The sequence below is a fragment of the Verrucomicrobiia bacterium genome, from assembly GCA_035574275.1.
Classification (GTDB): domain Bacteria; phylum Zixibacteria; class MSB-5A5; order DSPP01; family DSPP01; genus DSPP01.
The window spans coordinates 1-56,449 of record DATLYY010000077.1 but is presented as its reverse complement, the minus strand read 5'-3'; the positions used below and the strand labels follow the sequence as shown (position 1 = coordinate 56,449).

Here is a 56,449-nt window from a genome sequence, read left to right as displayed (position 1 = left end):
GGGTTCGAATCCCAGTCTCTCCGCTTTATTTTTTCCGTTTTTACATTTGGGCTGTTTGTCCTTGTGAACGGTTTGCTTCCAGGCAAAAGGGCAGATAGGCGCAGTGGCTTCGGGCGCAAAAACGCCGGCTGCAGCGTCCGTTGAGCCCATGGGTGACCCAGCCCATCGCCAACGGCTCTAAATAGCGGGAGGCCTCGATAGGGCCCAAATCGACGACCGGCCAGCCGAAATCGGCCAACAGTCCGGCCACTTCCTTTTTAGCCGCCGCGTCGTTGCCGCAGATAAACAGCTCCGGCTGCCCCTCTTCAAAATTTGGATGGAAAATATGTGCGTTGCCGGTCGGGTTGAAGGCTCCGACCACCCGGGCGTCCGGCAGCCGGCGCTGTAGCCGCTCGCCGCCCGAATCGGGTTGTTCCGATCGCTTCCAACGTTTGCTGGTGACAGAATCGAGCGGATTAGAGAGGTCAAGGATCACCTTGCCGGAAAAACTTTTGGGGCCGGATTGTTTAGTGGCCTCCTCTGTTTCGTCCCAGTCCGTGGCCAAAACGACGAGCTCGCCAAAAGCGGCCGCCTCGGCAAAACTTCCGATGGAGGCGCGCGGCTGTTCGGCCAGCCAGTTGGGGACTTCTGTTTTTTCTGGATGGCGGGTGCCGATTTTTACTTCGTGTCCATGCTCGACAAAACCATGTCCAAGGGATTGCCCCACGCAGGTGGAACCGAGGATTCCGATTTTCATTTTGGCCTCCTTGTTTTGTTTACATCCAAAGACCCATTGTTCGATGACAGATCGCGGTGGATGGCCGCCGCGGCCCGCTTGCCCGCGCCGGCAGCCAAAATCACCGTGGCAGCCCCCGTCACGGCATCCCCCCCCGCATAGACGTGGGGACGCGTGGTAAGACCGGTCGATTCTTCGGCCACCAAACACCCCCGCTTGGTCGTTCCCAGCCCGGGGGTTGTTTTCACGAGCAAGGGATTCGGCGTGGTGCCGATCGCCAGAACTACATTGTCCACGGGCAGAACGAACTCACTCCCCGCGATTGGAACCGGCCGGGCGCGGCCGGACGAATCCGGCTCGCCCAGTTTCATCTTCTGACATTTTAGTCCGGTGACCCAGCCGCTTTCGTCTCCCAGCACTTCAACCGGATTGCAAAGCCAGTGAAACTCCACCCCTTCTTCAAGCGCGTGGTGATATTCTTCCACACGGGCGCTCATCTCCTTTTCGCTGCGTCGGTAGACAATCATCCCCTTTTTTGCCCCCATGCGCAGCGCGCTGCGCACGGCGTCCATCGCTGTGTTCCCGGCGCCGATCACCGCCACCCGCTCCCCAACCCGCAGAGGAGTGTCGGCCTCCGGAAATTGAAAGGCACGCATCAGATTAATGCGGGTCAGATACTCGTTGGCGGAGAAAACGCCATTCAAATTTTCGCCGGGGATTTTGAGGAACTGGGGCAGCCCCGCGCCGGTGCCGATGAAAACGGCGGAAAAACCGAGGCGGCCGAAAAGGTCGTCCAAGGTCAGGGTCTTCCCAATGACAACATTACAATTGATTTCCACACCCATCTGCTTCAAAATGCCTATTTCCCAGTCCAGAATCTCCTTCGGCAGCCGGAACTCCGGGATACCATAGCGCAACACCCCGCCCGGGGCGTGCAGCGCTTCGTAAATGGTCACGGGATAGCCCAGCCGCGCCAGCTCCCCGGCGCAAACCAGCCCCGAAGGGCCGGAGCCAACAATGGCGACCTTCTCCTTGCGCGTGATGTTGGCCGTAACGGCAGGCGGCTGGGCCCGTTCCCAATCCGCTACGAAACGTTCCAAGTAGCCGATGCCGACCGGCTCGAAGCGCTTCGCCAAGTGGCATTCCGCTTCGCACTGCGATTCCTGCGGGCAGACCCGCCCACAGATGGCGGGGAGGGGGTTAGCCGTGCGCAAAATCTTGGCCGCCTCCTGCATATTGCCCGTCGCGACGGCGTGCATAAATTCGGGAATCGGGACCCGCACCGGGCAGCCCTCCACGCAGACCGGATTCTGGCAGCGCAGGCAGCGCTCCGCTTCGAAAGCGGCATGGTAAGGGGTGTATCCTTTGTTGACCTCCAGGAAATCCCGGGCGCGCGCTTGGGCTTCGCGTTGGGGCATCGAGGTTTTGTCAGCGCGTTTGACCGGCATGATTAACTTTCCTTCCCAGCGGCGCAGGCGATGCGCTCCAAGGCGAGTTTTTCTTCCCGCACATACATTTTATTGCGGCGCATCGCCTCCTCGAAGTCCACTTCGTGCCCGTCCAAGCAAGGGCCATCCACGCAAGCGAATTTCGGCTCCCCTGCTACGGTGACGCGGCAGCCGCCGCACATGCCGGTGCCATCCACCATCAATGGGTCCATGGAGACCAACGTTTTCACCATTGGCCCGCGCGTAACTTCGGCAACGGCCCGCATCATCGCCATCGGGCCGATGGCCACGACGAAGTCGGGTCGCCCCGGAGTCTCACCTTTAATGAGTTGCTCCAGACGTTGCGAGACAAACCCCTTGAAACCGGCCGAGCCGTCGTCCGTGCAGACCTCGACATTTGTGCATACCTGTTTGAGTTCGTCAACGAAAATCAGCAATTCTTTTGTCCGGGCGCCGACTAAGGCCGTGGTCGGATGCCCGCGGCGGATGCATTCCCGCAGCAAACAGAGGAGCGCGGCGGTTCCAAAGCCGCCCCCTACGCCGCAAATATGTCCACTTTCCGGGATTTCAACCGGGGAACCCAGGGGCCCTGCCAAGTCGAGAATTTCTTGGCCGGCTTCCAAGGCGCAGAGGCGCTTGGTGGTCGCGCCAGCCTCCTGCACCACGATGGCGAGCGCTCCTGCCTCGCGGTCATAGTCGGCAATCGTAATAGGGATGCGCTCCCCGCCTTCGCGGATGCGGACCATCACGAACTGGCCTGGCTGGGCCGCGGCGGCGATGAGGGGGGCATCAAGCAGAAAATACTTCGTGACCGGTGTTAGCTTGCGGGTTTCGAGAATCTTCGCCACTTTCCGCTCTTCTACAATAGGGGATGCTCGTGCATCGCCTTAAGCCGCCGCCAGCGCCGGTCCACTTCCTCTTGGAGTTCTTTGACCAGCGCCGCGTTCTTGGGCGTGAGCAAATGCTTGGTTTTCCCCATCAGCCCAAGCCAGTCGCCCACCGGGCGGCGGCGCCCCATGGCGTCCGGGTCGTAGGTAATCGTCGTACGCCCGCGCTCCACTTCGTAAAGCGGGAAAAAGCAGCAGTCGATGGCCGCCTGCAAGACCGCCTCGGCGCCATCGTCCACGGTGCGCCAGTTGAGCGGGCAGAAGGACAGAATCTTGCCGTACACCAACCCTTCCCGCTTGGCGTACCACTGCGCTTTGGCTACCTTGCGCATCAAATCCTCGGGGTATCCTTCGCTCGCCGTGAAAACGAAAGACAGGTGGCAGGCGGCGAAAATCTGGGCCGTGTCCTTGTGGTGGTAGAGTTTTCCCGGCTGCTTGGAACCGACCTCGCTGGTGGAAGTGCGGTGGCCGAGCGGCGTGGAGTAGGAAAGCTGCGCGCCGGTGTTCATATATCCCTGGTTGTCGTATTCCAAAATCATCATGCGATGATTGCGGTGGGCCGCGCCGAGCGCCGGGCCGATGCCAATGTCCATCCCGCCGTCCCCCGTTACCATCACAAACGTGGGCTCATTTGCAGCGGGCAATTCTCCCCGCCGCACCCGCTCGTGGTACATCTCCACAAGGCCGGAAAGAGTGGCCGCGCCGTTCTGAAAAAGGTTGTGCACGTAGTTGATGCGATGGGCCGTGGACGGATAACCCGTGGTCACCACCATTGCGCAGCCGGTCTGGAAAAGCACCACGAGGTCTCCCTCCAGTACGCGATAAACTTGATGGAGTGTCGGGAAGATTCCGCAGCCCGGGCACGCGCCGTGTCCGGGGGCAATTCGGCTCGGAATTTCGGTCATCTTCCACATCGGTTCGAGTTCCACCTTTAAGAGGCCTGTTGTCTCGTCTTTGGTGACCTTAGCCATCCCGCGCGATACGTCGGTGACCGGTATCGGCGGCAGGCCGGGCTTCGGGCCGCTCCCTCTTGTGCCCGGCGTGACACCATGGTAGGCAAACGGCTTTTCAACTCTACCCGCAACCGCGGCCGTGCGCGCTTCCTCGAAAAAAGTAACGGCATCGGCGCCGTAGAAATCCTTGCCGCCCAGCCCGTAGATGCGCGAAAGCACCAGCGTTTTATTCTTGGGGTCGTTCTGGAGTGCTGCGCGGACTTCGAGCGACAGGTTGCCCCCCCCGGCGCCGTAAGAATCAGCCCGGTCACCGATTGTCGCCGCCCTGACATTTTTCATCGCGCGGCGGAAATCCTCCGCTGGGAAGGGGCGCAACACGTTGGGGGAGAGGACACCGACTTTTTGCCTCTTTGCGCGCAAGCCGTCGGCGGCCTCCTTGGCCGTTTCGGCAGCGGAGTTAAGCAGCACAACCGCGGTTTCGGCATCTTCCATACGATAGCTGTCCAAGACGGGGTACGGTCGGCCGGTCCGTTTCTCCAATTCGGCGAATACCTCGAGAACTACTTCCCGCGCAGCCTCCATCGCCAGCGAAAGCTGCATTTTGTTGTTAATCAAATCCGGGTCGTTCATATAGGGGCCGAATGTGGCCGGGTGCTCCACATTGAGAGGCGTGGGATAGACCGGCGGTTCTCCGAGGAACTGCTTCACGGCGGATGGGTCGTCAAAAACCTGGATGCGCCGCTTCTGGTGGCTGGTGAAAAAACCGTCGTAGGCCACGAGAACCGGCAGCCGTACCCGGGGATGCTCGCCGATTTTCACGGCGGCGAAATTTAAATCGTAGACCGCCTGCGGATCGCGCGCCAAAAGCACAATCCAACCGGTGTTCAGCGCGAAATAGAGATCGGAATGGTCGCCGCGGATGTCGAGCGGCCCGGAGACCGTGCGGCAGGCAAGGTTCAAAACCATGGGCACGCGCGTTCCGGATTGCACGGGCAGCTGCTCCAAGGAGTAGAGCAAACCCTGCGAGCTGGTGGCGTTCAAAACGCGCCCCCCGCCCAAGGCCGCGCCGTAGCAAATGCCGGCGGCGCCGTGCTCGCCATCTCCGGCAATCATGGTTATTTCATGCTCGCCGTTCGCCCCCATCTTGGCGAGGTTCTCGGCGATTTCGGTGGAAGGAGTAATCGGGTAGTAACCCATTATGTGGAAGCCGATGTCGCGCGCGGCGATTGCGGCCGCTTCGTTGCCGCTTCTAAAATCCGCTTTCTGCTGTATGGGGGACGCCGCTTTGGCTTCCTTTGAGCGGGAACGAGGGGAACTGATGGAAGTTTTCATAATAACCATCTCACTCAATAATCTCCGGAAAGAGCGGGACCCGGAGCTTCTCTGCCAGGTCTGGCGTCTCCGCCTGCTTGCTCAAGGCACCGGTTGGGCAGGACTCCACGCAGCGCAGACACCCCTTGCAATAATGGTAATCAATCCCCATTAGCTTGCGTTCGAATCCTCCGTCGGGCTCTCCGTCCCCCCACACCATGCAAAGATCGGGGCAGACCAAATCGCACAGCCCGCAGTGGATGCAAGCCTCCTTGTTGAGGACTGGCATCCACCCCGTGCGGGAGGCCGACAGGTCATTCCAAATGGTGTTGCCCGCCGTGGGGATGAACCCCCCGATGGGGGCGGTTTCATAGCCCCACACGGGGGTTGAACGCGCGGGCGGAAGGTCTCCTTCGGCGCGGCCAATATTTTCGACAATCTCAAACTCCATCGCGCCGCGCTGAAAAGCCTGCTCGTTCGACGCGACCGCCTCCGGATGCTTTCCAGCGAACTCTTCAGAGAGTGCTTCCTTCACCGCGAGGGCATTCAAAAAGGGGAAGGCGGCGCAAAGCGTTCCCAAAAGGACGGCGTTGGGGCGGGATTTTTCCTCGACGGCAATGGCCAGTGCATCCACCCGCACGACGCGCGCCGTGCGGGGCAGCGCGGACAGCGACATCGGGAGGGGTGCCGGTGGCGCGTTGATGATCAGCGTACCCTTGGCTTTAAGCCCGGAAAATGTGGCCGGGTTGGCCAAAAGGGCGGCGTGAAAGACAACGACGACGTCCGGCGATTCCACTGGGGCGCTTGTTCGAATGGGCAACTCGGCCGGGCAAAGACGGACAAAGGAGCGGACCGGCGAGCCCTTCTTTTCCGAGCCGTAGGAGGAGAAGGCTGCGCCGTTTAACCCGAGGCGCAAAACGGCGGCTGTAGCCAGAACCTGGGCGGCGGCGTGGGCCCCAAGCCCCCCGATTGATTCGAATCGGACTTCAAAATGCCCCGATTTCGGGTCAGCGTCCATCCGTCATACCCCTTTGCGGGGACCTGCATGGTTGGGCGCCCGGGCGGGAGCGGGGGAGGCGGGACGCGTTTGCGGCCGGATGATTTCTGAAGGAGTCGTGTTCATCGTCAAGCCCTTTGGACACGGCCCGGTTGGCCGGGCCGTCGCCATGCTTTCTTTCAATGGACTCACTTTATCCATTGAATCCGTTACTAATCTATCATAGATATCGGCTGTTTGTCAAGCCTTTTTGAGGTGTTTTTTAATAACCGACCAAGCCGGTCGGCAATGAGGCGAAAGAAAAAAACCCGCCCTTTCCTTGTCCGGGGGCAATCATATTGTAGGTGGAGAAGGCGATGGAGACCGTTACTTATCGGTTTCCTTGGCGGGCGTACTGAACTTTTCGATCCGTTTCCGCAGCCAAGTCGAGTCCGGGTGGGTGGGGTGGTCTTTGAGCAGTTGTTGGTAGCCCTTCAAGGCACTCGTCGTATCTCCCGCTTGCTCGTACTGGTACGGGATCTCCACCAAGGCGTCGTTATATAGTTCCGAAGCGGGATACTTCTCCACGAGCGTTTGAAAGTATTGTTTGGCTATCATAAATTTCTTACCGCGGGACAGGGCATCCCCGGCATTGTAGATGGCCTCCGGAACTTTGCCGCTTTTGTTTTCGCGGTCCATGGCGACCACCCGTTTGTAGAGTTCGACGGATTTTTCAAATTGACTGCGGCTGGCGTATTTTTCGGCAACGTGCATCATCAGGCCGATATTTTCCGGTTCTTTGGCCAACTGCTTTTCCAGAGACGGCAAAGTCCCCACGCCCGCCATATAATTGGTGATGGTTTGATGGAAACTATCCGGCGGGAAGTAACCCCACAGCCGGTCGATTTCTTCACCGGTGGAGGCCAGCAGGATAATGGTGGGATAGCCGGCGATTCCGTACTGACGCGCCAGCGCTGTATCCTCCCGTCCGTTTACTTTCGCAAAGACCAACTGGTCTTGGAGGCGGATGACTTTGGAAGCGACGTAGGTCGACTCCTCCATCCGCGCGCACCACTTTCAGCCCGGCCGCCAGAAATCGATTAGAACCGGTTTGTTCGCTTTCTTTGCTTCGGCCGTGGCCTTGGCGTAGTCCTGCCAGGCAATTTCTTTGGATTTTTCATCGGCGATAAGCGGTGCCGAAAAATAGAGAATCCCCGCCACGAGGAGGGTGTTCAGTTTCGTCAGCCGCCCAATCTTTTTCATTCGAAGGTTAATATTCCCTTCCTTCAGGCTGCTGTCAAGCCCTAAACGGAGCCAATTTTTTCCTGCAGCCAATAGCGGCTCCCATCGGGAGTGCGGTCGAGCAATTTTTTCATATAAAGCTCTCGCCGGAGCAGGGCCGGGTCTCCGAAGGTGTGATTTTGATTTAGTATTTCGTTTACTTCTTTCTCCGAATATTCCCGGCCTGGCTCAAACTTGACGACTAGAAATTCCAGGGCCAAAAGCTGTTTCTCCCGGTGCTTTCTCGAAGGCCAGGATCTGAGCTTTGAATCTTTGTCGAGGAAACCTTTCAGTTCAATTGGAATGTCCATTTTTAGAAAAACCCCAGGAAGGAAGCCCCTGGGCTGAACCTGATCTACAACCCATACTTCTCCTTTAAAAAAAACCGAAGGTTCAGGTTAACAGAATCGGCAATTTCCTGCCAAAAAATTATGCAGCACCTAGATCTTAGATTTTGGTCTCTAACACATCTAACCGTAAAGTAAAATTCTCTAACCAAGTCCGGTCTCCTTGCATCGCACAAGAGGTAAAAAGAAAAGCCGTTCTCAAACGCAGCTAATACGTTTCTAATCAATTGGTAGTTTTTATAGTTTGACTCGTCTTGAAAAAGATCCGCAGAATTAAAAACCTTATGAAAGTTATCATAGCGCTCAACCACATGTTTCTCTTTATCGGTAAAGTTATTTTCGGTCAGCTTAGATTCGAAAATGACTTTACCTATTTTCATGTCAATCTCGGTTTTGTCGCGGCTTCCATTTTTCATAACCCCGGGTTCATAACCAAACTCGGGCTGTTGAAAACCGGTAATTCCTAAAAGTTTTCCAAGTAATCTCTCCTCAATAACATCGGGAAAGCAGAAAATATTCATAAGAAGAGCATCAGAACTGGTGCAAGAATCTAATTCACGGATATTTGAATCACTTTCAAAATGCGGATGCGGTTTCTGCAATCTTTTTTTCCAATTCTCGTCATTCAAGATTGTTTTATAAGATGCCTCGATGAAGTTGCCATTAAGACCATTGTCCAAGTCTTCTTTGAAAATAACAACGCCACTAGGTGTCACCAGATGAGATATGTCATACTTCTCAGCGTATTGTCCTGCAAGTATTGAGATTTGACTTCTCAGAGTTTCTGCCCAGTCCATTTTATCTCCATAGACGCTGATTAAAAGCGTTCTCTAAACGCTGCAGCTCCTCGCGCGAATTCACCCCCTGCGCTTCGATTAGGTTTTTCAAAAGCAGTGCGGCGACTTTCTTTTTCTGCCGGTTCAAGACGGTTATCACGTCCGTTAAATAGTATTCCTTCTGGGTATTTTGGTTTTTGATTCGGGATAAAAGTTTAAAAAATGGCGGGACGCGGAAGACCAGGGTGCCGGTGTTCACTTCGCGGATTTTCCGTTCCTCGGGCGTGGCGTCTTTGTGCTCCACGATGCGCAAAACATCCCCTCTTTTAGAACGAACGATGCGGCCGTAGCCGGTGGGGTCCGGCCAGCGGGCGGTCAGAACGGAGGCCAAGGCCTTTTGTCGTTTGTGAAAGTCGATAAAGTGGCGAATCGTTTGCGGCTTAATGGCCGGCACGTCCCCGGCCAGAACCAACAGGGTGCCGCGAAAATTTTTGAGCTTGGGGTAAGCCATCCGCACGGCGTGCCCCGTGCCGAGCTGCGATTTTTGCCAGACGAATTCCACCGTGTAACCCTTCAGGGCTTTTTTGACTTTCTCCCCCTTGAAGCCGACAACAACGATGATTTTCTTAATTCCGGCTTTTTGCGCCGCTTCCACCACCCAGCAAACAAGCGGACGGCCCAAAAGTCGATGGAGCACTTTAGGGAGGGGGGAGCGCATCCGCTTTCCCTTTCCGGCGGCCAGAATGACGGCGGCCGTGTTATTTAAGCCGGTTTTTTTCGTTGATTTGGACAATCTTGGGATGAAACTTTTTGGCTTCCTCGGGGCTCATTTGGGCATAGGAGAGTATGATAACCAAATCCCCCACCTGTCCCAGCCGGGCGGCGGGGCCGTTCAAACAAATGACGCCGGAGTTTTTCTTCCCTTTAATGACATAGGTTTCAAACCGCTCTCCGTTGTGCAAATTGACCACCTGCACTTTTTCTCCGGTCTGAAGATTAGCTGCTTCCATCAATTTTTCGTCAATGGTGATGCTGCCGGCGTATTGCAAATTGGCCTCGGTAACCCGGGCGCGGTGAATTTTCGACTTCAAAACCTCAATCAGCATTGCATCCTTTCAGTAGAGCTTTGCTCCCACCAAGACATTGTCAATCAAGCGAACTTTCCCCGACCGGGCGGCTAACGATAGCACTGCCGGACGGCCCGACTCCCGCACGGGCAATAGCGTTTTCGGGTCGGAGGCCTCCACATATTCCACTTCAAAATTCGAATGACTTCGTATGTAATCTTGCACGATTCGCAAAACTTCCTCCGGGGGAAATTTGGCTTTCCATTTTTCCGCCCCCCGCTCGAGGGCCCGGTGCAAAACCGCCGCCTCCCGGCGCTCGATCTCGCTCAAGTACCTGTTGCGGGAGGAAGCCGCCAGGCCGGACGACTCGCGGACGGTGGGGCAAACTACAATTTTTACGGGAAAATTCAAGTCAAAAACCATTTGCTTAATGACGGCGGACTGCTGGTAATCCTTTTGACCGAAATATGCGACGTCCGGCAAACAAGCGTTGAAAAGCTTGGCAACAACAGTAGCCACGCCGCGAAAATGGCCGGGGCGCGCCGCCCCCTCCAGTCCTTGGGACAACTTCTCGACTTCTATGGAGGTCTGAAAACCGGCGGGATACATCTCTTTTGCAGAAGGGATGAACAAGGCATCCACGCCTGCTTTCAAGCAAAGGGCTCGATCCCGCTTCATATCCCGCGGGTAGCGCGCAAAATCCTCCGTGGGGCCGAACTGCAGGGGATTGACAAAGACGGAAACAATCACCCGGTCGCAATCTTGGCTCGCTCTTTTAATGAGCGAAAGATGTCCCTCGTGCAAATATCCCATCGTCGGCACGAGTCCGACGGTAAGCCCCTTTTTCCGCCAGCTCCGGCTAAGCGCCTGCATCCGCAGGACGGTGGGGACTTGCCGCATTAATAACTTTCTTCTTCGGTGGGAAAACGGTGGTGTTTGACGTCGGAAATGAAGGTGGAGACTGCCTTTTTGATTTCCTCCGACAAATTGGCGTAGCGCCGGACGAATTTCGGCTTGAAATCGGAAAAGATGCCCAATAAATCGGAAGTGACCAGAACCTGCCCGTCGCAGTCGGGCCCCGCGCCGATGCCGATGGTCGGGATGGAAACGGAGCGCGTGATTTTGCGGGCGGCCTCGGCCGCCACCCCCTCCACTACGAGCGAAAACGCTCCCGCTTCCTCGAGCACCTGGGCGCTTTCCAAAAGATAGGCCACCGATTTTTCGTTTTTCCCCTGTACCACGTACCCCCCCATTTTATGCACGGCCTGTGGGGCCAGACCGATATGCCCCATCACCGGAATGCCCACCTCCACCAAATGTTTTACTGTGGGAGCCAGTTCCACCCCCCCTTCCAGTTTGACGGCCGCCGCGCCGGCCTCCTTCAAGAACCGCCCGGCGTTCGCCACCGCCTCGGCCGGAGAGATTTGGAAGGACAGAAAGGGCATGTCTCCGATAACCAAGGCTCGCGCCGCCGCCCGGCTGACCGCCTGCGTATGGTAGAGCATCTGCTCCAGCGTGATGGAGAGGGTGTTCGGCTGGCCGTAGAAAACCATGTTGGCGGAATCGCCGACCAAAAGGGCATCCACCCCTACAGCATCCAAAATCTTGGCTGTCTGGTAATCATACGCGGTCAGAACCACAATTGGCTCTCCCCGCTTTTTGAATTCCCGGAAGCTTTTGACGGTGATTTTGTCGGCCGGGCTCATTTCCTTCTCTTTTTTCCGGCCGAACGGGATTCCGGGGCGGCTATCCGCTTGTACCCGTTGGGAATTTTGAACTCCGAAATGCTTCGTTGCTCCGCCGACAGCTGCATGGCCTGTCGGGAATAAACATATTCCTTTACGCCCTTGGGCAACTTGCGCTTGAGAGTGAGTTTCATCTCCAGCGGAAAAATCTTCTCCGCGGCGGCCTTTTTTTCAAACTCCACCAGCCAGATGCCAAGCAGATTGGAAATCCGCCCCGCCTCAATCCCTTCGAATATCCGCAGCCCCCGGTAGTTTTTCATCCGGAACTGGTCGTAGAACTCCACGTCGGCCTTTCCGTTAAATCCTTTTTCTGCTAGCCAGAAATCGAACTCCAAATCAACCGTGCCGATCGTTTTTCCGGCCGAGTCGAGTGAACAACCCTCCCATACCCATTGCCGGTGAACGCAGGCCGTGTCGGCAATCCGCCGTTTATCGGTTAATTTTTTTTCCTGCAGAGTGCCGCCGGCAAGACGCAAGACCCCCCGGCGGGCCCGGAAGACGGAATCGGCGGCTAGCGAGCGGGCAAAACAGGTCTCGAAATTCCCCATCAGATAGTATACGCTGTCCGTGTAGTTGGGAACGAGCTCCGAGGTGTCGGCAAAACTTCCGGTTTTACGGGCATAGCTACGGGTGATGCGGGCGGAATTAAGCCGGAAAAGATTCGTTTGCCAGACCACTATCGTATCCTTGCGGGCGCCTCCCCAGACCGCTTCGCGGAAAACCATCCGGCTATCGGCCCAAAGACAGCCGGGAATAACGAGCAGTACCAAAGCAATGAATAATCGTTTCATCATGGGCTACAAAGATAAGCGCCGAATCTAATTTGGGATGAAAAATATTATTTTTCTTTTTGCTCCATCAAGGGGGTCCCGTCGGTGAAATCCGGCCGCCAGTAACGGGTGCCGAAGGGGGGTTTTTCGATTTCCCGGACCAGCAGGGCAAAATCGGAAGGATTGGCGACAAAATCCAGCTTGTCCGTGTTGACCACCAAAAGGGGGGTATCCCGGTAATCGAAAAAGAACTGACGGTATTTGTCCACCACTTTCTCCAGATACTCCGGCGCCATGTTTTTTTCGTACGCCCGGTCGCGCATTTTTATCCGTTTCCACAAAACCGGAAAGGAGGCCTCTAGGTAAATCACCAAATCCGGCCGGCGGGCTGCCTTGGCCAAACCCTCCTCCAGTTTTTGATACAAATACAACTCTTTTTCCGAAAGTACCAGTTCGGCAAAAAGACGGTCCTTGGGAAGGATGTAGTCGAAAATCACCCCTGGCGCAAACAAGTCCGGCTCGGACAATTCCACCTGCTGCCGCCAACGGGAGAGAAGAAAAAAAAGCTGGGCCTGAAAGGCGGACTTCCGCGGAGCGCGGTAGAACTCGGAAAGGAAGGGGTTTTCGTCCGCCTCCTCCAAAACGGCGCGGTAGCCGAGCCGTTCCGCCAAAAGTTTGACCAAGGAGGTCTTGCCCGCCCCGATCGGTCCCTCCACCGCCAAATAAGTCGGGCGGGTGCGGCTCGGTTTTTCCTTCATTCCCGCACCTTCTCCAGCCGCAAAAGTTCTTCCAGTTTTCCCACCCAGCGCACCCCGGTGCCAAAGCCCCCTTCTTCCAAAAGCTGGGAAACGGTTTTTCCCAGAACCGGGTGGCGGAAGGCAGGGGCAATTTCCGCCAGGGGAATCAAAACGAATCCGCGGGAAGCCATCCGTGGATGGGGAATTTCCAAAAGAGGCCCCTTTATTCGCTCGCTTCCGTAAAAAAGAATATCGATATCCAGCGTGCGGGGGAGAACTTTGCCGGTTTTGCGCACCCGCCCGAAGCTTTTCTCGATTTCCAGAAGTTTTTCCAGAAGCTCGTCTGCGCCAAGGGAAGTTTTGAAGCTGACGGCAAGATTGTAAAACGGCCCGCCCGTGACCTCCACCGGCTCGGTTTCATAAACGGAGGAGACGGAAAGGGGGGCGGCGGTCAGCTTTTTTAAACGGCCGACGGCGCCGATGAGATTTCCCAGCCGGTTCCCCAGATTGGACCCCAAAATCAGATAAACTTCAACTTTCGTTTTTTCAGCCATTTTACTTCAGTTTTTGGGCCAATGAGCTTCCACCTCCACCACGGGAAGCCGGTACAACCCGGGGGGTGAAAGTTTGCGCACGCGCACCACCGTTTTTTTGACCGAAAACTCCTTTCCCAGTTTTTCGGCCAGCCGTGAGGCGGCGGTTTCCAGGAGATGGAACTCTTTTTCCATCTCCTTCAAGATTACCAAATAAACCCGACTGTAATCGGCCGTTTTTTTAAGCTCATCTTTGGCCGCCGCCGGGGCGAAGGGGAAAAAAAGCTCGCAGTCGATTTCCAGAAGGGCTCCCCGCCGCCGCTCGTCGGCGGTGGTGCCAACGTGGGCGGAGAGTTTGAGTCCCAAAAGCCGGAGCGCATCCATTTAAGGCGAGCTTTGCCGAACCATCAGGCGCTTTGTTTCTCCCTTTTTTCGAACAGCCGGATTTTTTTCAGCCCGGAAGAAAACACGGCCGAAAGCCGTACGAAAACAGAAGTAAGCGTTTCGGTCGGCACAGCCAGAGAAAGACGGAAACGCCCTTCTCCTGCCTCGCCGAAGTAATTGCCGGGATAGACCAAAACCCCGGTTTTGCGCAGCACCTTGCGGGCAAACGCCTGCGAACTGGCTCGCGTCGGTACCTCCACCCAGACAAAACAGCCTCCTTTGGGACGCCAGAAATTCCAGCCAAGCCGGGCAAGCCCGTCGGCCACGATTTTCTTCCGCTCGGCCAAAATTTGGTTGTGGTAGGAAATGATCTCCCGCCGCCGTTTCAACAGTTCGATGCCGAGCCGCAGGGCGAAATTGGAGGGGTAAATTCCCAAACTCAAGATGTAGGATTCAAGGTTTTCCACCACCTCCCGTTTGCCGACGGCCAGCCCCAGCTTGGGAGCGGGGAGATTGAAGGTGTGGGTGAAGGAGAAAAATTCGACGGCCGCCTTGGCAGCTTTTGGAACGGAAAGCAAGGGCACCGACGGCGCTTGGTCGTAATACAGTTCTCCATAGGTAAAGTCGTTGGCCACTAAAACATTTTTGTGTGAACCCCACGCCACGGCCTGTTCAAAGAAATTCCGGTCGGCCGCCGCCCCGGTGGGGGAATGGGGATAGTTCAAAACCAAAACCTTCGGAGGACCCCCGCGCAGGCCGTCCAAGGCGTCGAAATTGGGAAGGTAATCGGTACGAGCATAAAGGGAGTAGGGGACGGCCTCCCCCTTGGCCGAAAAGACCGCCTGCCGGAAGAAGGGAAAAGCCGGGTCCGGCAAGAAAACCTTTTCCTTGGCTTCCAGATACAGAAGAAAAAGGTGAAAGAACCCCTGCTTGACGCCGGGAATGGGGGCTAGGGCGGTAAAACGGTCCAATTTCTGCCAGATGCGCTCTTCCACGTATTCGGCGGCCAGTTTCTTGAACTCGGCGACCAGTTTGGCATCCGGCCTAGGGGACCAGACCAGACCCTCTCGGAAATGCTCACTGGCCATCTTTTCCACTTCCGGATGGAGGGGCAAATCCGGCACGATCCGCCCGACGTTCAAAATCTCCGGCCCGCTTTTTTTGCGGGCCGCCAGCCGTTCCAGAACGTCCGGGTAGGTGGCGGCGATGCGCTGAATCGGCTCCGCTTTTTCGACAATGACTTTCTTGACCCTCAAAATTTCCTCGATCCCGGCTTGGTAACCGGTTTCTCTTCCCGGCAGAGGGGGCAGTTTTCCGGGGTAAATGATTCCACATCCAAAGTGGCCAGGGCATAATACGGCCAGCCCAAATTGACTTTTCCGCCCGAGCGGTCCAAAAGCACTCCCACCCCGACGATTTCGCCGTTTTCCCGTCCAACCAATTCCAACACCTCAAGCAACGACCGTCCGGTGGTCAAAACATCGTCCAGGACCAGAATTTTTTCCTTTGGTTTCAAGGCGAATCCCCGCCCGAATACCCGGCCGTCCCCTTTCTCATTCGGCTCGGCGAAAAAGTAGGGTTTTCCCATCTGGCGGGCCACCTCGTAGGCGATCACCATCCCGCCGGTGGTCGGACCGATGACTCGGTCGATGGCAAGCTCTTTGAAGCGCTCCACGAACATTGCCCCGAGCCGAACCAGATATTCCGGATGCTGGAGCACATAAAATTTTTCAAAATAAGCCGCCGAGTGGCGGCCGGAGGATAGCAAAAAATGCCCGGATAAAAGCGCCCCCGAGCGCTCGAAGAGATCCAAAACCTCGTTTTGCGTGGAGGTGGCCGTTTTCATCCTTCCCCGTCGATTAAAACCGCTTCCCCGATGGCGTACTGGTGGGTGTGGGACATCGAAATTAAAATCTTTTTGTTGCCGATGACTTCCTTCACCCGCTCTCCCAGCCGCACCTCCGCTTTTCCCTTTTTGTCATTGACAATTTCTATCGAAGTCCAGCGCAGATTGGAGGTGAGCCCCGTGCCAATTGCTTTGATGACCGCCTCCTTGACGGCGAAGCGGGCGGCAAAGGAGTAGTGGGATTGCTGCTTGGCCCGGCAGTAGGCCACTTCCGCCGGGGTAAAGATGCGGAAGAGAAAATGCTCCCCCCAGTGCTCGATCGCTTTTTTAATGCGCTCGGTTTCGATTATATCCACACCTATCGCCGCCACGCTCATTTTCCAGCTTTCCAAAATACCTTTTTTTAACCGTCCCGAAAAGCCCTTTTTGAAGTTGCCCCGGGAATGCGGCCGGCTCGAGACCCGCTTTCTCCGTTTCATAAAAAACCGTATGTTTGGAGAAATGTCCGATCAAACGCTGGTCACGCTGATAACCATCGTGCACTTTCTCTGGGTGATTTTCATGTTGACCGGCTTTTTCTGGACCGTTTTGGCCTTTTTTGTTCACCGCCGCTTTTTCGATTTCTTTTGGTTTCGCACCCTGCACGCGCTGGGAATCCTCTTGGTTTCGCTTTTCCCCCTTTTGGGTAAATACTGTCCGCTCACAATATGGGAGAATTTTTTCCGTCAGCAAAGCGGCGCCGGGTATGAAGGGGGTTTTATGCTCCATTATATCGAAAAGTTTATGTATCCGGACATCGACCCTGTGGCCATCCGTGTCGGCACCTTTCTGGTGGCCTTTGTTTCGATTGCGGCCTACCTCTTGCGTCCGCCGGAGCGGGTCAAGAGCTGGTTCAAAAAGCTATCCGGTGCGCAGAGGCCTAAGAATTAACTCCGACGTCCAGGCATTGGGGTTTTGGGTAGCAACTGCCAAGCAGGCCTCGGCCACTTCTTCGTTGGTCAGCTTGACCAGCCCGGGCCGGTTGGCGGGGCGGTCTTTGGGAAATTTTTCGCTGAAATCGGAGGCCACCGTTCCGGGGGAGACGCAGCTAACTTTTATATTATGATTGCGCACCTCCAAAGCCAGCGATTCGGAAAACATCACCAAAGCCGCCTTGGAGGCACAGTAGGCGGCCAGATTGGCATTGGCGCTTTTGGCCGCCACAGAGGCTATGTTGATGAAGTGGCCGCCTCCTTTTTTTACGAAATGGGGGATGACTTCCCGGCAGAGCAGAAATACCCCGCGCAAATTGACATTGAAAGTGGCGTCGAAATCCTCCGTCTTCATTTCCGCCACCGGCGACCATATCCCCAACCCGGCGTTATTTACCACGACGCCGATGCCGCCGTAGTGGGCAAGCGTCTTTGAAACCAGATTTTTGATTTGGGCTTCGTCGGCCATGTCGGCGGGAACGGCAAACGCCTCGCCTCCCTCTTTTTTTATCTGGCTGACAAGCCCGTCAAGCTCTTTTTTACTCCGGGCCGAAACCACCACTTTTGATTTGTTCTTGGCAAAACAAAGCGCAATGGCGCGCCCGATTCCGCGCGAAGCGCCGGTGACGATGGTTACTTTTCCCTCAAGGCCCTGCATGAAAACAAGTTGTCAAATCTTCCCAAAACCGTCAAGCCATAAAAAAAGAAGCGCCCCCAAAGGGGCGCTTCCGAACCGGAAGTGCTTGGTTTAGAACCCGCAAACCGCAGTGCTTTGCCCTGTGAAAACCAGTTGCAGCGCTGCCACCACGTCGGCAGGGGACAATTTACCGTCGCAATTGACATCGGCGGCAGCACGATCGGGCAAAAGGCCTGAGTCACTGAACACACCATTAATAAGCAAAACCACATCGGAGGGTTCATACGTTCCGTTTTGGTTGATATCGCCGCGCAGGGCAGCCTCGACCGGCAGTGTCAAGCTGACTCCAGCCACCGAGCCGCCGGACAAATCTACGTTCTGCGAAACGCTGGCGGCATCCAACGACGCGGAAACAGTGTAGTTCCCGGGCACGAGCCCCTCAATCATAAAGCCGCCATCCGGCAGGGAAAGCCCGGCGTTTACCGTCGAACCACCGTCGTCGGTCACCTGCACAAAAGCCCCGGTCAACGGTATGCTTGCGTTGGATTGCACGACCCCGGCCAGCGAAAGCGCCGTGGAGTCCCTGTTTTTTCTTTCCAGAGCGAAATTGATGCCGGAAGCATCCGGCGTCACTTTGGTGGCTTCCGCAAAGCGGCGGACGTTGTCGTAAATTTCCCCCAGATACCCCCGCGCCCAGGCGACGACGAAATAAGGTATCCTCGGCAGCCCCTCAATAACGTAGTTGCCGGTTGAATCGGTGTGGGCATAGCGGACGATGCGATGGTGGAAGGTGGAATCGAAACCGATCGCCGCCACAACCGCGCAGCCAATCGGTTCCCCCGTGGAATCATCGGTAATCATTCCTGAAATCGTTCCCAGATCCGGCGGCGGCACGGGATGCAACCGAAAATTGATATCGGGAGTATTTTCGCCCGCGCGCACTCCTACCGGATCGGGATAAACCGCCGGGAAAAATCCCCGCGCCATGGCGGCGACTTTGTAGAATCCCGCTGGCAAAGGGCCGATGCGGTAATGCCCGCCGCTGTCCGTCAAAGCCGAGCCGTAGCCGAATCCATCCCCCTGGCGTGCGACCACCAAAGCGTGAGGTATTGGCGTGCCGGTGGCCGCATTGATTACTTGACCGGAGAGAGAACCGAACTCGATAGCTAATGGCCGCAGGGCAATATCGACACTGGAAACGGTGTCATACGCTTCCAGCCGCACCGGATTGCCGGGATGCTCTCCCGGCAGATAACCGTGTGCAACGGCACGGACAAAATATCCGCCCGCCGCCACTGACAGCTCGTAGCGGCCATCCGGGCCGGTGCGGGTTTGAAAAATAATGGTCAAAAATTCGCCGCTGGCACCCACCAAAGCGTTGGCTATTCCCTCACCCGTTTCGGCATCGGTGACTCGGCCGGTAATGAGCGCCGGGTTAGGGGGTGGAGGGATGAAGGGTCGAAAAGTGACGTTGATACCGGAGGTAACTTCATCATCGACAACAGCTATCCATTGGGCAGAATCCGGATGGCGGACGCCGGGATAAAACAAACACCCCAACTCCGCTTTGCAGGCGACAACTTTGTACCGGTCTGCGGGTAGATTATCAATTTGATAATTGCCGTTCGAATCGGTGCGGGCCGTCGCCACAAAATGGGTGTCAATGACGCGGGCAAGTCCCACAAAATGACTGTCGGCGGAAATGGCCGAAACGGCGGCACCGACCACCGGCACCACAGCCACTTCATGCTCCAGTTTCACCTGACCGGAAATGGAGCCGACCGCGCCGGCTGTGGCGGTAAATAGTGGTAAGGTGGCGAATGTCAGGGTGGACAGGACTGCAAACTTCTTGAAGCACATGGCTTCCTCCCTTCCTTAGGTTATGCCTTTCCCCCTCAAGGAAGGCGGTACAGGGAGAAATAAAACGGGAACGTATCCCAAGGTCAAGGGAATTGTTACAAAGAAAAAAACAAAGTGAAAACCCTACTGCTTTTGGCAAACACAGCCGTCATAGTTACTTGAAAACCTAATAAAAGAATTTTTTTCCGGCCGGTTTAGAAACTTTTTCAAAACCAGCCGGTTTGCACTGTCAAAACCCAAGCGAAATCCGCTGTCTCGCTTTGAGTTAGGGGATTTTTCGCCAATTTCAATGTTTGGCCTTCGCTTTGCCTTATACCCCTGCGGGAAATAGGAGGATTATGAGAAACCGAATAGGATTCACCATTCTGCTTGCTTTTCTGGTCGGCTATCCATTTGAACTTTCCGCCCAGCCGATAACCGATGAAGAAAAAAAACTGATTCGGGAGTATTTGGAAAAAAAGAAACAAGGGGAACTTACCTCCCCGCCCAAGACCCCTCCCCTCTCCAAAATGTATTACACGCCGTCTTTGTACGACAGTGCCGGCACACCTCCGATCCCGGCCGAAAAAATTCCGACTTCCGATTCTTTTCAAAAGCAAGAAAATGCGGCCGAATTAAAGCCGTTCGGCTTTGAAATCTTCCAAAGCTCTGAGGCCAGTTTCGCCCCGATTCCTGAAACTCCCGTTCCGGAGACCTATTTGTTGGGGCCTGGAGATCAACTGCTTGTCAATCTCTGGGGACGGGCCGACGAGGAGTTCAACCTCGCTGTCGACCGGGAGGGGAAAATTTTCATTCCCAAAGTGGGAGAGATAGTGGTTTGGGGAATGACGGTCCCCCAGTTCGAAGCCAAGCTGAAAGCCCGGCTGGCCAAAATATATTCTAACTTTCATGTCTCCGTAATGCTCGGAAAACTGCGCTCGGTCAAGATCTTTGTGCTGGGGGAAGTGAAACAGCCGGGTGGCTACACCCTCTCTTCACTTTCGACTTTCTTTTCCGCCCTCTACGCCGCCGGCGGGCCGACCGAGCGGGGAAGCATGCGGAAAATCAAAATTCTGCGACAGAACCGCGAAGTGTCGGAATTGGACTTGTACGATTTTCTCTTGAAAGGATATATCGCTTCCGATCAGAAATTGGAGACGGGGGATGTCGTGTATGTGCCGGTCTCCGGACCGCAGGCCAAAATCAAAGGGGAAGTCCGCAGACCGGCCATATACGAATTGAAAGGAACCGAAAAAATCTGGGACTTGATTGCGCTTTCCGGCGGACTTTTGCCTACGGCCTATTTGAAACAGGTGGTTTTGGACCGGCTGCAGAAAAACGATCAGCGGGAGCTGGTCAATCTGGATTTGTCCGATTCCTCCGGGGAGACCGGCGGCTTCCCGCTGCGGGACGGGGATGAAATCTACGTTCTTTCGAAATACCAGTTCCGGCCCAACGTGGTCTGGATAGCAGGCAAGGTGAAACACCCCGGCGGGTTCGAACGACGCGAGGGAATGAGGGTAAAGGAACTTTTGAACGATGGCGAACAGTTGGAGCCGGATGCCTACCTGCCCCGGGCCGATATTTTCCGAACGAACCCGGATGGTAAACGGGAACTGGTTTCCTTCTCGGTCGAAAAACTCTTGTCCGGCGATACCGCCGCCAACCTTTTGCTCCAAGATCGCGATTCCGTCGTCCTGTACGGCATTTACGAGGTGGAGCGGAAAAAGTTCGTCTCCATTGAAGGGGAAGTCAAACGTCCGGGCCGTTATGAACTGTTTGAAAATATGCGCCTTTCTGATTTGGTTTTCCGGGCCGGGAATTTGAACAAAAACGCCTATCTCTTGAAGGCCGAACTGGCCCGCGTCAATCCCGGCAAACCCTCGGATGTTTTTTACGTTCCGCTTGACTCGGTCCTTTCCGCACCGGGCCTGGAGGCCGACCCGCCTCTGGCCGAGGATGACAAGATCTTCATCCGTGAATTTCCGGACTGGCGGGAGCACCGGGTGGTGCAAATTTCCGGCGAGGTCTATTTCCCCGGCAAGTATGCCCTGCGGCACGAGAACGAAACCCTGTACGAGCTGATTCAGCGGGCCGGGGGACTCACCCCCCGCGCCTTCATCCCCGGGATCAGCCTGACCCGTCAGGCCATTGCCCAAATCCTCGAACGCCAGAACCTGCCGGCCTTGATTGCCAACACCCAGCTTTTGGAGCGGGACACGCTGGGAAATGTGGAAGCGCCCCCTACCGTTCCAGTGGATACGGACAAAATCTCCCGCATCATATTCGAGCCGGTTGAGTTGTTCAAAAGCAAGGGGAAAAAGGGAAATCTCGGGTTGCGGGACGGCGACGAAGTCTTCGTGCCGGACTTCCCCTCCGGCGTACAGGTTTTGGGGGCGGTCGCTTCGGTGGGCACCATCGGCTACGAGCGGGGAAAATCGGTCAATCACTACATCAAAAAAGCGGGCGGTTTTACGCCGAATGCCGACAAAAAGGAAACCCGCTTGGTCAAGGCCAGCGGCCGGGTCATCGCCGGCGGGGTGGGAGGAAAGAAAGTGGAACCGGGGGACGCCATCATCGTCCCGCTGAAAATCGAAGAGAAAAAACATTTTTCGCGGGATTTGGCAACCACCATTTCGATTCTCTCCGGCCTCGCCACCACTTTCTTCATCATCGCCAAAACGAAATGACGAGCCGCCTCGAAATCACCCGTCCGCCGGAGGGAAACCTCCTCCTTTATTGGGCCTTTCGTTTTTGGGAAAGAAGGCGTTTTTTGGTCGAGCTGGCCGCCGCCGCTTTCCTCGGTTCCGCGATTGTCGCCCTCCTGCTCCCTGCCCAGTACACCTCTAAAGTGGTGCTTTTGCCTTCCGGCAAGCAGGATAAAATGGGGGTTCTGTCCGGGCTGGCCTCCTCCATGGGGCTTGATATGAGCGGCACGGCGGCGGGGCTGGAGAGTTCCTCCCTACTTTATCCGGAAATTTTGAAAAGCCGCTTGATTGGCGAAGCGGTTTTGTCCGCCCGCTACCGTTACGCGCACAAAAGAAAACCGGTTGAGCAAACACTCTTGGAATACTTGAAGGCCAAAAATTACGAATCGGGATTACGTAAGCTGGCCGGTTTGCGGCAGGTCGCCATGGACGTTAAAACGGGCATTATTACACTTTCCATCACGACTGGCAACAGGGAACTCTCTGCTTTGGTTGCCAATCAATTCGTTGCCGAACTGGAGTACTACAACCGTTCCAAGCGGAAAACAAAAGCATTGAACCACCAGCAGAATCTTGAACGCCGGCTCGACTCGGTGAAAGTGGAGCTGGCCGGGGCAGAAGACCGCCTTGAAAGGTTTTTGGAAAAAAACCGCAACTTTGCCGTCTCGGACGACCCGGAACTGAACCGGGAGCTGGCCCGGCTGAAGCGGGAACTCGGCATCAAATCGGAAACTTACATGACCTTGACCCAGCAGTACGAGCTGGCCAAAATCGAAACGGAAAAGGAGATTCCGATCGTGCAGGTATTGGACGCCGCCGTGCCGGCCTTGAAGAAATCGGCCCCAAAGCGAACGCTCCTCGTCTTGACAACCACGGCAGCGGCTTTTACTTTTGGACTCCTGTGGATTTTCGTCCGCGATTTGCTCACTAAAAAATTCGGCCCGGTGAATTTGGAACGGCTGGCGGACGGCTGGAAAAACAGAAACAACATGCTTGAGAACCGGCTCGAGCAGAGAAGCCCCGCACAAGGAAAATGATACCGGCCAGCGTTCAAAAACCGGCGGCGACCGCCTTGACCAGAAAAATTCTGGAAAACTCGGTCGCCCTTTTCACCAGCCAGTTGCTGGCCAAGGTTTTTCGCGTTTTGGCCAACTTCCTTCTGGCCCGCTTCCTGGGGCCGGAAAATTTCGGCAGTTTGGCTCTGGTCTTATCCTTTGCCGAACTTTTCCGTTTTCTGCCGGACTTCGGGCTGGACCGGACCCTGATCCGCCGGATGGCCCGCGGCCAGACCGCCCACGGCGTGGCCGCCAATCTCTCTTTGCGGGCGGCCCTTTCGTCGCTCGCCGTGGTGGTTATGGGAATAACCCTTCTGTTCGTTGATTATCCGCGCCCAGTCGAGCTTCTGATTTACTTTTACGCGTTGTCTTTTTTCCTCCAGGCCGGCTCCGCCACCTTCGCCGCCTACTTTCAGGCCCAGCTTAAATCCATTTCACTGGTCTGGGCCTACACGGTCTCCGGCCTTCTATATTTGGGCTTTGTTCTGGGGGGAATCTTCAGCGCCCAGGGGCTCACCTATTTCGTCGCCTCCCTGCTTTTTGCGGAAGGCTCCCTTTTCCTGCTTTTTGGCTTGACCTTTTTCAAAAAAGGAGGGAAGCTGGCCTCCTTCAATACCGCCGAACTTGTGGCAATGGTGAAAGAAGCTTTTCCGATTGCCCTTTATCTGGCCTTGGGAGCCGCCTATTTCCGGGTAGGGACTTTGATTGTCTATCACTATACCGGCGAACGGGGAGCCGGCTTGTACGCCGCATGCTTCCGGTTGAACGAAGCGTTTTTGATGCTGGCCGCCTCGGTCGCCGCTTCCCTCTTCCCGGTCTTTTCCCGGCTAAAGAAAGAGGATAAAGCGGAGCTCTCCACGCTGTTTCAAAAAAGTTTTTTTGGCTTTTTGCCTTTCACGCTTTTGCTCGCCATTCTGATTACCGGTTTGAGCGCGCCTATCATTCATTTTTTGTACGGCGAGGCGTACGCCCCCTCCGCCGCCGGGCTTTCGGTCATTATTTGGTCATTGGTTTTCATGATTGCCAACACGCTCTCCACCAATGCGCTGGTGGCCTCCGACCGGGAGGCCGACATCACCAAAATCACGGGCGTTAATTTGCTGGTCAATCTCGGTTTGAATTTTTATCTGGTACCACGCTATGGTTTCGTCGGCGCCTGTTGGGCCGTTTTGGCCACGGAGGTGGTCAATTTCGTCCTGCAGACCGCCGTTTTGCAAAAAATTCTGGTTCCAAAACTGTTGGGCCGGGTTTGGCCCTACTTCATCCCTCCCACCCTCGCCGTCATCTGGTACCTTTTCTATCCGGCTGGCTTTAAATCGGCCGGCATCTGGCTTTTCACTTTCGGTTATCTGGTTTTTCTTTTGAACCGCCGGGGGGGTTCGCCATGAAACCGAACACCGAGACGCGGGTTTTGGATTTGGGTTGCGGACGGGCCAAGCATGCCGGCGCCGTTGGCGCGGACCTAAACCGCCGCTCCCAAGCCGACGTGATTGCTAACTTGAACCGGCTTCCTTATCCGTTTCAAACCGACACCTTCGACCGGGTCATCTGCAAAGATATCCTGGAGCATCTGGACAATTTCGTCGGGGTGATGGAAGAGATCCATCGCATAACCAAGCCGGGCGGCAGTATTTACGTGCATGCCCCCTTCGCCTCCAGTCCCGATTTCTACGCCGACCCGACCCACCGCCGGGCTTTCGTTTCCAAAAGCTTCGACTACTTCATTGAAGGGACCGGGGCGTATGCCTTCCGCTATTCGGACGCCCGCTTCAAGCTGAACGATTGCCGCTATAGCCGTCCCAAGCGTTTCTGGTTCGATCCGCTGATTCTTAAATGGGCCAATCGCAACAAATCAAAGTTTGAAGGGCGGTTGATGTTCTGGTATCCGATTTCTACGATCGAGTTCGAGTTGGAGGTCGTGAAGTGAAACCGGCCGTCGGTTTCGATCTCTCGCCGCTTTGCTGGGCTCCTCCCTCCGGCATCTCGTATTATACCTACCATCTTGCGGAGGAACTGGAAAAACTCGAACTGCCTTTTCTCCCTTATTATTTCGTTTTTTCCCACCGCCCGTTCGCTTTGGATGCTCCTTCTCCGGAACCGGGGCGGTTGAAGCGCGCCTTTTTGCCGATGCGTGCGGCCAAAACCGTATGGGATTTCGGCTGGGGACAGAAACTGTTGGGGCTTTCCAACATCGACCTGTTTTTTGCCACCAATTCGGAATTGCCAGCCCTTTCCAAAAAACAAAAGAAGGTGATGGTACTGCATGATTTATCCAGCTTCCGGCTGGACGGCGCCTACTCCGGCAGCTTCCGTGCCCGCCGGCTCGATGCCATCCGGCAGGGATTGGAACGCTCCGACCGGCTGGTGGTTTATTCCCAATCGACCCGCGCCGATTTGTGCGAGCTTTTTTCCTATCCTGAAGAGAATTGCCAAATCATCCCGCTGGGAGTGGACGCCGAGTTTTTCAGCCGGGAAACAACTGAAAAACCCCTTTCCCGTCCGTACTTCTTTTCCAACGGGATGATTCAGCCCCGTAAAAATTTTGTAGCACTGGCTGGGGCCTTTCTTTTGGCCGTTAAGGAAGCCGACCTGCCCCATCATCTTTTGATTGCCGGGGGGGACGGCTGGAAAGCGGAGGAGATCAAAGCCGAAATCTGCACCCTTGACAAGGAAAACCGCGTTCATTTTTTGGGTTACGTTACACGACAAAAATTGGCCGCCCTCTACCAACATGCTGACGCTTTTCTTTTCCCTTCGCTTTACGAAGGGTTCGGGCTGCCGGTGCTGGAGGCGATGGCCGCCGGAACTCCGGTTTTGACTTCCAAAACCTCGGCCCTGCCGGAGGTCGCGGGGGATGCGGCGCTGTTGGTGAACCCGAACGAAGAAACGGCAATCAAAGAAGGCATTCTGCATCTTGCGACCGACCGGGAGCTTTCCGACCGACTTCGTCAAGAAGGGAAAAAACGGGCAGTCGAATTCAACTTTGCCCAAACCGCCCAAAAAACGGCCGATTTGATTGCCGAACTGCTCGGCGCGGGGACAACCGTTTCCAAAACGCAAAGGGGGGACTTATGAAAATTCTGGTGACCGGCGGCGCCGGGTTCATCGGCAGCCACATGGTGGACGGGTTGTTGGACCGGGGACACACCGCAGTCGTTCTGGACGACTTTTCCACTGGGCAGGAACAAAATCTGGCCCATCACAGCCGAAACGGTAGCTTGACGGTCTACAAGAAAAATATCTGTGAGGACCTGTCCGAACTTTTCGAAAAGGAAAAGCCGTCGGTTGTTCTGCACTTGGCCGCCCTTCCGCGGGTGCAGTTTTCCATAAAAAACCCGCTTTTGTCCCACCAGGTTAACGTCAACGGCACGGTCAATTTGCTGGAGCACTGCCGGCGTTACAATGTTCGGCGTTTTGTTTTCTCCTCCAGCTCCTCCGTGTACGGGGAGCAGACCCGGCTGCCGCTGGTGGAAAAAATGGAGCCCAACCCCATCTCCCCATATGCCCTGCAAAAACTGGCCGGGGAACAATATTGCCGGCTCTACCACACGGTCTACGGACTGGAGACGATTTGTCTTCGCTATTTCAACATCTTCGGCCCACGCCAAAACCCAGATGGGGAGTACGCGGGACTCATCCCCAAGTTCATCCGCCTGATTTCCCAAAACCAGCCCCCCATAATCTTCGGGGATGGAGAACAGAGCCGTGACTTTACCTACGTTTCTGCGGCCGTTGAGGCCAATTTGCTGGCCGCAGAAACCGATAAGGCCGGCTGCTATGGCCAGGTTTTTAACGTGGGGGCTTCTAATAGCATGTCAGTCAACGAAGTGACGAAAAAAATCTTCAAGCTGGCCGGTAAAAATCCCGCCGTGATGTATGCTCCCCCCGTTTTGGAGCCGAAAAAAAGCCAGGCTGATGTATCTAGAATCTGTCGCCGCCTCGGCTGGAGTTACGGTACGACGCTGGAAGAGGGGCTGAAAAAAACATTCAACTATTACCTCTCCGCAGGGGCCGGGGATGGATGGCCCTCCCAACAAGTATCGTATGAACGTCTCCCTGCTCGCAAGCCGTAAATTTCCGGCCGGAATTGAACTTTTCCGCTTTTTTGGACTGACCGCCGGCTTTTCGCTGACGGCTTGGCTCTCGTTTCAGTTCGGCCCTAAAACGGTTCTCGTCGTGCCGTTTCTCTTTGCCGTTTTGACGCTCGGCTTTCTGGATTATCCCAAATTTCTGCTGCTGGCGGTCTTGGTTCGCTCCTCGCTGGACACCTTCACCGGCTCGACTGTCTCCTTGGGCCCATTGAGCTTAAATCCCGCCGGGCTCTTGGGGCTCCTGCTCGTTTTTTTCACCCCTTTTCATTGCGTCAACAAAGAAAAAATCTTCGGCTTCCCGGTGGCCAAAGGCTTTGCCCTCTTTCTTCTGCTTTCCACCCCGGCCATATTCGCGGCCTTCCGTCATTTTGGATCGGACGGAGCCATCGCGCTGAAGGAAGCAATCCGCCTTTCCTCTCTTTTCAGCCTTATAATTTCCCTTCTGATCTTCTTCAAAACCCCGGCCGAAATGAAAAAGTTGTTTTATGCCGCTCTTGCCTCCCTGGCTGTTCCATTGGTGGTTGGATTCTATCAAGCGGCAACCGGTACGGGCAACACCGTCTCCACAGATGGCCAAAACCGGATTTTCGGCACTCTCTTTCATCCCAACACTTTTTCGCTGTACTTGACCGTTTTCATCGCCGTTGTTTTGTCGTGGAACCGAAGCTCCCCCTTGTTGGGGAAGAAATTTCTGCTTGCTCTGCTTCTATACGCCCAATTTTTGACTTTCAGCATGGGGGCTTTGGCGGCCACCGGGTTGGTTTTCGCCGTTCATTTCTGGCAGTCCCAAAAAAATCGCGCCGGGTTGATTTTGCTCCTTGTGCTTTTGCCCGCCCTCGGACTTTTTTCCGAAAACTGGCGCCACCGATTCAGCCAATTGGCCCAAATGGAACTGGCGGAGGAATTGAATGCCCGCGAAATTTCCAACTCGATGTCTTGGCGCGTGTTGCACTGGTATGTGCTTTTGCAGTATGCCAAGGAGCATCCCATCACCGGCTGGGGGCTTTTGACCACCGAGAAAATTACGCCTTGGAGAACGGAAGAGGGACAGGGCTTCGCGGCCCATAACGACGCGGTTCGTTTATTCCTTGAGACCGGCATCGTCGGCTTGGCTGGTTATTTCATCTTTCTTTTCTGCACGGGCCGTTGGATTTTCCAGAGACGCAAAACACCGGACGGAAGCGGCGAGGCCGGTCTTCCCAGTGCACTCAAGGCGGTTTTTGCCGCGATGCTTCTGCTCTCCTTCGCCGCCGAAGAGCCGCTCATCCATACCGCGTTTCTGTACTACTTTTTCACTTTCTTGGTGCTTGCAAAAAACGGTTTTTCCTTCCGATATTTGCAGCCGGAGGAAAGACGTTGAATCGGATGCAGATGAAACTTATCGGCAAACAGGTGCAAACATCGCCGGAATACCCGGTCGTGGTTCTTTACCCCACCGACCCGCGGGTTCATAAGCTGGGGGGGATTGAGACCGCCATAACCACGCTCCTTTCCAAAAAATCCCCTTTTTCCACAGTCCGCTTCGTCGGAGTGGATGCCTTCGGCGACCTGCCGGCCGGACGCTGGAACGAGATTACATACGACGGCAAAAAATTGGACTTCTTCCCTCTTTTCCGGGTGAGGGATTTGAACCGGCGCACCCTGCCGCCGCTCAATCTGCGCTTCACTTATGCGCTGTGGAAGCACAAAACCAAAATCCTGACACAGCCGGCGGCTTTGGACATCCACCGGGTGGACCACATGCTTCCGTTCTGGAACGATTTCCGTTTTCCGATTATCCTGACCATACACGGCACTTCCAAAAACATCCACCTGCCCAACGAAAGCTGGGTGGCCAAAATCCGTCCCCTTTTTCTACTCTTGGAGCGTATCTCCATTTTGCGGGCCAACAAAATCTTCTGCGTTTCGGAAGAGGGAGTGGAATATTACCGACGGCTTTTGGGAACCGGAGGAGACAAGGTTTCGTTGATTGAAAACGGCGTGGATTTCGATTTGTTCGCCCCCCAAAACCCGGTCCGCTGCCGGAATCTTTTCAATTTGCCTTTGGATAAAAAAATCCTGCTTTTCGTCGGCCGACTGGAAAAAGTAAAAGACCCCGATTTGCTTTTGCAAACTTTTCGAGAGGTTCGCTCGGCCAGGCCCGATGTCGTTTTGGTTTTGGCCGGCGACGGCCGGGCAAAAGAAAAACTCATGGCGCGCCATTCCGACCTGCAAAACGACCTGATTTTCTTGGGCGCCCTCCCCCATGCCCGCCTGCCGGAGCTTTTCTCCGCCGCCGATTGTTTGCTTTTGACTTCTCATTTCGAGGGAATGCCCCGTGCTGTTTTGGAATCGCTCGCCGCGGGTTTGCCGGTGGTTTCCACCAACGTGGGGGATGTTTCGAAGGTGGTGATAAACGGGTTTTCCGGATTTGTCGTTTCCAACCGCAGCCCCCGGACCCTGGCCGAAAAAACGCTGGAGATTCTCAAATTCCGCCCCTCCTTCGAGGTCTGCCGCCAGGCCTTGGATGGATACGAGGCCAAAGCGGTGCTGGAAAAAATCGACCGCGCCAATCAAGCCGTGGCACAAACCTTTTATGGATATTCCCGCTGACCCCAAAAAGAACCGCTTCGAGGACGGCTATTTCAAGCGCCAGTACAAAAACCGGCTTTTGGCCTCCGGCTCCGACAAGCCGGTTCTCTATTCCACCTGGCGGCGCAAACTGGCCAAAAAGTCGCACGGCCGGCTTTTGGAGGTCGGCTGCGGGGAGGGAAATTTTTTGCGGCGGGCGCAGGCCGATTTCAGCTTTGCCTGCGGAGCGGACCTCTCCAAAGAAGGCCTGAAGGTCGCCTCCGCCCATAAACTAATTTTAACCCGCGCCGACGCCCAGAACCTTCCATTCAAAACCGGCAGTTTCGATTTTTTGGTCGCCTTTGACGTGGTGGAACATCTCCCGGAACCGGAAAAACTTTTCGCCGAAGCCGCTCGCGTTTTGAAGCAGGAGGGGGAATTGGTTTTAACCACCCCGAATCCGGATAGTTTGGGCAGCCGCGTAAAGAAGGAAAAATGGTTCGGCCATCAAGACCCAACCCATTGTTCCATAAAAAAAGCCGCCGAATGGCAAAAAATCTTCGACGCGGCCGGCTTTTCGGTGATTTCCTCCGGCACGGACGCCCTCTGGGACTCCCCCTATCTGCCGGCCATCCCGGCTTTCCTGCAGAAGATTTTCTTCTCCGGCCTTTCCAACTTCTTCTTTTTGATTGAACCTTACTTCCCTTGGAATTTCGGCGAAAACCTGGTATTCTGGCTTAAGAAAAAATGAAGCTCGCCCTCGACTTGACCTCCCTCTGCCGCCGGCACACCGGGATGGAGTATTACGCGTTGAATCTTTCCCGCGCGCTTTTGGAAACGGACGGGCGGGACGAGTTTCACCTTTTCTTTCGGCGAGAAATCCACCCAGAGCTGCGCCCCTTCGCCGACCGGGCCGTCTTTCACCTTTCCCCCTTTGGCAATCAAGTTGCGACCGAACAGGTCTGGGTTCCCGGAATGGAACGGAAAATAAAAGCGGATTTAATTCACTTTCCAGCTTTTCCACCCGGGTTATTGTCCAAAACGCCAAAGGTTGCCACGGTGTTCGATTCCACCCTCTGGCATAAAACCGGGCGGCTTTCCTGGAAGGCCAAAACCTATTTCGCCCCCCTCGCCGGCCGGGCGCTGAAAAAATCCCGAAAAATTCTTACCATTTCGGCAAGCGCCAAAGCCGAAATAGCCGCGGCTACAAAAATTCCCGAGGACAAAATCGCCGTCTCCCATCTTGCCCCCGATCCTATATTCGAGAAACCGGTGACGGGGGAAAGCAAGCAAACGGTACGCGCGAAATACACGCTTCCGGAACGCTTCATCCTCTCCGTGGCAACCTTGGAACCGCGCAAAAATTTGAGCGGCCTGCTTTCCGCCTTCGCCCGTCTGGTTGAAGATGCGCCGGACGCACATCTGATTTTGGCCGGACGGTTGGCTTGGGGCAGGGATGAAGTTTTTAAACGAATCTCCAAATTGAAATTGGAAAGGCAAACTCAAGTGCTGGGATATGTGCCCAAAGAAGACCTTCCCGCACTTTATGCCCTGGCCGATTTTCTGGCCTTTCCTTCCTTTTACGAGGGTTTTGGCCTGCCGGTGTTGGAAGCCCAGTCCGTCGGCACGCCGGTTTTGTGCTCCAACACCTCATCCCTTCCGGAAGTGGCCGGAAATTCCGTTCTCTTTGTCGATCCGCACCAAGGAGAAAGTGTGACAGCGGGGCTCGAAAAGCTTTGGAACGAGGCCTCATTGAAAAAAGATTTAATGCAGAAGGGGAAAGAAAACATTGCCCGCTTTTCCTGGCGCCAAACGGCATCGGCCACCCGGGCGGTGTATGAGGAAGTGCTGAGTGGATAAAAACGGCCACAAAAGGGTTTCACTTTTGGGAGTGGAAATCGATTCCTACCCTCTCGACGTTTTTATGCAAAAGTTGGAGGAACAAATGCGTCGCGGAAAGGGGGCCTACGTCGTAACTCCCAATGTCGACCATATCGTCCGGCTGAAAACCGACGGAGAGTTTCGGGAAGTCTATCGGCGGGCCAGCTTCGTGGTGCCGGACGGCATGCCGCTTCTCTGGGCCTCCCGCTGGCTGGGGAAATCCCTGCCGGAGCGGATAACGGGCGCCGATTTGTTCCCCCGCCTCTCGACCCGCGCGGCCGCAACGGGCCGCTCCATTTTTCTGCTGGGCGCCACGCCTTCCGTATGCAACCGAGTCATTGACAAATTGCGGCAGGAAAACCCGAATTTGAAAATCGCCGGCCATTATTCCCCTCCCCTGGGGTTTGAAAAATGTCAGGATGAACTGAAAAAAATTGTGCAGGTCCTCAAACAATCAAAGCCGGACGTCGTCTTTGCTGCCCTCGGAACTCCCAAACAGGAAAAATTGATTTACCACCTGCGCAACCGCGTGCCGGTCCGGCTCTTCCTCGGCGTCGGCGCCGCCTTTGATTTTTACTCCGGGGAGAAAAAGAGGGCTCCGGCCTGGTTGCAAAAAGCGGGGCTCGAATGGGCCTTCCGGCTCCTGAACGAACCGGGGCGGCTCTGGAAGCGCTACCTGGTGGACGACCCCCGTTTTTTCTGGTGGGTCGCCAAGGAGAAATTTTTGGGAAAAGCAAATGATTAGCCAGAACCTCACCATTCTTCGGCGCACACAATTGGTCATCGATTTGGTCCTGACCGCTTTGGCTTTCCATTTGACCTCTTTGATTCCGGCCGTCGTTCCCTTTGACCCGCATTTCAAAGTCATTCCGGATGCCCTCTTTTTTCGCACGCTGGTTTTGATACTTCTGACCTGGACGATCCTGCTTTTGCTTTCTCCCCGGGCCTATCAGTACCGGGTGAAAACGGCCGGCTTTCTGGCGCGGCAGGTCCTGCAGATTGTCGCCATCGGCACCGCCGTGCTTGTCCTTCTGTTTTTTATTTTCGGCCACCCCGCCCAGAGCCGCTCGACGGCCGCCCTCTTCGCCGTGTGCGATTTCGTTCTTCTGTTCGGCTCCCGTTTGGTTTTGCTCAAAACGCTGGAGCATTTCCGCCGCAAGGGGTACAACTATCTGCGCATTTTGGTGGTCGGGTCCACCGAGCATGCCGAACCGGTTTTTGAACGGGCGCTTTCGCATCCGCAGTGGGGAATCAAGCCGATCGGCTTCGTGGACTGGGACAAACCGAAATGGCTCTGGGGTTACCGACCCCTTCCCTTGGTGGGACTCTACGAGCATCTGCCCGTTATTTTGACCAACGGTCACATTGACGCCCTGCTCTTCTCCAACCTTCCCTCCGAACTGGAAAAGATCCGCCTCTCCGTGGAGGTCTGCCGCAAAGCCGGGGTGACCAGCTATCTGTTCACGGATGCAGTAGCCGGCGGGGTCGAAGGACAACCGCTTTCCGATGGGTTGAGCTTTTTGGGTTGGCCGGTCATACAACTGACCGGCCCTCTTTCCTTGCCGCGCGCCATCACCGTCAAATACACGCTGGACCGGCTCTTGGCCGCCTTGGGGCTGGCCCTTCTCTCGCCGTTCATTTTCATCATTGCCGCCTGGATAAAAACCACCTCCCCCGGCCCTATTTTTTACAAACAGCTGCGCGTGGGGCAAAACGGCCGCCGCTTCTGGATGTACAAGTTCCGCACGATGGTGGCCGATGCCGAACAAAAGAAAAAAGAGCTCCTGCACAAAAATGAAATGTCCGGACCGGTTTTCAAAATGACCGACGACCCGCGGGTGACCAAGGTCGGCCGTTTCTTGCGCAAAACTTCGCTGGACGAACTACCCCAACTCTTCAACGTGGTGATGGGGGAAATGTCTTTGGTCGGCCCCCGCCCCCCGCTACCGGAGGAGGTTTTTCACTATCGGCTGGAGCACCGCAGGCGCCTTTCCGTCCGCCCCGGCATCACCTGCTTGTGGCAGGTTTCCGGTCGCAGCAACGTAGACTTCGAGGACTGGATGAAAATGGATTTGGCCTATATCGACGGCTGGAGTTTCTGGCAGGATGTGAAAATTCTTTTCCGCACCCTCCCGGCGGTCCTGACTGCCAACGGGGCCAAGTAGCAGCCTACGCCGCGGCAAATGAAGTAAGGGGCAGGTTCGGCAACGCCTCCAGCGATAAATCGGCTGCCTTCCCCCGCTTTAAGTAAAACTCCCCGGCACAGGCGATCATCGCCGCGTTATCCGTGCAGAATTGGAAGCCCGGAAAGTGAACCCCCAGTCCCGATTTTTTCGCCCGCAGTTCGATAAGCTCCCGTAACCGCCGGTTCGCGGCAACGCCGCCCGCAACCGCCGCCGATTTGGCTCCGGTTCGTTCGGCAGCCGACAAGGTTTTTTCCGCCAGCGTCTCTGCAATCGCCTCTTGATATGCCGCCGCCAAATCGTTTGGTTTTTCCCCGGCCCCTTCCGGATATTTCTGCAGATACACGGCCAAGGCCGTCTTCAATCCTGCAAACGAAAACTCAAAATTATCCGCCGTTAGCATCGGGCGCGGAAAATCCACGGCCTCCGGGTCCCCCCCTTCCGCCGCTTTTTGGATGGAAGGCCCCCCCGGATACGGCAACCCCAAAAGCCGCGCCCCTTTGTCAAACGCTTCTCCGGCGGCGTCGTCCACCGTTTGCCCCAAAAGCCGCGCTTTCCCTTTTTCCGCAACCGATAAAAGGACGGTGTGCCCCCCGGAGGCGATTAAAACCACAGCCGGGAGCGGCAGATCCGGCTGCTCGATGAAAACCGAAAACATATGCCCTTCAAGGTGGTTGACACCAATCAGCGGCTTGCCTGTGGAAACGGCCAGACTTTTGGCAAATGCCACTCCCACGACCAAGGAGCCGACCAACCCGGGTCCGAAGGTTACGGCGATTCCATCGATGGCCGAAAGTGGTAAACCCGCTTCCGCCAGCGCCTCTTTCACCACCGGCCGGATTGCTTTCAATTGCTCCCGCGCGGCCAGCTCCGGCACGATGCCGCCGTATTTCCAGTGCAGAGCCTGTGAGGAAACGACCGATGACAGGACCCGACCTTCCTCGACCACGGCCGCCGCCGTCTCGTCGCAGGAACTCTCAATTCCCAATACCTTCATCCCCCAAAGATAAAAAAAGAAGGGGGGTTGCGCCCCCTTCAAATAACCAAGCGGTCTTTTCTATTTAGTGGACTGGGTCAGCGGGCGTCCAAAGCTGACCTCGCCGTTGTCGATGCGAATGTTGAACCCGCATTCCGGGTTGCTACACACCCACGCCTTGAACTGGATGGTGGCCCCTTCCCGGCCGTAGTCGGACAGCGGCAAAAGCACCCCGTTGCCGCATTTTTTGCAGGTTGGAAAATTTTCCATATCCCTTCCTCCTTCACCGGCGCGCCCCATTGCGCGTCCAAACGGACGATATACTCTTTATACCGGCTTGTCAATGCAAAGAGGCATTTCCTCCTTGACCCCAGAACGGAAGTGGGAAAACCAATTCGAAAACTTACTTTTCCTGCCGTTCCAGCTCGGCAAAAAGCCGCTTTACAAGTTCCCCAATTTCGTCCCGCACCCGTCGGAAGGTCTCCATCACCTCTTCCGGGGAACCGTTGGCCTTGGCCGGGTCCGGCAAGGGCCAGTGGGTGCGGGCCACCCCGGCCGGCAGGGCGGGGCAGCGCTCCTCGGCATCCCCGCAGAGGGTGATGACCAAATCATAGTTCTTGGCTTGGGAGGCGTCAAAGGTCTTGGATGTCTGGTTGCGGATGTCGATCCCCACCTCTTGCATTACAATTATTGCCCGGGGATGAATGTAACCTTTCGGGTCCAACCCGGCGGATGTGGCCGTATACCCAGAAGGGGCGTATTGTCGGGCGTATCCTTCCGCCATCTGGCTGCGGCAGGAATTGCCGGTGCAAAGAAACAAAATCCGGCGTTTGGCCATGTAAATAAAAAACAAAATTCAAGGAAAACTGCAAGCCCGTTTCTGCTTCACGTGAGGTTTATCTTGAAAAAAACCTCTGGCGCAAAAATTTTTATTTTCTATATCTTACCGAAGGAAGCGTTAAGGAAGCATAAAAAGAAGACTACAAATTCAGGAGGATAAATGGAAATCAAAAAAGTGGGCGTTATCGGCTGCGGGTTGATGGGTTCTGGTATCGCCGAAACAGCCGCCAAGGCTGGATACGCCGTGATCGTGCGCGAAGTTAGCGATGAGCTGTTGAAAAAAGGGCGCTCCCGAATCGAGGGTTCCCTTTCCCGCGCGGTCGAAAAGGGAAAGGCCACACAACAGGAGAAGGAAGCGGCTCTGGGGCGCATCACCGGCACAACCAAGCTTGCCGAGTTGTCCGATTGTGATATCGTCATCGAGGCGATTATTGAAAATATGGAGGAGAAGAGAAAGCTTTTTAAGGAGCTCGACGGTATCGTCAAACCCACGGCTATTTTCGCCTCTAACACCTCCTCGTTGCCGATTACCGATATGTCCGCCGTCACCAAGCGCGCCGCCAACTTCGTTGGTCTCCACTTTTTCAACCCCGTGCCTGTGATGAAGTTGGTGGAGGTGGTGAAAACGGTGGTCACTTCCGAGGAAGCCTTTCGTGCGGCCAAGACGTTCGGTGAAAAACTGGGCAAAACCGTGGTGGTGGCCAAAGACACTCCCGGCTTTGTGGTCAATTTACTGTTTGTACCTTACCTGCTCGACGCCGTCCGAGCCTATGAAAAAGGGGTGGCCAGCCGGGAGGATATTGACAACGGGATGAAGCTCGGGTGCGGACACCCGATGGGACCACTGGAGCTCTTGGACTTCGTCGGCATCGACACCACCTACTATATCGCCGAGATCATGTTTGACGAATTCAAGGATGACCACTACGCCGCTCCGCCCTTGATGCGCCGGCTCGTCGCCGCCGGTTTTATGGGGCGCAAAAGCGGCCGCGGGATTTACGAATACGACGAGAAAGGAAACAAAAAATAATGGACCTGCAGATTAAAATCCCCAAAACAACTCCCGAAGACAGCGGGATGACCTATAAGAACCTGTTGGTCGCCGTCGAACCGCCCGTTGCCACCGTAACCATCAACCGCCCAAGCGTTTTGAACGCTTTGAATGACGAAACCATTGCCGAGCTTTGGCTCGCCTTCCTATTGTTGGAAAAGAACGATTCTATCCGGGTGATTCTGTTGACCGGCGCGGGGGAAAAGGCCTTTGTTGCCGGCGCGGATATCAACGAACTGCGCGCCGCCGACGTCTTGCGCTCCCGCTGGAAATGCGACCAGGGGCAGGGTTTGCTTTTCAAAATGGAGGAAATGGACAAGGCCATAATTGGTGTAATCAACGGCTTCGCTTTGGGAGGCGGTTGTGAAATTGCAATGGCCACCGACATCCGTATCGCCGCCGACACAGCAAAGTTGGGTCAACCGGAAGTGAATTTGGGCATCATCCCCGGCTACGGCGGCACACAGCGGCTTCCGAGATTGGTCGGCGAAGGAAAAGCCAAGGAGCTGATTTTCACCGGTGACATCATCGACGCCGCCGAGGCGTTTCGCATCGGATTGGTGGACAAGATCGTGCCGAAAGCAGAATTGATGACGGAAGCAAAGAAGATGGCGGAAAAAATTGCCTCTAAAGGGCCGCTGGCCATCGCCGCCGCCAAGCGGGCCATCCGCAACGGGTTGGCGGCTGATTTGAAAACCGGCTGCGCCGTTGAAGCCTCCGAATTTGCTGCCCTAGCCTCTTCCGAGGATAAGATGGAAGGCACCTCCGCTTTTCTGGAAAAGCGAAAAGCGAACTTCCAAGGGAAGTAATGGATTTTGCGCTCTCGGAAGACGAGCGGCTGATTCAGGAAACCGCCCGCGAGTTTGCCCAGAAAAAGCTTTTCCCCCGCGCCCTCGAATTTGACGCCGAGGAAAAGCTGGACTTGAACGTCATCCGCGAAATGGGGGAACTGGGCTTTCTGGGCATCACCATCCCGGAGCGCTACGGCGGCGCCGGAATGGATTACATTGCCTATGCTTTGGTCGTCGAGCAATTGGCCCAGGGCTGCTCTTCCCACACCGCCGTCGTCGAGTTGCACAATTCCCTTTATGCCGGCCCTATTCTCTCCCACGGCACTGAAGAGCAAAAACAAAAATATCTTCCCGCTGTGGCCATCGGCCAGAAGCTGGGGGCTTTTGCTCTGACCGAACCGAACGCCGGCTCGGATGCCGCTGGATTGGAGACCACCGCAAAAGCGGACGGTGATTTCTACATTCTGAACGGCACCAAAATCTACGCCACTGACGCCAACTTGGCCCACTTTGTTCTGACCTTCGCCACGGTGGACAAAAGCAGGGGCTACAAAGGTATAACCTGCTTTATGGTGGAAAAGGGAACGCCCGGTTTGACGGTCGGAACCATCGAAAAGAAAATGGGATTCAAGGCCTCGCCAACCACAGAACTGCATTATCAGGACGTGCGCGTCCCAAAAGAAAACATTATCGGGCAGGTCGGCAAAGGCTTCAGCATCGCCTTGGAGGCCTTGGACGGCGGCCGCATCTCCATCGGCTGCCAGGCTATGGGGATTGCCCAGGCCGCTTTTAATCTGGCGGTGAAATACTCAAAAGAGCGCAAGCAGTTCGGCAAATTCCTGTCCGAATTCCAGGGCATCCAGTTTATGCTGGCTGATATGGCCACCGATATTTCCGCCGCCCGTAACCTCGTTTATCACGCCGCATACTTGAAATCCCGCGGCAAACCGTTCATTCTCGCCGCCTCGCAGGCCAAGTTATATGCCTCCGAAATGGCTACAAGAGTAACCCACAAGGCGATTCAAATTCTGGGCGGCTACGGCTACATCCGCGACTATCACGTAGAACGTTACTACCGCGATGCCCGCGTGACCGAACTTTTCGAGGGTACTTCCGAAATCCAGCGGCTCGTGATTGCCCGTGAACTGTTGAAAAATTTTCGTAATTGAGCCATGCGGAAAGCGATGAAAATCCCCCCTATCAAGAAACTGATTTACGACTGGAATCACGTAACCTCCGTTCCCAAGCGTAAGAAGGCCGTAAGCTTGGCGGATGAAACCTTGCGCGACGGGTTGCAATCCCCGTCCATTGTCGACCCGCCCTTAGCCAAGAAAATTGAAATCTTACACCTGATGGAGCGGCTCGGCATCCAATCCGTCGATTTGGGCCTTCCCGGCGCCGGCGTTCATGCCAAGGAACACATTCTGGCGCTGGCCAAGGAAATCGTGGCGGGCAAAATGAAAATCCGCCCTTACTGCGCCGTCCGTACTGTTCTTTCCGACCTCGAGCCGCTGGTGGAAATTTCCGCGAAGGCCGGAATTCCGATAGAAGCCGCCACTTTCATCGGCTCGTCACCGATACGGATATACGCCGAGGAATGGACCTTAAATCAGATGTTGAAACTGACCGAGGAGGCCGTCACCTTTTGCGTCAAACACAAATTGCCGGTGATGTATGTGACCGAAGACACCACCCGCGCCGCGCCGGAGGTGATCCGCAAGCTCTATACCACGGCCATCGAATGCGGCGCCAAGCGAATCACCGTTTGCGATACGGTGGGTTATGTTATCCCGCCCGGCGTCAAAGCGGTCATCAGGTTTGTCCAGCGGGTGGTCAAAAAAACCGGTGAAAAAGTGAAAATCGACTGGCACGGCCACCGCGACCGGGATTTGTCGGTGATTAACTCAATTGCCGCCGTTGAGGCTGGGGTTGACCAAGTGCACGCCACCGGTATCGGCATCGGCGAGCGGGTGGGCAACACCCCGATGGATTTGCTCCTGGTGAACTTGAAACTGGAGGGGTACATCAAGCAGGATTTGACCGCCCTGCCGGAGTATTTGCAGAAAATCTCCGAGGCCGTCGGCAAGCCGATTCCGGACAACTATCCGGTCTTTGGCAAGGACGCCTTCCGCACCGCCACCGGCGTCCACGCCGCCGCCGTGATTAAAGCCAAAAAGAAGGGGGATAACTGGCTCGCCGACCGGGTCTATTCCGGCGTTCCCGCCGGGCTTTTCGGCCGCGCCCAGCAAATCGAAGTCGGCTTTATGTCCGGCGCATCGAACGTCAACTTTTGGCTCGAGTCCCGCGGCGTTAAACCAACCCCCAAACTCGTTGCTTCTATTTTGGATCAAGCCAAGCATTCCGACCACATCCTGACCGATGAAGAAATCTGGTCTGTGGTGAAACAGAACCAGAATCATTAACGTTGTTTTTGTAGGGGCGAGGTTTCCTCGCCCGGGCGGGGCAACCCCGCCCCCACATTCCCCTAAATTGCCTTTTTCCCCCATTGTTTTTATAATCTTATAGGATGCCGCAGACCCTAAGCGAAAAGATTATATCCGAAAAAGTCGGTAATCCGGTCAAAGCCGGGGAGTTGGTCCTTTCCCCGATTGACTGGATTTACGCCCACGACCTTTCCGGCCCTCTGGCCATCTCGCAATTGGAAAAACTGGGTTTGGGGCCACTCAAGTATCCTGAACGGGTGATTTTTTATCTCGACCATTCGTCTCCGAGTTCCACGGCCATCGCCGCCACCGAGCAAAAGGTCATCCGCGAATTTACCCGTAAGCTGAACTTGAAATTCTACGACGTCGGCAGCGGCATCGCCCATCAGGTGATAATGGAGGAAACCCTGCGCCCCGGCGATTTGGTCATCGGCGGCGATTCCCACACCTGTCAGGGAGGTGCCGTGGCCGCTTTTGCCACCGGAATGGGCTCCACCGACGTGGCGATGGCGATGCTTTTGGGGCGCACCTGGCTGAAAGTGCCGGAAACGATGTGCTTTGTCTTGAAAGGGAAATTTCCCCCGGGCGTTTACGCCAAGGATGCGATGCTTTACATCATCGGCCAGATTGGCGTGGACGGCGCCACCTATCGGGCAATGGAGTTTTTGGGCCCGGCGATTGACGAAATGCCCCTCTACGAGCGCACGATTTTCGCCAATATGGCTATTGAAGCGGGGGCCAAAGTTGGCCTTTTGCCCGCCGATGAAAAAACACGCGCCTATTTCAAGGAATTCGGCCGGGAGAAAGATTACCGTCCCCTGAAACCGGACGAGGGGGCCAATTACTGCTATACGCTCGAAGTCGATTGCTCCAAACTCGAGCCGCAAATAGCAATGCCCCACAACGTGGACAACGTTAGGCCGATTTCCGCTCCAGAATTGAAGGACGTGAAAGTGCATCAGGTTTATATGGGCACCTGCACGAACGGAAGAATCGAGGACTTCCGCGTCGCCGCCAAAATTTTGAAAGGAAAGCGGGTGAACCCCAATACCCGTCTGGTTGCCACCCCCGCTTCGCGCGATGTTTATTTGAAAGGAGCCAAGGAGGGGCTCTGGCAGATTTTTGTGGAAGCCGGCGGCTTGGTGAACTCCCCCGGCTGCGGTGCCTGTCCCGGCGTGCATACCGGCATTTTGGGGGATGGGGAAAATTGTCTTTCAACGATGAATCGCAACTTCAAAGGCCGGATGGGAAATCCCAAGGCGTTTATTTATCTGGCAAGTCCGGCGGTCTGCGCCGCTTCGGCACTGACGGGGAAGATTACCGACCCGAGGAATTCTGTATGAAATTCAAAGGCAAATCCTGGCTTTTTGGCGACGACATCTCCACCGATTTGATTTTCCCCGGCCGTTATGTGCATCTTTTATCCAACATCCCCGAACTGGTCAAACATACGCTGGAAGACGCTCGCGCCGACTACGCAGCCGGAGTAAAGCCCGGCGATTTTGTCGTGGCGGGCAAAAACTTTGGAATGGGTTCTTCCCGCGAGCAGGCGGCGACTATTATCAAGCAGTCCGGCGCCTCCGCCGTTTTGGCCAAGTCCTTCGCCCGGATTTTTTTCCGCAACTCCATCAACAACGGCCTGCCGGTGGTGGAAGTGGATACTTCCGGAATCGAGGAGCAGGATGAATTGGAACTGGACTTGAAAGCCGGCGTTTTGAAGAATTTGACCAAGGGTTTTGAGCGCCGCTTCGCCCCCCTCCCGCCGATTATGACCGAGATTCTAAACGACGGCGGCCTCGTCGCCCACATCAAAAAGCACGGCGATTTTCATTTGTAAATTGTAGGAGCAATTCATGAATTGCCCCTACGAGCGGGTTTTAAGCCCGTTCCTAAAAAAACCTCCCTACCTCTCGACTTTTTTCAACCGCGCATTCGGTCGGTACTCCCGCCCCACTTTGGCCACCGGTTTCCCTTCGACCAAGACCACATCGGCGGTGAAATCGAAATTGCCAGACAAAATCCAGCTCCCCACCGCGTAGGAATCGACCGGGACTTTTGATTCTTCGAACCATTTGATTTTATTCGGATTGAACCCGCCGGAGACCACGATTTTGACGTACGAAAATCCTTCTTTGTCCAGCGCCTCGCGCACTTTGAGAACGAGCGAGGGATTGACGCCCCGCAGCTTGGCTTCCGCTTCGGCTGAATGCCCGCCGACTTCCGCCGCCAGCGAGTAGTCGATTAACATTTCGGAAGTATCCAGCCGCACCCCCCAGAGCTTTTGACCCAGCTTGCGGGCCACGGCAACCGATGTGGCCGGGCAGTTGTTGTCGAAATCGACCAAGGAAATCACCGGAACGTCCGGAATGTATTGGGAAAATTTCTCTGTGGCCAAGACCGTGTTCCCGTCGTAGGCGGCAATCAAGGCGTGGGGCATCGTCCCCAACCCCCGGTCGCCGTACCAGGCCGCCATGGCATCCGTAGCAACTCCTTTGGCACCGCCTATCATCGAGGCGTAGCCATCCCCGCCCTGCGCGGCAAAATGGTCGAAGCGGTCGGCAAAAAATAAAACCGGTTTCCCCTTCGCGGCTTCCACCACGGCGCGGGTGTTGGAGGCGACTTTGGTGCGTCGCGCCAGAACGCCCAAATAAACCGATTCGAGGTGTGCGAAGTAGGACAAATCTCCCTCGATGGTCATTGCCGTCTCCCAGCTCCCAACTGGTTCGCCATCGGCCAGCGAACGAACATCCAATTCGGAGAATTTGGAGACCCACAAATCATCCAACCTCCTAATTAACTCGGTTCTCTCTGCCGCCGATTTTAAGTAGCCGTCGTAGTCGTGAACGGCCAATTGCTGGCGGATGAGTTTTTTCATCTCCACATAGCGGTCAAAAAGGGGATAGACGGCTTCGGCGTTTTTGTAGTAACCGGAGGCGGTTTTCAAAATCGCAATCGCCTCATCCGTTCCGCAGACAACCGCTTTCTCCCGCTTTTGAAAAACCTGCATCAGGCATCGGACGTGGCGGTTGTCTTGTTCCAAAATCCGCTTGGTACGCCAAAAGTAAACCCCGGAGCGGTATCCCCGGCGCAGTTCCACAACGGGGAGATCGAATACGGAAGGGTCGAGGCGCATCGTACCGTCAAAATAATATCCCTCTCCAACTTCGGAAAGCGCACGCTGTAAAATCACCAAATCAACTATGGGAAACTTCCCATAGTCCCGGCTCCAAAATGGAAACATTTTGCATCCTGCAAGTGTTACCCTTGCGTAGTAGGAAATGAAAGCAACGTACCACATTCCCATACCAGGCCAGCACAAGCCGTTGAAAACAAAGGTCTTGGGCAATTTGCCCGATTTGGTACGGGGGTTGCTAAAAAGGAGGGTGGAAAAGGAGTTGGAGCAAGCTATGAAAGACCACGTTAAATTTTTCTTGGGGCTCGCAATTGTCGGGGTGGTGCTTTTGGTGTTAGGCCACTCGGCCGCCGCCAATTCGGAGATTAAAAACTTCGATGGCAAGGGCGCGTTGTTCGCCGCCTACGCCGCCGTCTTTCTGGGCTTGGTGCTTCTGGCCGGCGGCGGGGCCGGGCTTGCCTACGTTATAAAGAAGATTCTTGATCAAAAGATATTCGAGCCGCTCAAAAACCGGCTGAAGTTTTAAGTTTCCTCCTGCGCCCAAGCTCGACAACCGGGCGGACAACAAAAAATCCCCGCTTTCGTCAGAAAGCGGGGATTCGTTTTTATCCGATGGCGAATTTACGCTCCCTGCCTGGCCTCCTGCCGTTTCAGGCGAATCACATTGGTCGCCTGCGGCCCTTTGGGCCCTTGGGACAGCGTGAACTCCACCTCTTCCCCTTCCATCAGGGTCTTAAAGCCGTCCGAAGCGATCGCGGTATAGTGCACGAAAATATCCGGCCCCCCCCCTTCCTCGATGATGAAGCCGAAGCCCTTTTTCTCGTTGAACCATTTCACCTTCCCCCGTGACACGCGTTCACCTCCTCGCGGCTTGGAAAAAATCCCAAAAACCTTGTCAAAAATACCCATACGCCTTCTTTCTGTGAGATATTTGATAAAACGAAGCTTTTACGTCCAACCCGCCTCCAACTCCGGTTAAAAAATTAATGTCTACTTCCTACTTCCAAACCACCGCTAATGCTTTTCAACAGCCCACTGCGCCAATAAATTTCACGTTCCGGCTGGTTTTTGTCAAGGAAAATGTTGGCTTCCTTGCTTAATTGGGCTTAATACTGTAAAACTTCCAACGATGCAGCTCCCACCGGGTAGCCCGGAGCCCCTGCTCCAGGGCGGCCAATTAATCCCGCAACACTTTAAGCGAGGCGTACTTGGCGAAAAGCTTTTTGGTCTCGCCGGAGGAAAAGCGAACCCACACGCGCAAGGCCTCCCCCTCTCCTTCCGTCCCCAAAACCTGCCCCTGGCCAAAGGTCGGATGCAGAATTTGGCTCCCCGTCCGCAACCGGGTGGAAACCGAATCCTCCGAGCGCGCCCGGTTAGCGGCGCGGGGATACGGTTTGTCGAAAAGCGATTGTCCTCGGTATTTTTCCGGATAGGCCAGCCCCTCCCGCTTGACTAAATCGGCCGGGATTTCGTCCAAAAAGCGGGAAGGTAGATTGAACGTTTCCCCAAATCGGTGCCGCCGGGAGCAGAAGGAAAGGGAGACCTTCTTTTTGGCCCGGGTCAACCCGACGTAAAAAAGCCGCCGTTCCTCCTCCAGCTCGGCCGGGTCGGAAAGCGTGCGCGAAAGGGGAAAAAGCCCCTCCTCCAGCCCGGCCAAAAAGACCATCTCGAACTCCAGCCCCTTGGCCTGGTGCAAAGTCATCAAGGTGACGGCCGAAGTGGCCGGATCCCACCGGTCCAAATCGGTGAGCAGGGCGACTTCGCCCAAAAAATCGCTCAACGTTCCCTCCGAATTCCGCTCCAAAAATTCGTACGCCGCCGCTGCCAGTTCCTGCGCGTTTTCCAAGCGCCCCTTCTGGTCGGCCTTGTCCTCTTCCGCCAGCATTTCCGCCAGACCGGAACCTTCAAGCACCCGCAGAATGAATTCGTTAACGGGCAATCGGGTTTTCAATCCGTTCATCTGTTCAAAAAATTTGACCAGTCCGGCAATGGCGTTTTTTGTCTTTGTAGACACCCCTTCAATTTCCGAAACTTTCTTGAAAGCATCCCAAACGGACATATTGCGGGCATTCGCCCACTCGGTGATTTTCTTCAAACTCTCCTTGCCGATGCCGCGGGCAGGGACGGAAAGCAGCCGCTCGAACGCCACCAGGTCCGCCTGGTTTTCGATGAATTTCAAATAGGCCAGCAAATCCTTCACTTCCTTCCGCTGGTAGAAGCGGACGCCGCCGACTAAAATGTAGGGCAACGCCCGGTAGCGAAAGGCATCCTCCAAGGCCCGGCTTTGGGCGTTGGTGCGGTATAAGACCGCTACTTGCGAAAGCGATACCCCCTTTTTGGTAAGCTGCTCCACTTCTTGGGAGATAAAAAAACCCTCCTCCGCCTCGTCCGCCGCTTGGTAACAGAACAACTGCTCCCCGGTCTCGCCGGAAGTCCACAAACTTTTCCCTTTCCGCAGCCGGTTTTTGGCCACCACGGCGGAGGCGGCGGAGAGGATGGTCTGCGTGGAGCGGTAGTTCTGCTCCAGCAGGATGATTTTGGTCTCCGGAAAATCCTTTTCAAAATCAAGGATGTTGGAAAGCCGCGCCCCCCGCCAGCCGTAAATCGACTGGTCGTCGTCCCCCACGACGAAAAGATTGCGGTGCCGTCCGGCCAGAAGCTTTAAAAGCCGGTACTGGGCGAAATTGGTGTCCTGGTATTCATCCACAAGGATGTAGCCAAACCGCCCCTGCCAGCGGGCCAAAATGTCCGGGTTGTTTGCCAGAACCTGATGCGCTTTCATCAATAAATCGTCGAAATCCATCGCTCCGGCGGCCAAAAGCTCCTTTTGGTAGCTGCGGTAAACCTCCCCCACCCAGCGGTCCATCGGGCTTTTGGTCCAGCGGGCAAAATCCTCCGGCTCGACTAATTCCGATTTGGCATCGGAAATTTTTGCCAGAACCCGCCCCGCCTCCTTACTTTCCCGCCCGAAGGAATTCAAAACCTTCTTGATGACCGCCTGCGAATCCTCCTCGTCGTAGATGGAAAAACCGGAGGGATAGCCGATGGCGGGCGCCTCATCCCGCAGCATCCGCGCGCAGAAGGAGTGGAACGTGGTGACCCAGGGAACGGAAACCCCCAACAACTTCTTCACCCGCTCTTTCATCTCCCCGGCCGCCTTGTTGGTGAAAGTCATCGCCAAAACGCCGTGCGGCGGTACCAGACCGGAGGAAATCAAATGGGCGATGCGGAAGGTCAAAACCCGCGTCTTGCCGCTTCCCGCGCCGGCCAAAACCAAAACCGGCCCCTCCGTCGTCATCACCGCCTCTTTTTGCGGTGGGTTCAACGAATCAAGCAAATCAACCATCGGTTTTGCATCCGCCAAAAAACTCATGGAAAACTCTTTTCTGGAACAGCACCTATTGTGACCCGGCCCTTTTGACCTTTGACCATTGCCCCCGCCCCGATAATGGAATCCTCCAAAACCGATTGGCTGACGGTGGCTCTCTCGCTGACAATCGAGTTGCGCAAGGTCGAAGACCGCACCGCCGCCCGTTCGCCGATGGAAACAAAAGGGCCGATGCTGGAGGATTCTACAACCGCCGAGGAGGCGATAAAGCAGGGGGGCGTAATTGTTGCACCTTGCCGGGTGGACGGCGATTCTATACGGGAAAGCAGATGCCGGTTCGTTTCCAAAAGCGTCTCCGGCTTGCCGCAGTCAAACCACCCCTCAACCCAGAGGGGACGGAAGGCCGCCCCCGTTTTAATCATCTTCGAAAGTCCGTCGGTAAGCTGCCATTCCCCGTTCACCCCCGGCTGCCCCGCCACCAAATCGGACAGGCATTTTTTGAACTGTTCCAAGTCCCGAATGAAATAAGGGCCGACAATTGCGAAGTTGCTTTTCGGTTGGTGCGGCTTTTCCTCCAATCCGGAAATTCTTCCATCCTGCAAGGTAGCGATTCCAAACCGCCTCGGGTCGTCAACCTCCTTCAACCCGAGCAGATTCTCTTTGGCCTGCAAAACCGGCTTCCAGTCCAGCTCCAAGACGGTGTCTCCCAAAAGAATCAAAAGAGGCCCACGCTCCACATAGGGTAAAGTCAAATTCACGGCATATCCCAGCCCGGCCGGTTTATCCTGCACAACAAAGCGGGTTTTTGTTTTTGTGCGGGAACGGAGGTATTCCTCAATCCTCTCCTTCTTGAACCCGACCACAAAGATGAGTTCTTCAACCGGCAGCCCTTCCAAACTGCGCAAAAGATGTCCCAGAATGGTATCCCCGGCCACTTCCAAGAGTGGCTTGGGAACGGAATCGGTGAGCGGCCGCATCCGCACCCCCTTCCCGGCCACCGGGATTACGACTTTCATACTCTTTCCAGTCGTCCTTTCAAGTAGTCAATGACTGCTACCGGCTTGGGGTTGACCCCGTTCAGGACGGCGAGATAATAGCTCGCAAAATCTCCAAGCAGAACGGTGTAGAACATCCGCTCCAGAACACTTTCCCCTTTGGAGGTCGCCTTAATCACCGGAATTTTTTTCTTTTTGAGAACATCCTCCACGATTTTCATACGCGCGGCGATGCGCGGATGGTCATCCTCGTCCTGCAAAAAAACCGCCGCCAACCTCCCCGCCAAGTGTTTCAAAACGCCGAATCCCACCAGTTCGTTGTGGTTGAACTCCGGAAAGACGTTGGCAAACGCCAGCTGCTTGGCGTTTTCGCAAATCTGCCCCTTCCATCGCACGGCCACCGGCTCCATAAGGTCGGCCCCGGCATACACCAGCGGAACCTTGCCAAAAAGTGCCGCCGCCAGCCTTTTCGCTTCGTTTTTCGCTAAAGCCGTTTCCCGCTCCCATTTCCTAATCTCTTCCGAAAGAAAATCAGCCAAACTCAAAATCTCCTCGGAGAAATCCCGGATCAAACCGGCTTTTCCAAGCACGAGCAAAACCGGCACAAACGAAAAGCCGAGCGCGGCGCGCGGCGGATAGCCGGATGGAATGGTGATGATCGGCCGCCCACTGGCACGGAAAGCCAGCTTTCCGCCGGTGGTGATGGAGACAATTTCCGCCTGCTTCTGTCTGGCAGCTTCAAAAGCGGCAAGGGTTTCCTCCGTGTTACCGGAATAGCTCGAAGCGAACACCAAAGTTTCCGGTCCGACAAAAACGGGCAGGGTATAATGCCGGAGGACGTGGAAGGGGATGTTTAATTTTTGCGACAAAAACGTCCGCGCCAAATCCCCTCCGATGGCCGACCCCCCCATCCCCGCCAAAACGATATGGCTCGGGCGAAAGCCGCCTCGCTGCCATTCAAAGCGCTGGGCGATTTCCACCGCCTGCCGGAGCTGCGCCGGGAAATCGACCAGCAGTTTGTAAAAATTGTCAGGGTCGGCTTTTTGGTACCACGCCGGGCTCCCCAACCTCTTCAAGTCCATCCGGCTCACCGGCTCCCCACCGGAAAGGCTCTCCTCAATTCCCGCTTCACCTCCTCCGCCGTGGAAAGCGAAAGAAGTTTTTTAACCGTCCGCGCCGCCTTTTTCGAATCCACCTGTGCCAATGTCTTTTTCGTCTCAACCAGCGCGGACACCGGCACGGAAAGCTCGGTTATCCCCATTCCTGCGAAAACAAAAACCCCCCACGGAAGGGCCGCCATCTGCCCGCAGACCGAAACCGGCCTCTTGAACTTTTTTCCGGCGGCGGCAATCCTAGCCAACAAACGGAGGACGGAGGGATGAAACGGCTCATAGTAGTCCGCCACCTTCGGGTTGCTCCGGTCCACCCCCAGCGTGTACTGGATCAAGTCGTTGGTGCCGATGGACAGAAAATCCGCCGCCCGGGCAAACTCCGTCGCCAAAATGGCCGACGACGGCAGTTCCATCATAATCCCCAGCGGAATTTTCTTATTCACTCCGGAAAAAATTCTTCGGGCGGCCTGGAATTCCTCCAAAGACCCCACCATCGGCAGCATCACCTTCAGGCGCCCTTCCGGGGCTGCTTCCGAAAGCGCCGAGATCTGGCTTTTCAGAATGGCGGGGTAATGGAGCAAAAGCCGCACTCCCCGCAGCCCCAAGGCCGGGTTTTCCTCCCGTTCCTGCCCCAAAACCTTTTCCGCGCCGAAATCGAACGCCCGCACGGTGACCTCGAGGGGAAAAATTTTGCTCAATAGGTCGGCGTACGCCTCCTTCTGGGTCTCCGGCAGGGGAAAGCCGGAAGTTCCCGACGCCAAAAATTCGCTGCGGAAAAGCCCAACCCCTTCCGCTCCTGATTTTTTTGCCTCCTCCCATTCCTCGATGGTCTGCAGATTGGCCAGAACCCAAACCCGTTTCCCGTCCTTCGTTCGCCCCTCCCGCCCGGCCCAGACGGCCCGCTCTTTTTGTTTTCGCGTCCGCTCGGCCAAAAATTTCTGATAAGACCGCCGCTCCTTCTCCCCGGGGGAGACCACCACTTCCCCCGCCTTCCCGTCCACGAACACCGTATCTCCTCCTTCGATTTGCTCGATCTGTTCGCCGACGACCGCCACCGGCAGCCCGAGGGAAGCCGCGCACAAAACCAGATGGGAGGTGCCCCCCCCCTCAGCCAAAACGAGACCGCAAAGCCGTTCTGTCGGATAACGGAACAAATCAAGAGGGGAAAGATTCCGAGCCACCAAAACCGCCTCCTCCGGCAGGGCCGGGGAATGGTTCGCCTCCGGCGAAAGGAGGTTCAAAACGTGCCGCACCACTCCGCGCAAATCGGAGCTCCGGTCATGGATGTAGTTGTTTTGCGACGCCTCGAGCGCTTTGGAGGTTTTCTCCGTCTCCTCCCAGTAGGCCCAGAAGGCGGAAAGCCGTTCTTTCTTGATGCGCTCGGCGACCGTGTTGTTCAGGGTCCGGTCTTCCAAAATCCATTTCTCGAAGTCCACCAGTTCACCCGCCTCGGCGCCGATTCTGCGCCGGTCTTTGGTCAGCGTTCCGAATTCTTTCTGCGCCAAACTGATGGCCCGCTCGAACCGCTCCACCTCTCGCTCCGTCTGTTGGGCGGGGATGTGGCGGCGGGGGAACACCAGCCGGGCGTCCACCAGATATGCCGTCCCTAGTCCCACACCGGGAGCTGCGCCGATTCCCTTAAGCTCTTTTCTCATTCCTCACCAAATTTGCTCGCAAACACCGCCGCGACCGCCGCCGCCGCCGCCTCTTCGTCCGGCCCCTCGGCGATGATGACGATGGTGCTCCCCATCTCCGCCGCCAGCATCATCACCCCCATGATCGATTTGGCGTTCACTTCCAATCCGTCTTTGGAAAGCTTGATTTCCGATTTGAACTGGCTCGCTTTCTGCACGATTTGCGCCGCCGGCCTGGCGTGCAGCCCCAGTCGGTTTACCACCGTTATTTCCTTTTTTACCACCGTCAAATCGCCCGCACGAACTGCTGCCCCGCCAGGCGTTTCACGTGTCCTTTCAGCTCAAGCCCGGTTAAAATTGAAAAACATTCTGAAACCGGTAGTGCCGCTTTGGTCGAAAGTTCGTCGATTAAAACCGGCTGCCCCGCGGCAAGCAGGTCAAAAAGCACCCGTTCCTCTCTTTTCAAATCGATGGCGACAGTCGGTCGCTCCGCCATCGGCGCAACGGTGAGATTTAGCTCCTTCACCACATCTTGCGCACAAGTGACCAGAGCGGCTGACGATTTACGAATCAACCGGTGCGTCCCAACCGAATTGGGGGAATCCACCCGCCCCGGCACCGCCATCACTTCCCGCCCTTGGTCCAGCGCCTGTTGCGCGGTGATTAACGCCCCCGACCCCTCCGGCGCTTCCACGACCACCACGCCGAGCGAAAGCCCGCTGATGACCCGGTTCCGCTTGGGAAAATTTTCCGGCGTGGGGGGGGTGCCGTTGGCAAATTCGGTCAAAACCGCGCCCTGCGTCGGAATTTTTTCCAGCAGTTTGCGTGCCCGCGCGGAAATCACCGAATCGAAACCGCCCCCCAAAACCGCAATCGTCCGGCCGCCGGCACGCAAAGCCGCCTCATGGGCGAAGGAATCGATCCCTTGTGCCATCCCGGAAACGACGGTAATACCCATTCCCGAAAGCTCGAACGCCATCCGGTCGGCCACTTGCTTGCCGTACGGCGAAAAGGTGCGCGTCCCGACGATGCCGACCGCTTTTTTATCTTCGGGAACGAGTTCCCCGCGGCAAAAAAGAACCGGCGGCGGGTCAAAAATCTCGGCCAACTGCTCCGGATAATCCGGCTCGCTCAAAAGCAAAAACTTTTCTCCCGATTTTAAAATCTTCTCCGTTGTTTCATCCGCTTTCTTGTAATCAATGCGCAAAATCCCCTCCGCCGTCTCCGGCCCGACGCCATCCACCTGCAAAAGCTCGCTGCGCGAGGCGTTCAAAACCGCCTGCACACTGCCAAAGTGCCGGTATAAATCCCGCGCCCGCACCTCCCCCACATTGGAAGCGGAAAGCAGGGCCGCCCAGCCGAAAAGCTCGTCCCTACGATTCTTTTCCATTTTCTCCGAGTTTGTAAATTTTCTTGCCAACCGCTTGCATCAAATCCTCGGTACCTTTATGCTGAAAGGCGGAAAGTAAAAAGGCCTTCCCTTCCCAGCTCTTTTTCAAAGCCGCCGCCTCCGCTTTGGAGAGCAAATCAATTTTGTTCAGCGCCACCAGGAACGGTTTTTTGACCAGCTTCGGCTCGAACTGCGCGAGTTCATTTTTCAATTTCTTCAAATCCTCGGCCGGTGAAGGGGAAGAGGCGTCCAATAGGTAGATCAAGAGCCGAGTCCGCTCGATATGCTTCAAGAATCGGTGTCCCAACCCCTTTCCCAGGTGCGCCCCTTCGATAAGCCCCGGCAAATCCGCCAGAACGAAGCTCCGGTGATGATCGGTCTGAACGATGCCCAGGTGCGGTATCAGCGTGGTGAAGGGATAATCCGCCACCTTCGGCCGGGCCGCGGAAACGGCCGAAAGCAGGGTGGACTTGCCGACGTTCGGAAAGCCGACCAGGCCGACATCCGCCAGAAGTTTCAGCTCCAGAACAAGTTCTTTTTCCTCTCCCGGTTCCCCTTCTTCCGAAAACTGCGGCGCCCTCCGCCTCGGCGTGGCAAATCGGGCGTTTCCCCGCCCGCCGCGTCCTCCTTTGGCAAGCAGCACGACCTGTCCCGGCTCGGTCAAATCCGCCAGGATTTCGCCTGTTTTTTTGTCCCGGATGACCGTCCCCACCGGCATTTCGATAAAGACATTTCCCCCCCCCAAACCGGAGGCGTTTTTGCCGCTGCCGTGCATCCCCCGCCCGGCCCGGTAGAACTTTTTGAATTGACAATCGATGAGCGTAGCGAGCTGACTGTTGGCCCGGGCAAATACCGAGCCCCCCGCTCCCCCGTCTCCGCCGGAAGGCCCCCCCTTGGGGACGAATTTTTCCCGCCGGAAGGCGATCATTCCCGAACCGCCCGCCCCGGCCACCGCTCTGATTTCGGCATAGTCGATAAACATAGATTCAACAATTGATTAAGGCGCACTTCGCCCATCAATAAAAGAAAAGAAAATCACGGGTAAAAAGCAATTATGACGATTCTGAATGGAAGCCGACTCTGCTAAAAAGTCCGCGAAAAGCGGAAGGTCAACCGCAGCGGGTTGTTGTTGAGCGCTTTGGCCAAATCAAACCGCAAAAAGCCGCCGAATTTGAACCCCAGCCCGATGTTGTATTTAAAGGGCTGGCCGCTCCAGAACTCCGGGTCGCCGGAACGGGGGGAGGTTTTCCCCCAGTCGAAAAACAAAACGGGGGTGGGAACGAAAGTTTGGTCGATGAGCCGGGCATGGTATTCGAAATTCATCAAAACCATCCGGTCGCCGTAAAACTCTTTGAAGCGGTAGCCGCGCAAAGTTCCGATGCCCCCTAAAAAGAAAAGCTTTTGCAAAGGCAGGCGGTGGATGGAGGTGCCATAGACGGCGTGCAAAAGCGCCGTGTGCCGGGGAACGATTTGCTGAATCCGCTCGAAGCGAAGCACAATGCGTGAGTAATCCCGCTCCTTTTTCAAAACACCTCCCGCCAACTCCCATTCCGCCTTGGCCCACCAGCCGGTTTTTGGGTCTTCCGGGTCGTCCCGTGTGTCGAAGCTGTATTCCAACGTCAACGTGGCAATTTCAGCGTTGAAATCCGCGGCATAGGCGGCAAGCGTTTCCGCCGGGAGCGTGGAAAAGTTTTCGCGGAAACGCTTAGGCCCGCGCAGAATCGACCAGTTGGTCTCCTTCTTGAGCGCCTTGTATTCGTTGACGCTGTAGTTCACTTTGACCTGGTGAATCTTTTTGTACTCCTGCCCGGCAAAAACCGAAACCCCTTCTTTTTCCGTGTAATCCATAAAGTCCGCGCGCATAAAAAGCGTAGCAAAGCTGTTTTCCACTTTTCCCAGAACCCATTCATCCTGCGACCAGGTCCGGCGAAAAGCGGAGGCGCCGAAGGAGAGCGGGTGCGTATCAAAAAGTTTTTGCGAGAAGCCGACGTCGTAGAGCCAGCGGTCGCGGGAAAAGGCATGCCCGCCGCCGGCCCACAACCGGGAATTCAAGTCCCCCGACTTGTAGCCGACTTTGATGTTCAAGTTGAAGCCGTCGACGCGGTTGTAGGCGCCGGAAAAGGAGAGCGCCCCGAACTCCGGCTCTTCGAAGTAGCGCCGCTTGGGGTGTTCCTCCTGGCTTTCCCGCGCCAGTTGCCCGTATATGACGGCCCCCTCTTTTTGAAAAACCTCCCCGCCGATGACGATGACGTCGCCGTGGACGACCGCTTCTTCTCCGAGGCGGCAGGCCCCCAGAAAGAGGATAACGTCGCCGCCGACCTCCCCTTCGATTTGCGCCTCGCCGCCGATGGACACGAGATTCCCTTTTAGATATTCCCCGGCGGCCACGGCGGCCGGCTGCACCAAAGCCAGACGGTCGTGGGGGCCGAGGGCTTGAGATTTTTGGATGGGGGCCGTTTCGTTGAAGCGGACGTTGACCGAAAGACTCTCGACGGCTGCAGCGGGCTGCCACTCGCCGCCGACCAAAACGCCGGAGGGAGAAATGACCAACGTGGTGTCCAGCCAGACCCCCTCGCTGTCGGCAACGGTATTGTACGGGGTCAAAACCAAACTGTCGCGGCCGTCGAGCGTGTAAAAAGCCACTTTTTCCGGCTCGACCAATAGCCGAAGCTTCGTCCCCTGTGCGATTAGTAAAGATGGAAAAAGTAAAGAAAGCCCCAAAACGAAAATGAGGCGAACTTGACCTTTCACCATTCGTTCCAGCGCTTTTTCATCCGGGTGGAATTTACAACGGTCAGCCCTTCCGCTCAACTAAAATTTTGGCTTTTTCCCCGGCAAACCGGTTGAACCACGCTGCCGTCCGCTTGGGCGGACGGTATAGATAGGCGGCGAGCGTGCCCAAATACATTGCCAAGGTGAATCCATCCACGAAAGCCGGGCCAATACCTTCGTGGATAAATTTGCGGAGGTAGTGGAGAGCAAAACCCTCGACAAATGCCGAATCCGTGCCCATTCGCAAATAGAATTCTGCAATACTCAACGGACAATTCATCCCGAATCGAGGCAAAAGAGCAATCAAAATAACTGAAACAAGATGAACAGTCCGAAACTGGAACCAATCGAGAAATTGTCGATGGACGAAAAAAGCGGCTACCGTCCAGATGAAGACAAGAACCGTGTACAAGACCCAAGATATGTGAACGGTCGCAATTTGATTTGCTAAAAATTCGTTCACACTGATTGCATTCATAGCAACGAGACAACATTACATATAATACAAGAAAACAGCCCTCTACATTTAACGCAGTCAGCAGTGGGTCTTTTCGCCCCCAGCACAAACATCCCGAAGGCCAAAACAAGGATAGCCACCCGCATAGAAAATAAGCGTCTCATTTTTATCACCTCCTTTTCTGCATTATGTTTTCAATTCCTCCACCGAATTTTGACCAAACGCTGGCCTCCCCTCTTCCTAAGTATTGGAATTGGGGAGGCCAGACAGGAAAACTGGCGGCGCTCAAAAAATTGTGTTCACGCCGCATTTAAGGCAATTGAGAAATCCGTGACAGTTCCAACAAGGCCAGTCCGGGAAAATGATCGGCCTTTTGGCTCCGACCACGAACATCCCCAATGCTAAAACCAGGGTGGCGGCCTTTAATGAAAACAATCGCTTCATTTTCTCTCACCTCCTTTCGAGGAAACATACTTCCAATCCTCTTCCAATCCTTTAATCATTGCCGGAAAGGCCAACTTAAAAATCATTTTCATCACAGTTTTATTCCCTTTTGTTAAAAAACCCCTTTCGCCCGGTTCAACGTACATCAAGTAATTTTCCTTGATGGTCAGGATAGTAGGATGGTATGGCTTCGAACCCAGTTTTTTCAATCGCAGAGGATGCTTGAGACGATAGACGGGAAAAGCAGTCTTAAGTTTTGTAAGTGCTTTTTTCAAGGAATCGGCTGAACGGCGGGGTTCCTTGAAATCCGGCATAATAAAAATGTCGCAGTTCCAATCCTCCGGGAATTTGCTTTCAGACAGGTGCTCCTGGCAAGAAACAATTGACATCCGGGAAGCAACCAAAAATACCTCAAACCCCCATTCATTCTCCACTTTGCTTCTAAGTTCACTTAAAATTTCCACATACCTGCGAGAATCCTCTTCCCAGGGGTCGAAAAAGATGACCATGCCATATTTCTTAAAGGTAGTAGTATCGATATATATTACCTTTCCCCACTCGCCCACCGGGTAAATGCCAAAAGTCGGAATCAAAGCCGAGTCGCGTATGGTTATGGCCCCGGTGGTATCACCGATAAGCGTGTCCAAGGGGGGCATCGGGGGCCATTCCTTTTTGTCGGCGAAGGCCGAGGTGAGCCAGAAAACCTCCAGCAGAACCGTCAAAACCCACCATTTCCAATTCATAGCGCCTCCTTCACTTCCTTGTCCGCCAAAGCTTGGGGAATATTCTTAATGGTATCCACGAAAAACACCCGGCCATCGTACGGGTTCAAAAATAACTGCAAGCCGGTTTTTGCAAAAGGGTTGCCTTCGCAATCACACCGTTCGACTTCAAGCCGAACCAAATGATAGAAGGCGGAATCGGCGGGGCGGTAGTGCAGGGAAAAATCCCAGCCATAAGAATAATCCCTCGCTTTTGCCTCGGAAATGAGCCGTCGGGCTTTGGGGTGTGCCTCGGCTTGGCGTTTAACCTCCTCAAAGGACAAAACGGGGAATCTTCCATTATGTTTGGGCCAGTCCACCGTTTTTTGAACACCCAAGCCCCTTTCCTTAGCCATCGCCGGTTTTTTGCCCTCAAGCAGCCCGAACCGCCGGGCGGCGGAACTGGCCACAAAGCTTATCACGAGAATGTTAAAGACTACAGAGGCGGTCAAAAGAACCCTCTTGGCCCTTTTCCAGAACCTGTCCCACGTGTGCTCCTGCCAAAGCATACGGGGAATAAAAAGAGAGGGGTGAAAACGGAAGTCAACGCCAAAATTTTGGCGTTTAGCGCCAAATTTTTGGCAGTTGGGAGTTAGAGGGTTATTTTGTAGCGCTTGATTTTGTAATGCA

The 56,449-nt window shown here is 55.4% G+C and carries 58 protein-coding genes and 1 tRNA gene (1 of these 59 cut by a window edge); 21 read left to right on the top strand and 38 right to left on the bottom strand.

Annotated features, from left to right (window positions below; genetic code table 11):
• Window positions 1-23 (top strand) — tRNA-Ser (locus VNL73_11280); it begins 69 nt to the left of the window's first position.
• Window positions 24-40: 17 nt separating this feature from the next.
• Here VNL73_11280 and VNL73_11275 read toward each other — a convergent pair.
• The 20 genes from VNL73_11275 to acpS form a co-directional block, all read right to left on the bottom strand.
• Window positions 41-736, bottom strand: a complete 696-nt coding sequence (locus VNL73_11275) for an NAD(P)-binding domain-containing protein (protein ID HXF49989.1) — start codon at window positions 734-736, stop codon at window positions 41-43.
• Window positions 733-2,163 carry an NADPH-dependent glutamate synthase gene (gltA, locus tag VNL73_11270; protein HXF49988.1) on the bottom strand — a complete coding sequence of 477 codons (1,431 nt, stop codon included), beginning with the start codon at window positions 2,161-2,163 and terminating at the stop codon, window positions 733-735. Before gltA ends, VNL73_11275 begins: the two co-directional genes overlap by 4 nt.
• Window positions 2,164-2,165: 2 nt before the next feature.
• Complete coding sequence (locus VNL73_11265) at window positions 2,166-3,011, bottom strand: sulfide/dihydroorotate dehydrogenase-like FAD/NAD-binding protein (GenBank protein HXF49987.1); 846 nt, start codon at window positions 3,009-3,011, stop codon at window positions 2,166-2,168.
• A gap of 11 nt (window positions 3,012-3,022) precedes the next feature.
• Window positions 3,023-5,335 (bottom strand): thiamine pyrophosphate-dependent enzyme, encoded by a 2,313-nt coding sequence (locus VNL73_11260; protein HXF49986.1) that lies wholly within the window; start codon window positions 5,333-5,335, stop codon window positions 3,023-3,025.
• Window positions 5,336-5,345: 10 nt separating this feature from the next.
• On the bottom strand, window positions 5,346-6,332 hold the full coding sequence (locus VNL73_11255) for a 2-oxoacid:acceptor oxidoreductase family protein (protein HXF49985.1): 987 nt from the start codon (window positions 6,330-6,332) through the stop codon (window positions 5,346-5,348).
• A gap of 345 nt (window positions 6,333-6,677) precedes the next feature.
• Window positions 6,678-7,352, bottom strand: coding sequence for a tetratricopeptide repeat protein (locus VNL73_11250; protein HXF49984.1), 675 nt, complete (start codon window positions 7,350-7,352; stop codon window positions 6,678-6,680).
• Window positions 7,353-7,367: 15 nt separating this feature from the next.
• The gene (locus VNL73_11245; protein ID HXF49983.1) at window positions 7,368-7,553 is read right to left on the bottom strand and encodes a hypothetical protein; all 186 of its coding nucleotides are present in this window, start codon (window positions 7,551-7,553) and stop codon (window positions 7,368-7,370) included.
• Between the two features lie 41 nt (window positions 7,554-7,594).
• On the bottom strand, window positions 7,595-7,882 hold the full coding sequence (locus tag VNL73_11240; protein HXF49982.1) for a DUF2087 domain-containing protein: 288 nt from the start codon (window positions 7,880-7,882) through the stop codon (window positions 7,595-7,597).
• 44 nt (window positions 7,883-7,926) lie between these two features.
• Window positions 7,927-8,715 carry a hypothetical protein gene (locus VNL73_11235; protein HXF49981.1) on the bottom strand — a complete coding sequence of 263 codons (789 nt, stop codon included), beginning with the start codon at window positions 8,713-8,715 and terminating at the stop codon, window positions 7,927-7,929.
• Window position 8,716: 1 nt separating this feature from the next.
• Window positions 8,717-9,487 carry an NTP transferase domain-containing protein gene (locus VNL73_11230; protein ID HXF49980.1) on the bottom strand — a complete coding sequence of 257 codons (771 nt, stop codon included), beginning with the start codon at window positions 9,485-9,487 and terminating at the stop codon, window positions 8,717-8,719.
• Window positions 9,453-9,800 carry an aspartate 1-decarboxylase gene (gene panD / locus VNL73_11225; protein HXF49979.1) on the bottom strand — a complete coding sequence of 116 codons (348 nt, stop codon included), beginning with the start codon at window positions 9,798-9,800 and terminating at the stop codon, window positions 9,453-9,455. The genes VNL73_11230 and panD overlap by 35 nt, the downstream gene beginning before the upstream one ends.
• 9 nt (window positions 9,801-9,809) lie before the next feature.
• Window positions 9,810-10,661, bottom strand: a complete 852-nt coding sequence (gene panC, locus VNL73_11220) for a pantoate--beta-alanine ligase (protein ID HXF49978.1) — start codon at window positions 10,659-10,661, stop codon at window positions 9,810-9,812.
• Complete coding sequence (gene panB / locus VNL73_11215) at window positions 10,661-11,467, bottom strand: 3-methyl-2-oxobutanoate hydroxymethyltransferase (GenBank protein HXF49977.1); 807 nt, start codon at window positions 11,465-11,467, stop codon at window positions 10,661-10,663. The genes panC and panB overlap by 1 nt, the downstream gene beginning before the upstream one ends.
• Window positions 11,464-12,300 carry a hypothetical protein gene (locus tag VNL73_11210; protein ID HXF49976.1) on the bottom strand — a complete coding sequence of 279 codons (837 nt, stop codon included), beginning with the start codon at window positions 12,298-12,300 and terminating at the stop codon, window positions 11,464-11,466. The genes panB and VNL73_11210 overlap by 4 nt, the downstream gene beginning before the upstream one ends.
• A gap of 44 nt (window positions 12,301-12,344) precedes the next feature.
• Window positions 12,345-13,034 carry a deoxynucleoside kinase gene (locus VNL73_11205; protein HXF49975.1) on the bottom strand — a complete coding sequence of 230 codons (690 nt, stop codon included), beginning with the start codon at window positions 13,032-13,034 and terminating at the stop codon, window positions 12,345-12,347.
• The gene (gene folK, locus VNL73_11200) at window positions 13,031-13,567 is read right to left on the bottom strand and encodes a 2-amino-4-hydroxy-6-hydroxymethyldihydropteridine diphosphokinase (protein ID HXF49974.1); all 537 of its coding nucleotides are present in this window, start codon (window positions 13,565-13,567) and stop codon (window positions 13,031-13,033) included. Before folK ends, VNL73_11205 begins: the two co-directional genes overlap by 4 nt.
• A gap of 6 nt (window positions 13,568-13,573) precedes the next feature.
• Complete coding sequence (locus VNL73_11195; protein ID HXF49973.1) at window positions 13,574-13,930, bottom strand: dihydroneopterin aldolase; 357 nt, start codon at window positions 13,928-13,930, stop codon at window positions 13,574-13,576.
• A 23-nt stretch (window positions 13,931-13,953) separates the two neighbouring features.
• Window positions 13,954-15,186: an aminotransferase class I/II-fold pyridoxal phosphate-dependent enzyme gene (locus VNL73_11190; protein HXF49972.1), complete on the bottom strand. Its 1,233-nt coding sequence runs from the start codon at window positions 15,184-15,186 to the stop codon at window positions 13,954-13,956.
• Entirely contained in the window at window positions 15,183-15,776 is a 594-nt protein-coding gene (gene pyrE, locus VNL73_11185; protein ID HXF49971.1) for an orotate phosphoribosyltransferase, read from the bottom strand. Before pyrE ends, VNL73_11190 begins: the two co-directional genes overlap by 4 nt.
• On the bottom strand, window positions 15,773-16,168 hold the full coding sequence (acpS, locus tag VNL73_11180; protein ID HXF49970.1) for a holo-ACP synthase: 396 nt from the start codon (window positions 16,166-16,168) through the stop codon (window positions 15,773-15,775). The genes pyrE and acpS overlap by 4 nt, the downstream gene beginning before the upstream one ends.
• Window positions 16,169-16,277: 109 nt before the next feature.
• On the opposite strand from acpS, the gene VNL73_11175 reads away from it, so the two are divergent.
• Complete coding sequence (locus VNL73_11175; GenBank protein ID HXF49969.1) at window positions 16,278-16,706, top strand: DUF2784 family protein; 429 nt, start codon at window positions 16,278-16,280, stop codon at window positions 16,704-16,706.
• Here the strand turns inward: VNL73_11175 and VNL73_11170 are convergent.
• Together VNL73_11170 and VNL73_11165 are read right to left on the bottom strand one after the other, a co-directional pair.
• Complete coding sequence (locus tag VNL73_11170) at window positions 16,677-17,405, bottom strand: SDR family NAD(P)-dependent oxidoreductase (protein ID HXF49968.1); 729 nt, start codon at window positions 17,403-17,405, stop codon at window positions 16,677-16,679. The two genes, VNL73_11175 and VNL73_11170, sit on opposite strands and share 30 nt — an antisense overlap.
• Before the next feature lie 90 nt (window positions 17,406-17,495).
• Window positions 17,496-19,244, bottom strand: a complete 1,749-nt coding sequence (locus VNL73_11165; GenBank protein ID HXF49967.1) for a carboxypeptidase regulatory-like domain-containing protein — start codon at window positions 19,242-19,244, stop codon at window positions 17,496-17,498.
• Between the two features lie 338 nt (window positions 19,245-19,582).
• Here VNL73_11165 and VNL73_11160 point away from each other — a divergent pair, with 338 nt between their 5' ends.
• From VNL73_11160 to VNL73_11105, 12 genes are read left to right on the top strand one after another with little or no spacing between them, the layout of a single operon-like run.
• Window positions 19,583-21,913, top strand: coding sequence for an SLBB domain-containing protein (locus VNL73_11160; protein ID HXF49966.1), 2,331 nt, complete (start codon window positions 19,583-19,585; stop codon window positions 21,911-21,913).
• Complete coding sequence (locus VNL73_11155) at window positions 21,910-22,968, top strand: GNVR domain-containing protein (GenBank protein ID HXF49965.1); 1,059 nt, start codon at window positions 21,910-21,912, stop codon at window positions 22,966-22,968. Before VNL73_11160 ends, VNL73_11155 begins: the two co-directional genes overlap by 4 nt.
• The gene (locus VNL73_11150) at window positions 22,965-24,374 is read left to right on the top strand and encodes a flippase (protein ID HXF49964.1); all 1,410 of its coding nucleotides are present in this window, start codon (window positions 22,965-22,967) and stop codon (window positions 24,372-24,374) included. The genes VNL73_11155 and VNL73_11150 overlap by 4 nt, the downstream gene beginning before the upstream one ends.
• Window positions 24,371-24,913: a class I SAM-dependent methyltransferase gene (locus VNL73_11145; GenBank protein HXF49963.1), complete on the top strand. Its 543-nt coding sequence runs from the start codon at window positions 24,371-24,373 to the stop codon at window positions 24,911-24,913. Before VNL73_11150 ends, VNL73_11145 begins: the two co-directional genes overlap by 4 nt.
• Window positions 24,910-26,061, top strand: coding sequence for a glycosyltransferase family 1 protein (locus VNL73_11140; GenBank protein HXF49962.1), 1,152 nt, complete (start codon window positions 24,910-24,912; stop codon window positions 26,059-26,061). The genes VNL73_11145 and VNL73_11140 overlap by 4 nt, the downstream gene beginning before the upstream one ends.
• A complete protein-coding gene (locus tag VNL73_11135; GenBank protein ID HXF49961.1) occupies window positions 26,058-27,059 on the top strand; it encodes an NAD-dependent epimerase/dehydratase family protein in 1,002 nt (333 codons plus the stop codon). Before VNL73_11140 ends, VNL73_11135 begins: the two co-directional genes overlap by 4 nt.
• Window positions 27,031-28,437 carry an O-antigen ligase family protein gene (locus VNL73_11130; protein ID HXF49960.1) on the top strand — a complete coding sequence of 469 codons (1,407 nt, stop codon included), beginning with the start codon at window positions 27,031-27,033 and terminating at the stop codon, window positions 28,435-28,437. The genes VNL73_11135 and VNL73_11130 overlap by 29 nt, the downstream gene beginning before the upstream one ends.
• 5 nt (window positions 28,438-28,442) lie before the next feature.
• Window positions 28,443-29,669 (top strand): glycosyltransferase family 4 protein, encoded by a 1,227-nt coding sequence (locus tag VNL73_11125; GenBank protein ID HXF49959.1) that lies wholly within the window; start codon window positions 28,443-28,445, stop codon window positions 29,667-29,669.
• On the top strand, window positions 29,653-30,378 hold the full coding sequence (locus tag VNL73_11120; protein ID HXF49958.1) for a class I SAM-dependent methyltransferase: 726 nt from the start codon (window positions 29,653-29,655) through the stop codon (window positions 30,376-30,378). The genes VNL73_11125 and VNL73_11120 overlap by 17 nt, the downstream gene beginning before the upstream one ends.
• Window positions 30,375-31,487: a glycosyltransferase family 1 protein gene (locus tag VNL73_11115; protein ID HXF49957.1), complete on the top strand. Its 1,113-nt coding sequence runs from the start codon at window positions 30,375-30,377 to the stop codon at window positions 31,485-31,487. The genes VNL73_11120 and VNL73_11115 overlap by 4 nt, the downstream gene beginning before the upstream one ends.
• A complete protein-coding gene (locus VNL73_11110; GenBank protein ID HXF49956.1) occupies window positions 31,480-32,253 on the top strand; it encodes a WecB/TagA/CpsF family glycosyltransferase in 774 nt (257 codons plus the stop codon). The genes VNL73_11115 and VNL73_11110 overlap by 8 nt, the downstream gene beginning before the upstream one ends.
• Window positions 32,246-33,673, top strand: a complete 1,428-nt coding sequence (locus VNL73_11105) for a sugar transferase (GenBank protein HXF49955.1) — start codon at window positions 32,246-32,248, stop codon at window positions 33,671-33,673. Before VNL73_11110 ends, VNL73_11105 begins: the two co-directional genes overlap by 8 nt.
• A 4-nt stretch (window positions 33,674-33,677) precedes the next feature.
• Here VNL73_11105 and tsaD read toward each other — a convergent pair whose 3' ends face one another.
• From tsaD to VNL73_11090, 3 genes are all read right to left on the bottom strand, one after another.
• A complete protein-coding gene (tsaD, locus tag VNL73_11100; protein ID HXF49954.1) occupies window positions 33,678-34,688 on the bottom strand; it encodes a tRNA (adenosine(37)-N6)-threonylcarbamoyltransferase complex transferase subunit TsaD in 1,011 nt (336 codons plus the stop codon).
• 60 nt (window positions 34,689-34,748) lie between these two features.
• On the bottom strand, window positions 34,749-34,937 hold the full coding sequence (locus VNL73_11095; protein HXF49953.1) for a hypothetical protein: 189 nt from the start codon (window positions 34,935-34,937) through the stop codon (window positions 34,749-34,751).
• A gap of 133 nt (window positions 34,938-35,070) precedes the next feature.
• A complete protein-coding gene (locus VNL73_11090; GenBank protein HXF49952.1) occupies window positions 35,071-35,520 on the bottom strand; it encodes an arsenate reductase ArsC in 450 nt (149 codons plus the stop codon).
• Between the two features lie 147 nt (window positions 35,521-35,667).
• Here VNL73_11090 and VNL73_11085 point away from each other — a divergent pair, with 147 nt between their 5' ends.
• From VNL73_11085 to VNL73_11060, 6 genes are all read left to right on the top strand, one after another.
• Window positions 35,668-36,537 carry a 3-hydroxybutyryl-CoA dehydrogenase gene (locus VNL73_11085; protein ID HXF49951.1) on the top strand — a complete coding sequence of 290 codons (870 nt, stop codon included), beginning with the start codon at window positions 35,668-35,670 and terminating at the stop codon, window positions 36,535-36,537.
• Entirely contained in the window at window positions 36,537-37,367 is an 831-nt protein-coding gene (locus VNL73_11080) for an enoyl-CoA hydratase-related protein (protein HXF49950.1), read from the top strand. The genes VNL73_11085 and VNL73_11080 overlap by 1 nt, the downstream gene beginning before the upstream one ends.
• Window positions 37,367-38,518: an acyl-CoA dehydrogenase gene (locus VNL73_11075; protein ID HXF49949.1), complete on the top strand. Its 1,152-nt coding sequence runs from the start codon at window positions 37,367-37,369 to the stop codon at window positions 38,516-38,518. The genes VNL73_11080 and VNL73_11075 overlap by 1 nt, the downstream gene beginning before the upstream one ends.
• Before the next feature lie 3 nt (window positions 38,519-38,521).
• Window positions 38,522-39,772, top strand: a complete 1,251-nt coding sequence (locus tag VNL73_11070) for a 2-isopropylmalate synthase (GenBank protein HXF49948.1) — start codon at window positions 38,522-38,524, stop codon at window positions 39,770-39,772.
• 104 nt (window positions 39,773-39,876) lie between these two features.
• Window positions 39,877-41,136, top strand: a complete 1,260-nt coding sequence (locus VNL73_11065) for a 3-isopropylmalate dehydratase large subunit (protein HXF49947.1) — start codon at window positions 39,877-39,879, stop codon at window positions 41,134-41,136.
• Window positions 41,133-41,630, top strand: coding sequence for a 3-isopropylmalate dehydratase small subunit (locus VNL73_11060; GenBank protein HXF49946.1), 498 nt, complete (start codon window positions 41,133-41,135; stop codon window positions 41,628-41,630). The genes VNL73_11065 and VNL73_11060 overlap by 4 nt, the downstream gene beginning before the upstream one ends.
• 66 nt (window positions 41,631-41,696) lie before the next feature.
• On the opposite strand, the gene VNL73_11055 is transcribed toward VNL73_11060, so the two are convergent.
• Window positions 41,697-43,034: a quinolinate phosphoribosyl transferase gene (locus VNL73_11055; protein ID HXF49945.1), complete on the bottom strand. Its 1,338-nt coding sequence runs from the start codon at window positions 43,032-43,034 to the stop codon at window positions 41,697-41,699.
• Between the two features lie 37 nt (window positions 43,035-43,071).
• On the opposite strand from VNL73_11055, the gene VNL73_11050 reads away from it, so the two are divergent.
• Entirely contained in the window at window positions 43,072-43,452 is a 381-nt protein-coding gene (locus VNL73_11050; GenBank protein ID HXF49944.1) for a hypothetical protein, read from the top strand.
• Window positions 43,453-43,547: 95 nt separating this feature from the next.
• On the opposite strand, the gene VNL73_11045 is transcribed toward VNL73_11050, so the two are convergent.
• The 12 genes from VNL73_11045 to VNL73_10990 form a co-directional block, all read right to left on the bottom strand.
• Window positions 43,548-43,778, bottom strand: a complete 231-nt coding sequence (locus VNL73_11045) for a cold shock domain-containing protein (protein HXF49943.1) — start codon at window positions 43,776-43,778, stop codon at window positions 43,548-43,550.
• 325 nt (window positions 43,779-44,103) lie between these two features.
• Entirely contained in the window at window positions 44,104-46,272 is a 2,169-nt protein-coding gene (locus tag VNL73_11040) for a UvrD-helicase domain-containing protein (GenBank protein HXF49942.1), read from the bottom strand.
• A 23-nt stretch (window positions 46,273-46,295) separates the two neighbouring features.
• A complete protein-coding gene (locus tag VNL73_11035) occupies window positions 46,296-47,270 on the bottom strand; it encodes a sugar phosphate nucleotidyltransferase (GenBank protein HXF49941.1) in 975 nt (324 codons plus the stop codon).
• Window positions 47,267-48,331, bottom strand: a complete 1,065-nt coding sequence (locus VNL73_11030; GenBank protein ID HXF49940.1) for a bifunctional phosphoglucose/phosphomannose isomerase — start codon at window positions 48,329-48,331, stop codon at window positions 47,267-47,269. Before VNL73_11030 ends, VNL73_11035 begins: the two co-directional genes overlap by 4 nt.
• Before the next feature lie 5 nt (window positions 48,332-48,336).
• The gene (gene ptsP / locus VNL73_11025; protein HXF49939.1) at window positions 48,337-50,016 is read right to left on the bottom strand and encodes a phosphoenolpyruvate--protein phosphotransferase; all 1,680 of its coding nucleotides are present in this window, start codon (window positions 50,014-50,016) and stop codon (window positions 48,337-48,339) included.
• On the bottom strand, window positions 50,013-50,279 hold the full coding sequence (locus VNL73_11020; GenBank protein HXF49938.1) for an HPr family phosphocarrier protein: 267 nt from the start codon (window positions 50,277-50,279) through the stop codon (window positions 50,013-50,015). Before VNL73_11020 ends, ptsP begins: the two co-directional genes overlap by 4 nt.
• Before the next feature lie 2 nt (window positions 50,280-50,281).
• Entirely contained in the window at window positions 50,282-51,385 is a 1,104-nt protein-coding gene (gene dprA / locus VNL73_11015; GenBank protein HXF49937.1) for a DNA-processing protein DprA, read from the bottom strand.
• A complete protein-coding gene (obgE, locus tag VNL73_11010; GenBank protein ID HXF49936.1) occupies window positions 51,369-52,367 on the bottom strand; it encodes a GTPase ObgE in 999 nt (332 codons plus the stop codon). Before obgE ends, dprA begins: the two co-directional genes overlap by 17 nt.
• A 101-nt stretch (window positions 52,368-52,468) precedes the next feature.
• The gene (locus VNL73_11005) at window positions 52,469-54,139 is read right to left on the bottom strand and encodes a BamA/TamA family outer membrane protein (protein ID HXF49935.1); all 1,671 of its coding nucleotides are present in this window, start codon (window positions 54,137-54,139) and stop codon (window positions 52,469-52,471) included.
• 40 nt (window positions 54,140-54,179) lie between these two features.
• Complete coding sequence (locus VNL73_11000) at window positions 54,180-54,635, bottom strand: DUF2784 family protein (GenBank protein HXF49934.1); 456 nt, start codon at window positions 54,633-54,635, stop codon at window positions 54,180-54,182.
• A gap of 419 nt (window positions 54,636-55,054) precedes the next feature.
• On the bottom strand, window positions 55,055-55,714 hold the full coding sequence (locus VNL73_10995; protein HXF49933.1) for a hypothetical protein: 660 nt from the start codon (window positions 55,712-55,714) through the stop codon (window positions 55,055-55,057).
• Between the two features lie 83 nt (window positions 55,715-55,797).
• A complete protein-coding gene (locus tag VNL73_10990; protein HXF49932.1) occupies window positions 55,798-56,271 on the bottom strand; it encodes a hypothetical protein in 474 nt (157 codons plus the stop codon).
• Between the last annotated feature and the right edge of the window lie 178 nt (window positions 56,272-56,449).

Bases quoted from the DNA above. Each gene is read 5' to 3' on its own strand.
- gltA (HXF49988.1), bottom strand. From the start codon at position 2,163: ATGCCGGTCAAACGCGCTGACAAAACCTCGATGCCCCAACGCGAAGCC.
- VNL73_11080 (HXF49950.1), top strand. From the start codon at position 36,537: ATGGACCTGCAGATTAAAATCCCCAAAACAACTCCCGAAGACAGCGGG.
- VNL73_11205 (HXF49975.1), bottom strand. From the start codon at position 13,034: ATGAAGGAAAAACCGAGCCGCACCCGCCCGACTTATTTGGCGGTGGAG.
- VNL73_11030 (HXF49940.1), bottom strand. From the start codon at position 48,331: ATGGACTTGAAGAGGTTGGGGAGCCCGGCGTGGTACCAAAAAGCCGAC.
- ptsP (HXF49939.1), bottom strand. From the start codon at position 50,016: ATGAGAAAAGAGCTTAAGGGAATCGGCGCAGCTCCCGGTGTGGGACTA.
- VNL73_11165 (HXF49967.1), bottom strand. From the start codon at position 19,244: ATGTGCTTCAAGAAGTTTGCAGTCCTGTCCACCCTGACATTCGCCACC.
- VNL73_11245 (HXF49983.1), bottom strand. From the start codon at position 7,553: ATGAAAAAGATTGGGCGGCTGACGAAACTGAACACCCTCCTCGTGGCG.
- VNL73_11250 (HXF49984.1), bottom strand. From the start codon at position 7,352: ATGGAGGAGTCGACCTACGTCGCTTCCAAAGTCATCCGCCTCCAAGAC.
- VNL73_11130 (HXF49960.1), top strand. From the start codon at position 27,031: ATGAACGTCTCCCTGCTCGCAAGCCGTAAATTTCCGGCCGGAATTGAA.
- tsaD (HXF49954.1), bottom strand. From the start codon at position 34,688: ATGAAGGTATTGGGAATTGAGAGTTCCTGCGACGAGACGGCGGCGGCC.
- obgE (HXF49936.1), bottom strand. From the start codon at position 52,367: ATGTTTATCGACTATGCCGAAATCAGAGCGGTGGCCGGGGCGGGCGGT.
- VNL73_11150 (HXF49964.1), top strand. From the start codon at position 22,965: ATGATACCGGCCAGCGTTCAAAAACCGGCGGCGACCGCCTTGACCAGA.
- VNL73_11135 (HXF49961.1), top strand. From the start codon at position 26,058: ATGAAAATTCTGGTGACCGGCGGCGCCGGGTTCATCGGCAGCCACATG.
- VNL73_11075 (HXF49949.1), top strand. From the start codon at position 37,367: ATGGATTTTGCGCTCTCGGAAGACGAGCGGCTGATTCAGGAAACCGCC.
- VNL73_11170 (HXF49968.1), bottom strand. From the start codon at position 17,405: ATGCAGGGCCTTGAGGGAAAAGTAACCATCGTCACCGGCGCTTCGCGC.
- VNL73_11095 (HXF49953.1), bottom strand. From the start codon at position 34,937: ATGGAAAATTTTCCAACCTGCAAAAAATGCGGCAACGGGGTGCTTTTG.
- panC (HXF49978.1), bottom strand. From the start codon at position 10,661: ATGCGGCAAGTCCCCACCGTCCTGCGGATGCAGGCGCTTAGCCGGAGC.
- VNL73_11040 (HXF49942.1), bottom strand. From the start codon at position 46,272: ATGGTTGATTTGCTTGATTCGTTGAACCCACCGCAAAAAGAGGCGGTG.
- VNL73_11115 (HXF49957.1), top strand. From the start codon at position 30,375: ATGAAGCTCGCCCTCGACTTGACCTCCCTCTGCCGCCGGCACACCGGG.
- VNL73_11050 (HXF49944.1), top strand. From the start codon at position 43,072: ATGAAAGCAACGTACCACATTCCCATACCAGGCCAGCACAAGCCGTTG.
- VNL73_11105 (HXF49955.1), top strand. From the start codon at position 32,246: ATGATTAGCCAGAACCTCACCATTCTTCGGCGCACACAATTGGTCATC.
- VNL73_11085 (HXF49951.1), top strand. From the start codon at position 35,668: ATGGAAATCAAAAAAGTGGGCGTTATCGGCTGCGGGTTGATGGGTTCT.
- VNL73_11175 (HXF49969.1), top strand. From the start codon at position 16,278: ATGTCCGATCAAACGCTGGTCACGCTGATAACCATCGTGCACTTTCTC.
- VNL73_11060 (HXF49946.1), top strand. From the start codon at position 41,133: ATGAAATTCAAAGGCAAATCCTGGCTTTTTGGCGACGACATCTCCACC.
- VNL73_11210 (HXF49976.1), bottom strand. From the start codon at position 12,300: ATGATGAAACGATTATTCATTGCTTTGGTACTGCTCGTTATTCCCGGC.
- folK (HXF49974.1), bottom strand. From the start codon at position 13,567: ATGGCTGAAAAAACGAAAGTTGAAGTTTATCTGATTTTGGGGTCCAAT.
- VNL73_11255 (HXF49985.1), bottom strand. From the start codon at position 6,332: ATGGACGCTGACCCGAAATCGGGGCATTTTGAAGTCCGATTCGAATCA.
- VNL73_11145 (HXF49963.1), top strand. From the start codon at position 24,371: ATGAAACCGAACACCGAGACGCGGGTTTTGGATTTGGGTTGCGGACGG.
- panD (HXF49979.1), bottom strand. From the start codon at position 9,800: ATGCTGATTGAGGTTTTGAAGTCGAAAATTCACCGCGCCCGGGTTACC.
- VNL73_11120 (HXF49958.1), top strand. From the start codon at position 29,653: ATGGATATTCCCGCTGACCCCAAAAAGAACCGCTTCGAGGACGGCTAT.
- VNL73_11125 (HXF49959.1), top strand. From the start codon at position 28,443: ATGCAGATGAAACTTATCGGCAAACAGGTGCAAACATCGCCGGAATAC.
- panB (HXF49977.1), bottom strand. From the start codon at position 11,467: ATGAGCCCGGCCGACAAAATCACCGTCAAAAGCTTCCGGGAATTCAAA.
- VNL73_11275 (HXF49989.1), bottom strand. From the start codon at position 736: ATGAAAATCGGAATCCTCGGTTCCACCTGCGTGGGGCAATCCCTTGGA.
- VNL73_11160 (HXF49966.1), top strand. From the start codon at position 19,583: ATGAGAAACCGAATAGGATTCACCATTCTGCTTGCTTTTCTGGTCGGC.
- VNL73_11195 (HXF49973.1), bottom strand. From the start codon at position 13,930: ATGGATGCGCTCCGGCTTTTGGGACTCAAACTCTCCGCCCACGTTGGC.
- VNL73_11005 (HXF49935.1), bottom strand. From the start codon at position 54,139: ATGGTGAAAGGTCAAGTTCGCCTCATTTTCGTTTTGGGGCTTTCTTTA.
- dprA (HXF49937.1), bottom strand. From the start codon at position 51,385: ATGGAAAAGAATCGTAGGGACGAGCTTTTCGGCTGGGCGGCCCTGCTT.
- VNL73_11155 (HXF49965.1), top strand. From the start codon at position 21,910: ATGACGAGCCGCCTCGAAATCACCCGTCCGCCGGAGGGAAACCTCCTC.
- pyrE (HXF49971.1), bottom strand. From the start codon at position 15,776: ATGAAAACGGCCACCTCCACGCAAAACGAGGTTTTGGATCTCTTCGAG.
- VNL73_11070 (HXF49948.1), top strand. From the start codon at position 38,522: ATGCGGAAAGCGATGAAAATCCCCCCTATCAAGAAACTGATTTACGAC.
- VNL73_11055 (HXF49945.1), bottom strand. From the start codon at position 43,034: ATGTTTCCATTTTGGAGCCGGGACTATGGGAAGTTTCCCATAGTTGAT.
- VNL73_10995 (HXF49933.1), bottom strand. From the start codon at position 55,714: ATGCCCCCCTTGGACACGCTTATCGGTGATACCACCGGGGCCATAACC.
- VNL73_11240 (HXF49982.1), bottom strand. From the start codon at position 7,882: ATGGACATTCCAATTGAACTGAAAGGTTTCCTCGACAAAGATTCAAAG.
- VNL73_11260 (HXF49986.1), bottom strand. From the start codon at position 5,335: ATGAAAACTTCCATCAGTTCCCCTCGTTCCCGCTCAAAGGAAGCCAAA.
- VNL73_11035 (HXF49941.1), bottom strand. From the start codon at position 47,270: ATGAAAGTCGTAATCCCGGTGGCCGGGAAGGGGGTGCGGATGCGGCCG.
- VNL73_11065 (HXF49947.1), top strand. From the start codon at position 39,877: ATGCCGCAGACCCTAAGCGAAAAGATTATATCCGAAAAAGTCGGTAAT.
- VNL73_11000 (HXF49934.1), bottom strand. From the start codon at position 54,635: ATGAATGCAATCAGTGTGAACGAATTTTTAGCAAATCAAATTGCGACC.
- VNL73_11235 (HXF49981.1), bottom strand. From the start codon at position 8,715: ATGGACTGGGCAGAAACTCTGAGAAGTCAAATCTCAATACTTGCAGGA.